Source organism: Rhodospirillales bacterium, from assembly GCA_014323865.1.
Classification (GTDB): Bacteria; Pseudomonadota; Alphaproteobacteria; order SP197; family SP197; genus SP197.
This window is the reverse complement of sequence record JACONG010000018.1, coordinates 1-57671: the sequence shown is the minus strand read 5'-3', so window position 1 is coordinate 57671 and position 57671 is coordinate 1. Positions and strand designations below refer to the sequence as shown.

The window sequence follows — 57671 nt, the reverse complement described above, 5'->3', positions numbered from 1 at the left end:
ACGTCCGTCTTCAGCACCGAGACCAAGAAGCTTTGGGTCTTCGGACGCGAACTCGCCTTCGATCTTGCTCTGCTCGACCCCACGGTCACGGCGGGCATGCCGGCATCCCTGACGGCGGCGACCGGCATCGATGCCTCGGTTCACGCTATCGAAGCGGCGACCAACAGGAAGCGTAATCCGATCTCCACGGCCATGGCGCTAAGCGCTGTACGCAGTCTGCGCACCTGGCTCGCGACCGCCATCGAAGAGCCCGAGAACATCACGGCGCGCGGCCACGTACAGATCGCAGCCTGCATCGCGGGCATCGCCTTTGACGTCACCGGCGTCGGCGTGGCCCACGCCATCGGCCATGCCATCGGCGAGAACTCGGGCGTGCATCACGGCCGTGCCGTGGGTCTCGCGCTCAACGCCACCATGCAGGACGCTGCCAACGTCGTGCCAGAGGCTTATGCCGGGATCGCCGCCGCGCTCGGCGCCGACGTCGCAGGACTCACAGACGAGGACGCCGCCGCGAAGGCCTCCGCAGCCTACGATGCCTGGTTGCGCGAGGTCGGCCTCAAGCTGTCGCTCGACGACCACGGCCTCTCGGTGTCCGATGCCGGCCGCATCACGGACCTGTGCTTCGCACCGCAGAACAAGATCATTCTGGCGGCCGACAGCGTCGACTACACACCGGAAAGTCTTGAGATCGCGGTCGGCCGCATGCTCGCAGCGTCCTGAGCTTCGGCTTAGCTGCCGCTGGAGTACTTCACCACCGCGCAGGGCAGATCGCGCTGGTAGAGCGCCCGGCAGCCCTCGCGCGCCTGAACCTCGGTCAGGTTGACGATGCGGGCGCGGTAGAGTGTGGAACCGCCGCTCTCGGCCGCGGTGACAACCGTCGAAGCACTTCCGCCGATGATGGCGCCGAGATAGGTCTCCGCATTGTCGAGCGCACGATAGGCATTCTCGAACTGCGAGAACGCGCCGACCTGCAGCGCCCAGAGAAGATCGTCAGCACTGCCCTGCTCGACCTGCAGGCCATCGTTGTTGCGGTCGGGCGACATAGCGACCAAGTCCTCAAAGGTGTTGCTGCCTTCGACCGAAGCGACCGCGACCGGCTCCAGTTCATCGCCTTCGAGCGCGGCGAACTTGGTCACACCCTCGCCGCGGGTCGGATGGTCGCCCGGGATCGGCACGATGCGGTCGAGATTCTCAGCGATCACGAAACCATCGGTGAACAACTCGGTCATGCGACGGTCGCGCCAGATGCGGGTCTCGCCGCCCATCACAACGGCTACAATGCGCCGGCCGTCCACGAGGGCTGAGGCCGCCAAGTTCCAGCCCGCGGGGCTGGTATAGCCCGTCTTGAGGCCGTCGACCCCGTCAACTACGCCAATCAGCTTGTTGTGGTTACCGTAGGTCTTGCCGTTGCTCTGGTAGGTCCACTCGGTGGTGGCGAAGAGATGGTAGTACTGCGGGAAGTCGCTCTGCAGACGCAGCGACAGAATTGCCATGTCGCGCGCTGTCGAGACCATGTTGTCGTCGTGCCAGCCCGAGGCGTTCGTGAATGTGGTGTTGCGCATGCCGAGCTCGCGCGCCTTCTCGGTCATCATGACGCCGAAACGCCACTCGCTGCCATCGCCCAGGCCCTCTGCGACGGTGGCGGCCACGTCGTTCGCCGACTTCGTCATTAGTGCCATGATCGAGTCATCGACGGAGATTTCCTGGCCCGCGACGAGACCCAGCTCCGACGGCTGCATCGACTGGGCGTGCACCGACACCGGGAGCATGGTGTCCATCGTGACGTTGCCGGCTTCGAGGGCCTGGAAGATCATGTAGAGCGTCATCATCTTCGTCAGCGACGCCGGATACATTGTCTTGTCCGAATTGTGCTGGTAGAGGATGTTGCCGTTGGTCGCATCAATCACGATCGCAGCGTAATCAGCCTCAGCGCGCGGGCCGGTCGCCATGAAGACGAGCGCCAACAGCGCCACGGTCGTCGACCGCATCCGCGTCATGAACGTGAAAACAAAGGAAAAAACCAACAAATCGTGTTTCATCCCGTAAGCCCCAAAGCACACCACTTGGCGAAAACACTGTAACAAATGTGGCGGATTCCTGTCTACAGGATCATTCAACAGACTGAGGAAGCCACGTGATTCAAAGCAAAGAATCGGTCATTACAACTCCTGACCCATGATCTTGACTTCCGACAGACCGGCCATCGGCCAGCGATCGAGGGTCGAAAATGCGTCCTGATAAGCCGCCCCGGCCTGCAACACCCTGGCATCAGCCTGGAACGGCCCGACAATCTGAAGCCCCGCGGGCAAGCCGTCTGCCGTGAAGCCGCACGGCACCGTCAAAGCCGGTTGGCGGGTCATGTTGAACGGATAGGTGAAGGGCGTCCACGTGTACCAGCGGTCATGCGGCCAATCCCTGGGCACCTCAAGCCCGGCCTCGAACGCCGGGATCGGCAGCGTCGGCGTGACGAGCAGGTCATAGGTATCGAAGAGCGCCGCCATCTGACCGGCATAACGACCGCGCGCACGTTCCGCGTCGGCAAGCTCGACGGCCGTATAGGTCTCGCCCTCGGCAGCAATGGTCGAAAGGCCAAAGTCGACAAAGCGACGCCGTGCCTTGCTTTCGCCACGCAGAACGGTAGCGGCAGAGCTGTACCAGATGATGCGGAACGCTTCTTCGGGCTTGGGGATGTCGAGATCAATACGCTCAACCTCCGCGCCCAGCGATGCCAACCCCTCGACGGCCTTATCGGCCAGCTTCGCGATCTCGGGATCGACACGGACGTAACCGAGGTCGGGGCTGTAGGCGATCTTGAGTCCCTTCAGCCCTCCCTCGCAGGACGCCAGATAGTCGATGTCATCATCAGCCAGCGACCAGGAATCCCGGCTGTCGGGCTTGCCGATCACGTTCAGCATCAGGGCGGTGTCGCGCACAGTGCGCGACATCGGGCCGACGTGGCTCAGCGTGCCGTAGAGCCCCGGCGGCCATGCTGCAATCCGGCCGAAGGACGGCTTGAGCGCGACGATACCGCAGAACCCGGCGGGGATGCGAACCGATCCGCCACCATCGGTACCGAAGGCCAGCGGCCCGACACCACAGGCAACCGCCGCCGCGGCGCCACCCGACGAACCGCCCGGCGTCAGGCGAATGCTCCAAGGATTGCGCGTCGTGCCGTAGAGCAGGCAATCGGTAACACCCTTCCAGCCCATTTCCGGCGTGGTCGTCACGCCGAGAAACACCGCACCCGCCTCGCGCATGCGCTGAACCGAGGGTGCGTCGTCGTTCCAGTCCTGCTTGGCTTCGACCGTCTTCGAGCCGAGCCGCGTCGGCCAGCCCTTCACACGCAGCACGTCCTTGATGCTGACCGGTACGCCATCGACAGGTCCAAGCGGCTCGCCGCGCGTCCAGCGCGCCTCGGATTCGGCAGCCATGGCGCGGGCCGTTTCATCGTCGCGGTAGCAGAAGCTATTGAGGTTGCCGTCGATGGTATCGAGAAGCCCGAGGGCCGCATCGGTCACCTCGACAGGCGAGAACCTCTTGGCTCGGAACCCATCGACCAGCTCGAGCGCACTGAGGCGCGTCAGGGTGCGGTCGCCGTTCATGCCAGTTCGAGCTCCGCCGACATGGTCATGGCACCGTCCTGGCTTTCGATCCAGAGCAGTGCCTTGTCGTCGCCGTCCGGACAACCGCAGACGAAGAACGGGTCAGGAACGAAGAGCGGCGCGAGGGCCCGATAGCGGAACCGGCGGAAGGTACGGCCACCAAGCTCGCACTCGGCGAGATCGAGCAGCAGGAGCGCCAGCATCGGACCGTGCACAACAAGGCCGGGATACCCCTCCTCATCACGACAGTAGTCGATGTCGTAGTGAATGCGGTGTGCATTGAAGGTCAGCGCCGAGAACCTGAAGAGTAGCACGGCGTCGGGCCTGGTTTCCCTATGCCACAATGCGGTCGCAGGCGGATCGACACGCCGCGCGGTCTCTCCGGGCTTGGGCGCGGCGCGAAACACAAGGTCGCGGGTTTCGACCAGCGCCGTTGCACCGCCTTGCGAGATCCTATGCTCGGTCGTTATGAACGCGAGCTTGCCAGAGCGTCCTTCTTTGCGGGCAACGTCGGCGATCGTGACCTCGCATGAGACATTCGAGCCAAGCGTGATAGGACGTTCGAACGTGAAGGAGCCACCGGCCCACATCCGTCGCGGCAAGCCGGTCTCCGGCAGAAAGCCGCCGGGAACGGTTCGCCCGTCCGCACCGATCATGGCGCTGGGCGGCGCATCCAGGAAATAGAGCCAGTGCCAGCCAGGCGGCAGGGGATTGCCATCCTGCATGACCTGCTCGTCACGATCGAAGGTCGCCGCGAGATGGCGCGCCGAGATCGCATTGATCCGGTCCGAACTCGACTTGCTCCGCCCGATCGCGTCTTCCGGCGCTGGCATCTCGGTCTCCGTCACGGTCATGGGATCTCTCCCTTTGCAAGGCACCGTTCAGTGTCACATGTTGGAGCAGCGCGCCACCGGAGTTCTTGGATTCGTGCTTGAATCGCTCGACCTGAATTATGTCATCGCGCTCGCATCGATCATCATGATCGACATCGTGATGTCGGGCGACAATGCCATCGTGATCGGCATGGCGGTGGCCGGTCTGCCCGCCGATTTGCGCAAGAAAGCGGTCGTGTTCGGCATTCTCGCCGCGACACTCCTGCGCATCTGCTTTGCCCTTGTAGTGGTCGAGCTTCTGGCCATCATCGGCCTGCTGCTGGCCGGCGGACTGCTCCTGATGTGGGTGGTCTGGAGCATGTGGCGCGAGATCCGGCAAACCGACGCACAGGCCCTGAAAGACCAGATGGCCGAACGCTTCCATGAGCAGCAGGAAGAGAGGCCGGTGACGAGCCTGCGCCAAGCTCTCACGCTGATCGTGGTTGCCGATGTCTCGATGTCGCTCGACAACGTCATTGCCGTCGGCGGCGCGGCACAGGGCGACCGGGGATTGCTGGTGTTCGGCCTGATCCTGTCGATCGCGCTGATAGCCTTCGCGGCCAACTTCATCGCGAACCTGCTGCAGAATCACCACTGGATCGCCTATCTCGGCCTCGGCGTCGTACTCTACATCGCGCTCGACATGATCTGGCGCGGCAGCGTGTCCCTGATGGGCGAGGTCGGCTTGGCGGGCCTGTCACTCACAGCCTTGGCGGTGTGATCACGCTCGGCGTCACCACGTCCAGCAGGTCCTTCTTCACCGCCTCGAGACTGGCGGCGTCGGGCGCTTCGCACCGTGCAACGAGAACAGGCTGGGTGTTCGAGGCCCGCAGCAGCCACCAGCCACCGGCGACCGATACCCGGACCCCGTCGACATCGACCACGTCATCACCACGATCGACAAGGCGCGCGCGCACCTCCTCGATCACGACGAACTTCCTGACGTCATCACAGTCGAAACGAAGCTCGGGCGTGTTGACGACCTGCGGCAGGCCGCGCCGGTAGGATGCGAGGCTCTGGTCGCGCCCGGCCAGAACGTTCAGCAGGCGTACGGCGGCATAGAGCGCATCGTCGAAGCCATAGTAGCGGTCGGCGAAGAAGACGTGCCCACTCATCTCGCCGGCGAGCGGGCAGCCGACCTCCTTCATCTTCTGTTTGATGAGTGAATGACCGGTGCGCCACATGAGCGGCTGGCCGCCGAGCCGGGCGATCTCATCGAACAGAACCTGGCTCGCCTTGACGTCGGCGATGATCGTGGCGCCGGGCTGCTCGCCCAGCAGATCCGCCGCCCAGAACGCCAGAAGCTGATCACCCCACAGCACATTGCCCTCGCCGTCGATCACGCCGATCCGATCGCCATCGCCGTCGAGCGCAATGCCGAGATCGGCCCCCTGCTCGGCCACGGCCGCGATCAGGTCCTCGAGATTCTCGGGCACCGTGGGATCGGGATGGTGGTTGGGAAACGTGCCGTCGACCTCGCCGAACAGCACTGTGTGCTGCCCTGGAAGTCCTGCGACGAGATCGCCCAGAACGCTGCCCGCAGCGCCGTTGCCGGCATCCCAGACGACCTTGAGCTCGCGTCCGGCCACCGCATCGCGCTGCACTCGTGCGACGTAGTCTACCGACAGATCGACCATGCGCGAGCTGCCGTGTTCCTCCGCTCCATCGGACGTATCGGAGGTCCGACGAGCGACCTCCTGAATCTGCTCGCCGTGGAACGGGCCGGTCCCCATCATCATCTTGAGACCGTTGTAGTCGGGCGGGTTGTGCGATCCCGTCACCATGACGCCCGCATCGGCATCCAGATGGTGAACGGCAAAGTAGAGCATCGGCGTCGGCCCCAATCCGACCCGCACGGCGTCAGCACCAGCCGCGTTGAAGCCCGTGACGAGAGCCGCCTCAATGTCCGGCGAACTCAGGCGGCCGTCGTAGCCGACGGCGATCTCGGGACGCGCCTTGCCGGAGGCCTCGCGCACCATCGCGGCAAAGGCGCGGCCTATCGCGGTCACCGCCTCCAGCGTCAGCGTCTCGCCGACGATGCCCCTGATGTCGTAGGCGCGGAAGATCGTGGGATCGATCATGTCAGGCGCCCTTTGGGCCAGAGAGATGTCCGAGCCCGACCCCGTGATATTCGAACCCGGCCTTCATGATCTCGGCAGCGCTGTAGATGTTGCGAAGATCGATCACGAGCGGCCGCCGCAGCGCCTTCTTGGCGCGGGCGAGATCGAGCGAGCGGAACTCGTTCCATTCCGTCACGATCACCAGGGCATCAGCACCCTCCAGGGCATCGTAGGTATCCTCGCACAAAACCATGCCGTCCATCAGCTTCGCGGCTTCCTCCATGCCTTCGGGGTCATAGGACCTGACCGTCGCACCACGGCGCATCAGCTCCGGCACGATGACGAGGCTCGGCGATTCACGCACGTCGTCGGTGTTGGGTTTGAAGGTCAGGCCCAGCACCGCGACGGTCTTGCCCTTGAGATCACCCATCTTGTCGGCAATCCGCTGAGCCATGGCTTCCTTGCGCCGGTCGTTGGCCTCGACGACCGCTTCGACAATCGACACCGGCGCATCGTACTCCTGCGCGGTACGCACCAGCGCCAGCGTGTCCTTCGGAAAGCAGCTTCCACCATAACCCGGGCCCGGGTGCAGAAACTTCGGACCGATCCGGCCATCGAGCCCGATGCCGCGTGCGACATCCTCCACATTCGCACCGGTCTGTTCGCAAAGATCGGCGATCTGGTTGATGAAGGCGATCTTGGTCGCAAGGAAGCTGTTGGTCGCGTACTTGATCAGCTCGGAGGTCTCCAGCGTGGTTTGCATGACCGGCGTGTCGCTGAGCGACAACGGGCGATAGAGCTCGTCCATCACGGCGCGGGCGCGATCACCAGTGCTGCCGACAACAACCCGGTCCGGCCGCATGAAGTCCTCGATCGCAGAGCCCTCGCGCAGAAACTCGGGGTTCGAGGCGACATCGAACTCGACGTCCGGACGGGTCTCGCGGATGATGCGCGCAACCTCGCGGCCAGTGCCGACCGGAACCGTCGATTTGGTCACCACCACGGTGTAGCCGTTCATCGCACGGGCGATCTCCTCAGCTGCGGCGAAGACGTAGCTCAGGTCTGCATGCCCATCGCCGCGCCGGCTTGGCGTCCCGACCGCGACAAAAACCGCATCGGTACCGGTGACGGCGGATGCAAGGTCGGTCGTGAAGTGGAGACGTCCGGCATCGGCATTGCGCGCGACCAGCAGATCGAGACCTGGCTCGTAGATCGGGATCTCGCCACGGTTGAGGCGTTCGATCTTGTCTTCCGCCTTGTCGACGCAGGTCACGTCGACACCGAACTCCGAAAAACAGGCACCCGACACGAGGCCCACATAGCCGGTGCCGATCATCGCGATACGCATGGCGGATCAATCCTTGTCAGAAAGCTCGTTCCTGACGAAGTCGGCCAGTTCGGTGCCAACATCGGGGTCGCGCAGGCCCAGTGCCAGATTGGCCTGGAGGAACCCGAGTTTAGTACCGCAATCGAAACGTGTTCCCGTGAAACGAAGACCATGGAACGGCGCCTGACCGATCATCTTGGCCATCGCATCGGTCAACTGGATTTCGTTGCCGGTCGTCGGCTTCTGTTTCTCGATGACCGCGAACAACTCGGGCAATAGGACATAGCGACCGATCATGGTCAGGGTCGACGGTGCATCCCCAGGCTCAGGCTTTTCCACAAGGCCCAGCACTTCGGCCACGCGACCATCGTCCTCGCCCACATCAAGCACGCCATATCGGTTTGTCTGCTCGCGCGGCACCTTCTGGATCGATACGACGTTGCCGCCGGTCTTCTCGTACTGGCTGATCAGCTGTCCGATGCAGGGCTCGTCGTCGACGAGAAGCTCGTCAGGCAGGAACACGGCGAAGGGTTCGTTGCCCACGGCATGGCGCGCGCACCAAACCGCATGGCCGAGTCCCAGCGGTTGCTGCTGGCGAACCGAGATGACATTGCCCGGCGCCGGCACCATCTCGCGCGAGCGGTCAAGCTCCAGCGTTTTGCCGCGCTGCTTCAACGTCCGCTCAAGCTCGAAGGCAAGGTCGAAGTGATCGTCGATGGCGTGCTTGCCGCGCCCGTTGACAAAGATGAACTGCTCGATTCCGGCTTTTGCGGCCTCATCAACCGCGTGCTGGATCAAGGGGCGGTCGAGAATGGTCAGCATTTCCTTGGCCATCGCCTTCGTCGCCGGAAGAAACCGGGTACCGAGACCGGCCACAGGAAACACTGCCTTGCGCACACGCGGATGGGTCATCGCGAAAACGGAGCCTCTGAGGCGGGAAGTGAAACCGATGTGCGTATACATCAACTGCCCTGCCGACGCTAGCAGACGCTCCACAGGAGCAGTGGCAGCCGTCACAGATCACCTCGACAGATCGCATCGCCATACAATACGTCGTGCCCGGTTCGCACAACGATCGGGCAGAGAATGGCACCACTAGGCGTAACGCAGTCGTTCATGGCAAGAGACGGGGCCAGAGCGTCGCGATCCGGCAGCGAATGGCGCTGGGGACAGGGCTGTTGAAGCGCTGATGCAGCTATGAACGAACGGTCTTTGGAGGGATCAGACATGACAAATGGTACGTTCAGTCGCCCCCTCGACAGTGTTTGCCTGTCCGACCTGCCCCCTGCGCCGAGGCCGAGAGGCTTGCGCTGATCGGCGGCAATGCCGATGGCGACTACGGTGACGGCGACGAGACCGGCGGGCCGTCAGATGACACCGAACCCGATCAGAACGATGGCGCAACCATCGCTATGACCTGGAACTGGAACGCCGAGGAGGTCATTACGGGCTACGATACCGCCAGCGATACGTTCGATTTCGACCACGTGCCGTCGCATATGATCGGCGTTTCGGAGGTCGGGGACGATCGCGTGTTCAAAATCCTGAACAACGGCGGCCACCGCGCTCGACGGCGACGGCGGGGCCGTCGACCAGCTCGTCGCACTGGGTGCCGATGACTGGATGATGTCGCTGCGGACACGGTCGGCTCGAAGCTACCGGCTCGGCCCTTCCCGCTTGCGGTCATGCCGGACGGCGGGCACCTATCGCCGGCCCGCCAGCAGCGTGTCGCGCGCCTCGTTGATCTGGCGCGCAAACCAGGGAGAGCCGCCCTTGTCGGGATGGTTCTGCTCCATAAGCACGCGATGGGCCTCTTTGACCTCCTCGACACTGGCATTCTCGGCGACACCGAGAACTTCAGCGGCCTCCCTGATGGTCATGGGACGTCCGATGCGCACCGGCTGCCCGTCTTCTTCCATGTCTTCTCCGTCATCCCGTCCCGAACGACGGCCTGGCAGGAGAATGGGGAACAGGAGCACGCCGGGGATCGCGGCGGGCAGAGGCTTGCCCATTGACAACAGGACGATGACCGCAACGGTCAGCAACGTCGCGATGATCCACTTGGTCCAGCGGATCACACGAGAGGCCGACGCATTCACCGCGATCCAAGCGAACGCCCAGATCAGGATGAGAAGTCCAGTTCCAGCAAGGAGATAGGGCATGAGCGAGAGGTGGTGCGCGCGGAGCCCCGGGACAAGCGGCTCAGCCCCGGTTGCGCATCAAGCGCTCCTTCTGGCGCTTCCAGTCACGGTCGCGCACGGCGGCGCGTTTGTCGTAGGAGTGCTTGCCCTTGCCCAGACCGAGCTCGACCTTTGCGGTTCCCCGCTTGTTGAAGTAGAGACTCAGCGGCACCAGCGTGTAGCCGGACCGGTTCGTGGCACCGATCAAACGTGAGATCTCGCGGCGATGCAGCAACAGCTTGCGCGACCGCGTGGGATCGTGGTTGTCGCGTCCCGCCGGGTCGTATTGCGGAATGTGGCAACCCTCAAGCCAGATCTCGCCGCCGCGCTCGCGGGCAAACGCATCATTGATGTTCGCCCGTCCATCGCGCAACGACTTCACCTCGGTGCCGGCCAGAACGATTCCGGCCTCAAAGCGATCCTCAATGAAGTAATCGCGTAACGCCTTACGGTTCCGGGCGACATTGCCGCCCGTTAGCGCTTCTTTTCTGGCCATCGCGTCCTCAGTTGAGGATGCCGACAGTACGCATGGCGGCCTCGACGTTGGCGCAGGTCTCCTGTGTCGGCCGAACCAGCGGCAGGCGCACGTCACCGTCACCCCACCCGAGAAGGCTGGCACCGTGCTTCACGGGTCCGGGGCTGGTCTCACTGAACAGCACCTCGTGCAACGGCATCAGCTTGTCCTGGATTTCGCGGGCACGCTCGTGATCGCCGGACTGCCACGCCGTATGCATTTCCGAGCAGAGCGCCGGCGCAAGATTAGCCGTCACGGAGATACAGCCGTGGCCGCCCATGCCCAGCAGGCCGAGTACCGCCGCGTCCTCGCCCGAGAGCTGGACGAAGTCCTTGCCGCAGTGGTGCCGCTGCTTCGAGACGCGGTCGGCAGCCGCTGTCGATTCCTTGCAGCCCACAATGTTGGGCAGTTCGGCGATGCGCTGCATGGTCTTCGGCGAGATATCAACGCCCGTACGGCCCGGGATGTTGTAGACGATCACCGGGATGTCGACGGCATCGTTGACCGCCTTGAAGTGCTGGTAGAGCCCTTCCTGGGTCGGCTTGTTGTAGTAGCCGGTCACGATGAGCGCGGCGTCGGCCCCGGCATCCTTGGCGTTCCTGGTCAGCATGATGCACTCGTCGGTCGAGTTCGAACCCGTTCCTGCGACGACAGGAACACGCCCCGCTGCGGCCTCAATGCACAGCTGAACGACGCGCATGTCCTCGTCGTGACTCATGGTCGGGGACTCACCGGTCGTTCCCATCGGAACAAGTCCATGGGTGCCCAGTTCGACCTGCCAGTTCACGAAGTCCTGGTAGCCTTTCTCGTCGATCTTTCCATCACGAAGCAGTGTGATGAGCGCAACGAACGATCCCCTCAACCTTTCGGTTGTCATGGCTCCAAATCCCTGTGTGGCGAACAGCCGCGGACCATAGTCTCACACTCGTTTGCGGGCAAGCGAACCTCGCAAGTTCAGGCGAGTCGCGATAGGTTCTGCGCTCCGATTGATCAGGAACCTCCATGACCGCCCCGTATCCCACGATTGCTGACATCGGGGCCGCGGCCCGCCGGATCGCCAGTCGCGCGCTCCGGACGCCGCTGCTCGAGTCGCCACTGTTGAACGAGACCCTTGGCGGACGCTTGCTCGTGAAGCCCGAATGCCTGCAGGTGACAGGTTCGTTCAAGTTCCGCGGCGCCTTCAACAAGATCAGCCAGATGGACGAGGAGCGCCGCACGAGAGGCGTGATCGCCTTCTCTTCCGGGAACCACGCCCAGGGTGTCGCCGCCGCTGCGCACATGTCGGGGGCACCGGCGGTGATCGTAATGCCCGAGGATGCACCGGCCATCAAGATCGAGAACACGCGGGCATGGGGTGCCGAGATCGTCACCTATCCCCGTCACGACGCGGATCGGGAGGTGATCGCCGCGGAGATCGCCGAGGAGCGCGGTCTCTACCTCGTGAAACCCTACGACGACAATGACATCATCGCCGGCCAGGGCACGACCGGCCTCGAGATCGCCCAGCAGTGCGACGAAATGGGCATCGTGCCAGACGCCGTCACCGTCTGTTGCGGTGGCGGCGGACTGAGCGCGGGATGCGCCATTGTGCTGAAGGCAGAGTTCCCGATCTGCGATGTCCACACGGTCGAACCGGAGGGCTGGGACGACACGGCGCGCTCGCTTGAGGGCGGAGAGCGCGTGCGCATCGTCGATTCGCCACCCTCGCTGTGCGATGCCCTTCTCGCGCCGACCCCCGGTGAGCAGACCTTCGCGATCAACAAGACCCATGTGACATCGGGCCTCGTGGTGTCCGAGAACGACGTGATCGATGCCATGGCCGCGGCCAACCGGTTTTTCAAGCTGGTTGCCGAGCCCGGCGGTGCCGTAGCGCTTGCAAGCGTGCTGAGCGGCAAGCTCGAGGTACGTCAGCGCACGGTCGTCGCCGTGATCTCCGGCGGCAATGTCGATGTCGCGCTCTACGCCGAGCTGCTCGCGAGAGCCTCGTGACCGATGATCATACCGTCCGGCTGGCGCTCCGCACGTTCAGCTATGAGCAGTACTTTCTGCACAAGCCGGGCTTTGACGCGCACGCCTTCCTGGCGCTCGCCACCGATTTCGGCATGGCAGGGGTGCACATCAGTCTGAACGGGTTCAACTACCGCTGCCCCGGCGGAACCGAACCCGCGCATCGCCGAGTAAGGTCTGATGCTGCTGTTCGAAAACCATGAGAACTTCATCGGTGCAGAGGTTGCCGGGATTCTCGATGCGGTCGGTCATGCCTCCGTGGGCGCGCTCTACGACTTCGGCAACTCGATGAATCTTGCCGAGGAGCCGATGGAAGTGGCCCGCGCCATAGCGCCCATGTCCGATCGGCCCATCTCAAGGACCATGCCATGGTGCGCGATAACGAAGATGGCCCGATGATCGCGGGCGTGCCCAACGGCACCGGCCGGATCGACATTCCGGCGATCCTCGATTTCCTGATCGACAAGACCGAGCTGGAGCGGATCTGCGTCGAGTGCAGCCACGGCCACTGCTCAAACGTTTTGTGTCACCCCGAGCGGATCGAAGCCACCACGGGACCGACCTTTGAGATCGTCGAACCACCCTATGACCCCGCGGCCTTGTTTGCGCTGGAACATGCTGCGGTGGCGCGTTCAGTCGCGCGCACACGCCTCGTGCTTCACCAGCTCGGCTTCTCGCTGGTGCTCAACGGCCGTGGCGGCGTCTACCAGCGCAGCGCAACCGAACTTGCCTTCGCCGACCGTCATCTCTAGATGGCCACAATCTCAACGGACTGATTCAATTCATGACAGTTCTTGTCACCGGTGTGGCCGGGTTCATCGGCTCCCACGTCTCCCATGCGCTGCTCGACCGCGGCGAGGACGTGCTGGGTTTCGACAACGTCAATGACTACTACGACGTGAAACTGAAAGAGGAGCGGCTGCGCCGACTCGAACTGCGCGACGGCTTCCGTTTCCTGCGCGCCAACCTTGAGGACAAGGACGCGGTGGTCGGACTGACCCAGTCCGAGTCCGGCATTGACCGAATCATCCATCTCGCGGCACAGGCCGGTGTACGGCATTCGTTGGCCGATCCGCACACCTACACGGCGTCCAACATCGAAGGTCAGCTCAACATCCTGGAGCTCGCCCGTGCCCTGCCCGGCTTCAAACACCTGGTCTATGCGAGCTCATCGTCGGTTTACGGCGGCAACGACACGATTCCCTTCTCCGTCGACGACCGGGTCGACCGGCCCGTCTCGCTTTATGCCGCGACCAAGCGCGCAGGCGAACTGATGGGCTACTGCTACAGCCACCTCTACGCCATCCCGTCGACCGGGCTGCGCTTCTTCACGGTCTACGGTCCCTGGGGACGACCCGACATGTCGGCCTACATCTTCACCAAGGCCATCTTCGAGGGGAAACCGATCCGCATCTTCAACAACGGCGACATGCGGCGCGATTTCACCTTCATCGACGACATTGTCGCGGGCGTGATCGCCGCGCTCGATCGCACGGCCCGGGGCACACCGCCACACGTGGTCTACAACCTCGGCAATCACAAGAGCGAACCCCTGGTGCGGTTCATTTCACTCCTGGAGGCTGCGACCGGCCGCGAGGCGATCAAGGAGCTCGCGCCGATGCAGCCCGGCGACGTCAAGGAGACCTGCGCCGACATTGAGGCATCGCAGCGCGATCTCGGCTTCGAACCCAAAACCTCGATCGATGAAGGCCTGCCGCGGTTCGTCGAGTGGTTCCGCAACCACCACGGCTACAACTGAGTCAGTCCCCGGAGCCCGGCCAGAGACTGTCGGAACGATCCATCAGCCGATAAGCGGATGAGCCCGAAATACTCGTGCAGAGTATTAGAGTATAGGGGTCAGGCCACGCAGGTTGCCGTCGAGGCCCGGGCGAGCCGAAACCACCGTCGGTCGAGCGGTCGTCGACGTGATGAGGCACAACATCCCAGCCCGTCTTGCGAAAGGTTCCGACGCTGCGCGGCATATGCCAGGCCGATGTGATCAGCAGCCAGACCTCGCCCGGTTGGGGCGCAAGCTGGGTGTTGGTCAGAACCGCATTGTCGAATGTATTGCCCGCCTGATCCTCGAAGATCACGGCGGACGGATCGAAGCCCACGGATTCGAACACCAGGCGGACGACATTGGCCTCGGTGAAGCCGTCGAGTCCGTTGCCGCCGAGCCACGAACCCCATTGCCGAGTTTCCCGGTACAACGCCATGACCCAGCCACCGACCAGAACAAGCAGCAGCACGTGATCGGGCTGAGTTAAGCGTCCAGACAAGGCTCGAAAGACTTCCTGTCAGGCCTTTTGCTATGGCGGAGGAACCTTTGTAAAGTCCGCGCCCCGAGAATGGCGCGAACCGGCATCGCCATGACCCAGCACAGTCCCATCATCCCGGTGATCCTGTCCGGCGGTGCCGGCACACGGCTCTGGCCCCTGTCGCGCCGGGCCTATCCGAAGCAGCTGCTGCCGCTGATCGGCGAACGCTCGCTGTTGCAGGAGACCGCTCTGCGTTTCGCGGGCGATGACCGCTTCGCACCTCCCATTATCGTCTGCAACGAAGACCATCGCTTCGCGATAGCCGAGCAGCTTCGCGAGGTCGGCATCACCGCATCCGCCATCATGCTGGAGCCGGAGGCGCGCAACACGGCACCCGCCATTGCTGCCGCGGCCGCACTCGCCGGCGACAAAAATCTTGTCATCGCCGTCCCGTCGGATGGCCATATCGGCGATGCCAAGGCATATCGTGCGTCGATCGCCGCGGCCGCCGATGTCGCTCGCGACGACTGGATCGTCACCTTCGGCGTCGAGCCATCGCGCCCCGAGACCGGCTACGGCTACATCGAAGAGAGCACCGACGAACTCGGTCCCGGCATCAAGCGCATCGCGCGGTTCCACGAGAAGCCCGATGCCGAGCGCGCCAGGGCCTATGTCGATCACGGGAGTTTTCTCTGGAATCCCAGCCTCTTTCTCTTTCGGGCCGGCTTCCTGCTGGACGAACTCGACCGGACGACACAGGGGATCGCCGGCCCCGTTCGCGAGGCGGTCGCCAGAGGCCGCCGCGACCTCGATTTCCTGCGCCTTGATCGCGATGCCTTCGGCGCCGCGCCATCGATTTCGATCGACTATGGCCTGATGGAAAAGACGACGCGTGCCGCAACATCACGCCTCGGAACAACGTGGAGCGATGTCGGGTCGTGGCAAGAGCTCTGGAACCAGGCCGAACACGATGCCGACGACAACGCCATCAAAGGCGACGTTGTGGTCCATGACAGCCGTGGCAGCTACATCCGGAGCGACGGGCCGCTGGTCGCTACCCTGGGGCTCGAGGAACAGATCGTCGTTGCGACCAAGGACACCGTGTTGGTCGCACCGCGTTCACGCTCCCAGGAGATCAAGACCCTGGTCGAGGGGATTGCCGCGGCCGGCCGGGCCGAACACGACACCCACGCCCGGGTCTATCGTCCGTGGGGCTACCATGAAGGAATCGACGCCTCGCCGGGTTTCCAGGTCAAGCGCATCATGGTGAAGCCGGGCGAGCGTCTCTCGCTGCAGAAGCACGCACACCGGTCGGAGCACTGGATCATCGTCAGCGGCCGCGCCCACATCACGATCGACGACAACACGTTCGACCTCGCCGCCAACCAGTCGACCTACATACCGATCGGCTCGGTTCACCGCCTTGAGAACCGAGAAGACGAGCCGTTGATGATGATCGAGGTGCAGTGCGGCGACTATCTGAGCGAAGGTGACATTATCCGTCTGGACGACGACTACAACCGATCCTAGGACCCGATTCCGAGCGACCACCAGATCGCAAGTTCGCGCGCGAAGACCTCGGGCGGCGACTGATCGCCCTCTCCGTCCCGCACCAGGGCGACCCAGGTGACCGAGAGACCGTCGGGTGTCAGTCGCGCCGCCGCGAGAGACCCGGCTTCGATGTGCGGCTCCACCGCCCAGCAGGCCAGCGTACTGACGCCGAGCCGCGCCTTGACCATCTCGACAATCGCATCGACCAGTTCAACGCGCCGGAACCGGCGCGGTTCGACGTCGGCCGGCCGCCAGAAGCGATCCATCTCGTGATCGGGCAGCGTGTGGAAGCTGTAGGTCAGGATCTCGTCGTCGATCAGATCCCCCGGTTCGACCCAGACACGATCCGCCAGGGGATGGTCGGGCGCCATGACGGCCAGGAGTTCATCCTCGAACAGCGGGACGGACTTGAGGCCCGACGGAAACGGGATCTTCGACATCATGGCGACGTCGATCGTGCGCTCCTGCAGGGCGACGATCGGCTCGCGTGCCGCGTTGGCGACGATATCGACCTGATAGTCGGGGTGACGCTTGCCGAACCAGGCCAGGAATTCCGGCAGCCAGTGGAAGCTGGTGTAGGTGCCGATCGCGAAGCGGACGACGAAGCGCACGCCCTCGGCCAGCGACACGGCGTGATGCTCGATCTCCTCCATCTCCTGGAGCAGCCGTTCACCCGCCTCGGCCAGAAGTTCACCGGCCGGTGTCAGGCGAAGAGAGCGACCCATCCGGGTGAAGAGTGTGATGTCGAGGCGCCGTTCGGCCTCGCGAATCCGGTGGCTCAGGGCCGAAGCGGTCACGCCGAGATCAAGTGCGGCATCGGCCGCACTGCCTGTGCGCCGAATGGCAGCAATCATCTGGAGATGGTGGATGTCAAGGCGCGGTCGCATCATCAGACCTGAACAGAATTCAAGCCATCATGGCGAGGCGTGCAGAGAACTCAAGCATCGGATCGGACTGGATGTTTTGCTGCCCGTCCCGATATCATCGTCACAGCCTTTCAGGAGAGACCATGGCCGACATCGCTATCCGCGGCCTTCACCACGCCGCCTACCGCTGCTGCGACTCCGAAGAGACACGCGCGTTCTACGAAGACTTCCTCGGCCTCAAGCTGGCCAACGCCTTCGAGATCAAGACGACGATCACCGGGCGTGAGAACGCCGGTGTCCTGCATAGCTTCTACGAGATGGGTGACGGCTCGTTCCTCGCCTTCTTCGAAGCACCGAAGGATGCCTTCGACTTCAAGGACCAGAACGACTTCGATCTCCACATCGCGCTCGAGGTCGACATGGCGACGCTGCATTCCATGTTCGAGAAGGGCAAGGCCGCCGGGATCGAAACCCGCGGCATCTCCGACCACGGCTTCATCCACTCGATCTACTTCCGCGATCCCAACGGCTATGTCGTGGAGCTGACCTCGAAGGTTGGCGATGGGGGCGAGATCGACTATGGCAAGGCGCGCTCGGCGCTCGACGACTGGCAACAGAGCAAGCCGGCTTCAGCTGCCTGACGGGTCGTCAACGGCCGATCCATGACGGATGACCTTGCCGCCGGCGGCGAAGCTTTCATAGCGTGCCAGGTCGTCAACAACCTCGAACCAGGGAATGCGCTCCGGATAGAACGTGTGGCCAGCCGGAGTGTCTCGGGATCGTCGAAGGTGCTGACATGGGCGGCGCAGATCTGTCCTTTGTTGCCGAAGTCGAGCCCCATGTAAGCGACGATCCGCATTCGGGGCAGAAGCCGCACCCGACGCCGAGTGACGATTCTAAAGATCTTGCGTTCGATACCTTCGAACAGCACCTGCTTGGCCTTGAGGACAGCAAACGTCACCATGAGGGCCGTGTGGGCACGGCAACTGTGGTAGTGGCAATTGAGCACGAGGTCGGGACCGATAGTCGTCTCAAAACGCATTGCGCCGCACATGCACCGCCCGTTTCGCACCTGTGACGGTGCAGCTATGACAAGCTCCGCAGTCTGGATTGATCGTGCGGATACCGCGCGGGACGTTCGTCACCGCTACTGCGGCGTCCAGCCCGCGAAGGTGGGCGGTGCAGAACACGCCGGAACCCGGTGCCACCTTCCCGTGCGGCGAAATCGTCGCCGATCGCACACCGCAGAGGTCATGGCCGAACAAGGTTTCGATGCGGTGCGCAACACGAATGGCGAGCTGATGTCATTGCTCAAAGCCAAAATCAGCCAAGAACTCGGTTTGGATGAGGTCATCAAGGCCTCTTCCGGCCACACATCTACCTCGACGACGACATGATCAATACTGCCGGTGCCGACCGCCGCGCAATCGATCAGCACATCGCTCACTCGCTCATGATACGTCCGAGCATCTCAATGGCGATGCCGACGGTACCCCTGCCCAAGCAGGAGAGCAACTTCCTTGAGGCGCCGATCCGCAACAGCTACCACCCTGCCCGTTCGGGCGACATCCACGTCGTCCAATCGCCCTATTCCTTCCTGATGGACGAAGGCCCGATCACGGTGATGCATGGCTCACCATGGCGCTACGACACGCACGTGCCGATCATCTCCGCAGGCCCGGGCATTGAGCCGACGAGCGTCAGCCGCAAGGTCGGCACGATCGACATCGCTCCGACTTGTTGCCCGACGGGTCCATCATGGCCAAGAGTGCCGCGATCCTGCTGCATCTGGCCGACGCGCATTCGGACGCGGGCCTGGCTCTTCGGAGCGTGCACAGGTGAACCACTGGCTTCTGTTCGCCGCGACCAATCTCTACGAGGGCGAGCTGAGGCGTGGTTGCTTTGATCGCTACTCGTCCGATCTGTCCCGCGCGAGCGGCATGCTTGCCGCTGCGACGAACTACTGCCGACGGCACTCGCAACGCAATCAACCCAGCGCGTACCGAAGCTTGCAATCTCTTCGGAAGAGCCGTCTGGCGACACTCTCAGGAAGCGGCCGTCATCGCCCCCAATGAGCACGGCGTTTGAGTCGGACTCGGCGGCCAGACACAATACCGTGCCGCGATGCGCCTTCACAATCGCTGGCGGCTCATCCGGGCGAAAGAAGCGAACGAGACCGTCCGTCTTCACGAGGTCGGTCTTGTTCAGCAAGACGATGTCGGCGAAGGCAATCTGCTCTTCGGCTTCGTGGTGTTCGCCCAGTATGGAGGTGACCGTTGCAGTTCGATCAGATCTGAGCGTGGACTATAGAACTGCGCGCAGGACGTAGCCACGCTCAGTTGCGGTGTCAGCACTACTCTGTCGCCATGGTGCCCGGGCACCATGGCGACAGAGATGCAGCGACAACGACCGAAGGTCCCGGACCAATTGTTTCGAAAAGCCCACGAGTGAGTTGTGGCGGAGAGGAAGGGATTCGAACCCTCGATGGGCTTTTGACCCATACTCCCTTAGCAGGGGAGCGCCTTCGACCACTCGGCCACCTCTCCGCCGCCGGTTCTAGGTGCATAGCTCCGGCGCGTCAACGCAGGAGAATGAATCCGTGCAGAGTTCAGTACGGACCTTTGAGCACGTCGGTAAACATCGCGAACGCAGCGCCAACATCCTCGTCCGCGACGTTGAGCGGGAAGCCCGGTTTGACGGAATCACCTCTGGTGCCGACATTGACGATCAGGCCGCGTTCCAAGCCCCGGTTCAGGCCTACACCACGACATGCCGTGATGTGCACCCCGACGAACGCTGCCGCAGGCGCTCAAGACAGTCCAGGCAACACACCCGAGCCCTGCCGAACGTTAGACGAGATTGTCGCGCTCGATGATCTCAAGCGTGAGGAGATCCGAGCGGGCCAGCGGCGGGTTCTTCTCGTGGATGAAGTAGACGAAGTAAGACGAAGTCGAGCCCGGGCGCACTGTCGAGCGATCCTGCTGCAATCACCGCAGCCGCCGAAAGTGCAATGCCACCAAGCATCTTGCCGACGACCGTGATGTCGAGCCTCCCCCCAACGAGGTCGCTTGCAAACAAGACCCCTTCAGTCTGATGAGTATATGGTCTGATTTAGATCTTCACTGACTTCAAATTCACCAACCGATATGTAAACCTTACGGAACACACAGTCAATAGACTAAGCGCCTATATCAAAGAGGTAAAATCCAGCTGTTCTCCAGACGACGACCACAGTTTTAACTTTCAAACACAATCGCACGATAAGCACAGAACCAATTGATGCCATTAACTCAATTTGGCATCGGGCAGGTGCCGAAGCGTTTCGTAGAATGCCGAAAAATCACGGTCACCTGCTATTTCTGAGAACTCGGTGAACGCGTGAGCGGCCTCGGCGCCAAATGGGGTGGCTTGACCACAAGCAGCGGCGGCTGATTGTGCAAGGCGCAAGTCTTTGGCCATGAGGCTCACAGCAAAACCGGGAGCAAAGTCGTTTGACGCTGGGGCGTCAGCCACAATTCCGGGGATCGGGCAGCGATTTTCCAACGTCCAGCTTTGCGCAGCGGCACCGACACACAAGGTATAGAATTTACCCAAGTCCAGCCCGAGGGCGTCAGCAAGGGCAAAGCCCTCCATGACGGCCATAGCGGTGATGCCACAAATCATATTGTGAGACGTCTTGGCGGCCTGCCCTGCACCCACCACCGTGCCGAAATGCGTAATCTGGGAACCCATCACCTGCAGGAGCGGGCGCGCCTGTTCGAGCGCCTCTAGGGACCCTCCGACCATAAAGCTGAGACTACCGGTTTCGGCACCGGCAGGACCTCCGGAAACCGGGGCATCCAGCATTGCCAAGCCAAGCGTGTCAGCGAATTCAGCAAGACCCCGTGCGGTCACAACATCTATGGTCGAGCAGTCAATGATCAGCGTACCCGGTCGGACGCCTGGTCGAATCACATCTTCATGGACATCGGACACGTGATGTCCCTCGGGCAACATGGTCACAACAACTTCCGCGCCTGCCACGGCATCGACGGACGGAGCGACCGCACCTTCGATAGCCGCCCGCGTTTCAGGATCGATATCCATTCCTATGACGTCGTGCCCGGCGCGGCGCAAAGTCTCTGCCATCGGCCGTCCCATTGTTCCAAGTCCGATAAAGGCGATTACCGTCATTGCTTCATCATTCCCTGTTCACCGCATCAACACAGTGGGCAGCCAGGTTGCCAGCTCCGGCGCGGCCGCCAACAACGCGATCATCGCCGACATTGCGCCGACAAAGGGCAATGCTCCGATCATCACGTCGGTCATCGGCCCGCGCCCACGGACACCCTGCACCACATATAGGTTCAGCCCGATCGGAGCCGTGATCAACGCAGTTTCGATCAGGATCATCATGACGATACCGTACCAAACGGGGTCGAATCCCAAGCTGAACATCAAGGGCGCGATAATCGGGATGGTCGTGATCATCATCGAGAGCGTTTCCATGAAACAGCCCAGGATCAGATAGAAAACCACTACGACCAACAACATCTGCATCGACGTCAGACCAAGGCCAGTGACGTATTCATTCAACCGCGCCGTCAGGCCGATGCCCGACAGGATCATGTTCAGAATGTAGGCGGCAATGATTATCAGGATGATCATCGCGGTCGTAACAACTGTGCCTTCCAGCGCCTCGTTCAGCATCTTCCAGTTCAGCCTGCGCCGCCCGACCGCAATGATCAACGCGGCAACTACGCCCAATGCGGCGGCTTCGGTCGGGGTTGCAAATCCCGCGTAGATCGAACCGATCACAACGATGAAAACCAGTATCGGAGGAATAACGCCCAATGTGCCGTGGAAACGCTCGGCCAGCGTGTATTGCGCGCGGTGGCCTGCCGTGTCCGGACTTAAAACGGCGATAAAAATGATCACCAGCATGAACAGCGCAGCAAGGATCAGGCCGGGGGCAATGCCCGCCAAATACAACTGAGGCACCGATGTGTTGGTCAGAATACCGTAGATGATCAGGTTCACGGATGGCGGGATCAGAATTCCCAACGTTCCGCCCGCTGCAAGCGTACCCAGAAATAGCCGTGGGCCATACCCATGCCGGTCGATCTGCGGCACGGCGACAGTCCCAATTGTTGCGGCAGTTGCAACAGACGATCCAGAGGTTGCCGAAAACAGGGCGCAGGCCCCGATGTTGGCGTGCATCACACCACCGGGCAGCCAGCCCAGCCATTTGGCCAGCGCATCATACATCGCATCTGCCACACCTGATCGCAGCATGATCTCTCCCAACAACACAAAGAGCGGGATCGCCATCAGCAAAAATCCAGAAGAGGCCGTCCATGCAACTTCTCCCGCCGCCTTGTAGAGGGGAAGAAAGCCAAACGTGCGGTCAAGAATGATACCCATCACGCCCAGAGCGGCTGCGATGTGCAGGCTTGCGGCGATCAGAACGACCAGCAGGATCAAAGCCGTCAGAAGCAAGTTACAGTCTTTCTTTTGCTTCGCGTGTTTCGGTCTGCGCCTCTTCCTTGGCCCCCCGCACACCAGCGACCAGTCTTGCGCGATCCCAATCGCGGTTACTCAGTGCCAGCAGGTATTCGAGGATAAGGAGCACCGTCACCACCCCGAATACCCAGAACCCGGCCGCCCACAGCCCATGCGGAATCCAGCGTGGGATTTGCATCTGACTATTGGAAACGGCGCCCGTGCGCCACGAATTTTCGAACAAACCGGTCGCGAACCAGGCCAGGAAGAAGGCAAATGCCGCCATCGCCAGCAGCGCAAGAAGATCCAGGGCAGCCTGTCCCATTCGCGGCAGTTGCGCATGCAGAATATCAATCCTCACATGTGCGCGACGGATGATAGCCAGTGAGCATCCCCAAGTTACGATAATGGCCAGAACGTAACCGGAAAGTTCATCCGCGCCAACGAGGCTAACGCCCAGCAGACGGCGGCAAAGAACCTCGGCCGAAATCATCACGACCGAAATCAATAGTGTAAAGCCACAGGCCCGTGCCATCCATGTGGCCAGTCGTTCAGCAAACACATACATCTTGGAACTCTAGCGCCTCAAAAGGATCGGAAAGCAAATTGCTCGCGCAGCATGGTTCCCGAAGCCGAAGGTCATTCGATGGCCGTACCTGTCGCCAAACCGACCGTTTCATTCCATGTTTTGACACAATCCGCGCCGCATTGTTTGCCCCAGTTGGCCAAAACCACATCGCGCAGGATCTTGTCGCGCAATGCGATATCGGCTTCGGAGACAGGGACACGCTTCATTGAGCCTGGATTTTCACGGGTGCAGGAGAGCTCACCAGCGTTACAGGCAAAACCTTCGGCCGTTTCCAGACCGGCGCCTTCCCAAACGGAATCCTGGAATGTCACGAATTGCTCGGAAAGGAAATCGCGGACCTTTACGTCCAACCCGTCCCACAGCTCGCCATTTACAACCAGCACGACCGGCGACCACGCAATAGGCAACTCATAGATATGTGTGGCTACCTCGTTCCAGCGCGCATTGAAGCCCGACATTGAACCGGTAATGGCGCAATCGATTACACCGGTCTGCAACCCCTGAACGACCTCACCAAAACTCATCGAGACCGGAGTTCCACCGAGTGCTTCGACAAAGTCACCGATGGCCGATCCCGAGGCGCGGATCTTGCGCTCGGACAGGTCCGAGAGCCCGTTCATCTCATCGCGGCAATAGACGACCTGCGCGGAATAGGGATACACAGCCAGCAGTTCGATATTGTACCTGTCGCGATACTCCTTGGCCATGACCGGCTGCCACGCATCGGAGATAAGGCGGGCCGTTTCGATATCAGGTGCAAGTCCCGGCAGATCGTTACCGCCGTTCAGAGCATTGTCGCCGATCAGATAGCCCATCGGCGTTTCGGCAAATTGCAGCGTACCTTGCTCGACCAGACGGATGATCTCGGACCCATCCATACCCAGCTCGTTGAATGGTCGGATTTCAGCGGTGATTGCGCCGCCCGACACTTCTGGCAGGGTGGACGTAAAAAATGGCTGGGTAAAGTCGGTGTACATCGACACCATGCCCCATGACCCTACGACGTTCAGTTTGGTTTCCTGCAGGTCCTCTGCGATTGCGGGCAATGCAGCAATAGCCAGCAAGCAGGTGGACAGAATCGGCAGCTTCATCAGAGTCTCCCCATTTTTCGACAACCAATGTGAGACTACGATACCTGATCGATCACAGCCAATTGTCGTTTTGTGTTTATTGCTATCGACTTTTTCGATCGGACTCTTCCCACTGTCGGGCTGTATCCACCGCTATCTGCGCCGCTTCCCGTGCCAGTTCGTTTCCCGGTTCTGCAAGATACGACGCCGTGAACGAGATCGGGTTCAGTTGGATCGGAACCGCCAGTTCGACCAGGGATCCATCTGTAATGAACGGTTCGGCATAAACGCCCGGCAGTGTGCAAATTGCGAACCCTTTGCAAGTGATCTCAACGCTCGCGCCCATCACGTTGGATGAAAACAGCCGCGGCGTATGGACGCCCGCCTTTCGCAATGCGTTGGTCAATTCGATACAGGGTCGTGAACTGGTGGGATAACTCAGAATCGGGTTTTCGGTCAGGTCGTCCAAGGTGATCTCTGGCACGGATGCCAGAGGATGATCCGTAGCCGCCACCCAGATCATCGTAAAGTCCATCAGCGGAATATTTGCGACCCGTGCATTGGAAACGGGCCCCATTAACAATGCAAGGTCCAACCCGCGGTCGATTAACTGATCTCTCTGGTAGGTCGTGTTGTTGACGATAATCTCCAGACTGGAGGCCGGGAACTTTTTGGAAAACGATGCAAAGAACGACGGCAGGATTGTTGAGGCGAGTATTTCCGACACGCCCAGACGCAGGGTTCTTTCCTGTTTGGGGTCCTTGCCGGCCGCCATCGACATTCTGTCCATGCCAGCCACGATTTCCACCGCGTGTTCCAATAACGTACGACCTTTGGGCGTCAGGGAAACCGAATTCGGCGCACGCGTGAACAAAGCGGCACCCAACTCCTGTTCCAAGGACGCAATTCGCGCAGAGACCGTAGATTGCGTGGTATTCAACTGCCGGGCTACCTTGCCGAAATGACGCAGATGCGCCAAGGCTATGAAAGTCTCCAGCGTGATTCGCTTCATCATGTCGCCGGGTTCAGCACTTGGTCCCAAGTCGCAGGAATGTCGCAGATCAACATCCTCCCGGGATCATGAGTGATGGCAAACGGGGGTCTGGCCCGACGGAGGGCAGTTTGTGGCGTCACCCCGCATGCCCAGAACATCGGTACACCGTCACCCACGGGAGGATCACCATAGTCGGGGTGTTCAATCGACGCGACCCCAATGTCAGAAGGTTCCCCAACATGAACAGGCTTGCCATGGCATTGCGGAAACTGGCCGGAAATCCTGATGGCGTCCTCGACCCGGTCTGTGGGAATCTGGCGCATGGAAACAACCATTGTGCCCCCAAACGGCCCGGTCGATTGCAGAGGTATTTTCGTGTCATACATCGGAACATTTCTGCCGGCAGTCACATGGTGCAACTTGATACCCGCCTCCATCATGGCTGTTTCGAACCCGAAGGAACACCCCAAAACAAAGGCAACTAGGTTCTCTCGCCAAATCGATGTCACATCGCTTGGCTCATCGACAATGGCGCCGTCCCGCCAAACTCTGTATCTTGGCAGGTCCGAGCGCAGATCGATCGTTGCGCCAAGAGCGGGAACAGTGCTTTGCCCCAGTTCCGTAATCGCAAGCAGAGGGCATGGTTGCGGATTGGACAGGCAGAAGTCGTGGAACGCATCGGCAAAATCCTCGGGCAGCACAACCAGATTAGCCTGCATTCGACCCGCGGCCATTCCCGCAGTCGGGCCCGTAATCTGACCCGCCCGGATTTGAGCGCGAAGCTCTTCGGTTTCGCGGAGCAGAGAAAGGTCGGAAACACCCATCGCAACAACCTGCAAATTGCAATCTTCCTCAGACTAGCACTCACATGCAATCGGCAAAAGTATCAGTGAATGAATATTTCTCATTGGAAAACGCAAAACTTTGACGCTTGGTCGCGCGAATAGCTTAAATTTAGATGCACTACTCTCTGTCCAAAGGTAATGAATAGATAAAAAGGAAGAGAAATTCTGTTACGTTCTGGAAGTGCTTGCAAATTCATCAGGAAACTGACGCTAGCACTTCTTTAATCCACAAAACAAGAGTCCTTAGTGCCAAAAAAGGTATTTCAAGAACGCAGGCTAATGGAGGAGGTGCGCCCCGCGCTGCGATCTGCCGACATCACGGTTATGCCCGAGATCCATCACCGCTCCGGACGCGATCGCCATTTTCGTGATCGCATCGTGACAATCCAAACCGTCGACAGCGGCGCAAGAGTCAACTGTAGATGGAACATCACAGCAGGGATCGACAACCTCATGTCTCACTCCAAGGAGTGCAGCGTCTTCATTAAGGACCGGTGATCATGCCAGATTTACAACTCGCAACCAACGTGTTCGACCTGTATGCAGCAAAAGCCTGTCGCTGCTGAATGGCTGCACTGGGGATGACTAGGCCAGTGCGAAAAGGCGACCGGCACGACCGAGAAAACAGAACGGAACACCCATGACCAAAGCGGCCCACCATACCCCGCCCACGTATCAGGATGTGCTCGACTCTACCCCTGCACATGACCGCGCAGATACTGGCGGGCACCTTGAAAACCAACCCGAATATAATTCTATCATAGTGTTATGTTTTTTTTCTAAAGTCATGGATCACGACGCTGGTCTGGTCGAACAGCGGTACGTCGGGACGCTTGAACAGCGGGATCAGCGCCGCACCCGCGACGAAACCACCTACATGCGCCCACCATGCGATGTCGCTGCCTCCTTCACCCGCGAACCAGACACCTGCGCCGACTTGGAAGATGATCCACCCCACGAGAACGATCCCGACATGAAGATAGATGGGTATCGCACGCACAATCAGCACAAGCATCCGGCGGCGCGGATGGAGCATCAGATAGGCGCCAAGCACGCCGGCAATGGCACCACTGGCACCGACGATAGGCACCGTCGATTCGGGTCCCGACAGGATCTCGCACAAGCCGGCGATCACGCCACAGGTCAGAAAGAAGACGAGGAACTTGGCATGCCCCGTGGCGTCCTCGATGTTGTCGCCGAAGACCCAGAGGAACAGCATGTTGCCACCGAGGTGAAAGTACCCGCTGTGCAGGAACATCGAGGTCACAAGAGAAAGCCAGGCCGGAATGCGCACCAGTTCCGGCGGGATGATCGCTTCGTCGGTCAGGACTGCGGGAATGAGGCCGTAGCCGACCCAGGCCTCCCATAACGCCTGCTGGCTCAGGCTCTGTTGCCAGAGGAAGACCAGCGCACACAGCACGATCAACGTCACCGTGACCGCCTGGAAGCGGATCAGGCGAAGGGGATTGTCGTCCTTGATCGGAAGAAAGGGCATAGGCCATCAGGCCCCGAAATCAGGCCGCCTGCAATGCCTGGTCGAGGTCGGCAATCAGATCGTCCGCGTCCTCGACGCCCACGGAGAGCCGTAGCAGGTCGGTGGGGACGGGACTCTGCGGCCCCTCCACTGTGGCGCGGTGTTCGACAAGGCTCTCGACACCGCCCAGCGAGGTCGCGATCTTGAAGATGCGGAAGTGGCTCCACACCCGGCGCGCAGCTTCCTCCCCGCCGCGTATGCGGATCGAGAGCATCCCGCCGAAGCCGTCGGTCATCTGCGCACCGGCAATGTTGTGACCGGCAAACCCCGGAAGGCCCGGATAGAGCACCTGATCGACGGCGGGGTGACCGTCGAGATGACGTGCGATTGCGGCAGCGTTGTGACATGCGCGCGCCACGCGCAGTTCCAGGGTGCGCAGGCCACGCATCAGAAGCCAAGCTTCGAACGGACCGAGTATGGCACCCGTCATGTGCCGGATATGACCGACGCGCTCCCAGAACGGTGACGTCTGGCGCGCCGCAAGGACACCCGCGACGGCGTCACTGTGGCCGTTGAGATACTTGGTTGCCGAATGCATGACGATGTCGGCACCGAGCTCCAGCGGGCGCGTCAGGAGCGGCGTGGCAAAGGTGTTGTCGACCACACTCACGGCCGCGGCCTCTTGGGCGATCGCTGTGGCGGACGCGATGTCGGTCACCGTCATGGTCGGATTGGCGGGTGTCTCCAGCCAGACGATCTTCGTGACCCCGGGTCGAACGGCCTCTTGCAAAGCGTCGAGATCGCCGGTCGGGAACCAGTTTACGTCGATGCCCCAGCCCTCGACGACCCCCTTCATCAGGCCGCGGAGCGCCCAGTAGAGGGTTTCCTGCATCACAACGTGATCGCCCACCCGGAGCGCCTGGAACACGGCTGATGCCGCCGCCATGCCGGAGGCGAAGAGCCGAGCCTCAGCCGCGCCCTCGAGATCGGCGATCAGCGCCTCGGGCTGCTCGAAGGTCGGGTTCTGGTCGCGCGCATAGGCGTAGGGCTTGCCGTAGGCGGCGGGATCGGTCGCGTAAGTCGTGGCCAGATGGACCGGCAGCACGACGGCCTTGTGATCAATACTGATCCAGCCCAGGCCTTGGGCAATCTTCGTCGAGCGGCCCTTGGAGCGGTTCGATGCGCGACGGGACAGCGCGGCATCGAGATCCGCGATCAGGTCCTCGGCATCTTCCAGACCAAGCGAGAGACGAAGCTGATTCGCAGGGGCCGGCGACTCATAACCATCGGTGCTCTTGCGATGCTCGATCAGCGTCTCGGGCCCGCCCAGCGACGTGGCGTTCTTGATGATGCTGGTGCTGCTCCAGATGCGCAGCGCCTCGGTTTCGTCGCCATGAATGTCGAACGACACCATGCCGCCGAAACCTGCCATCTGGCGACGGGCGACGTCGTGGGTCGGATGATCCGCAAGGCCCGGATAGTAGACCCGCGCCACATGCGGCTGGTCCTGCAGCCATGTCGCAACGGCCATCGCGTTGTCCTGCGACCGGTCCATGCGCAAATGGAGCGTGCGCAAACCGCGCAGAAAAAGCCAGGTCTCGAACGGCCCGAGAACCGCGCCAGAGCGGCGCCGCATGCGTTCCAGCCGTTCCCAGTAATCATCCTTGTGGCGGCAGACGATGGTGCCGCAGACGACGTCGCTGTGACCGTTCAGAAACTTGGTCGCCGAATGGAGAACGATGTCAGCACCGTGGTCGAGAGGACGCTGGATCGGCGGCGGGCAGAACGTCCCGTCGACAACCAGCCGCGCACCGGCTTCATGAGCGATCTCGGCTGCCGCCGCGACGTCGACCACCACCATCTCGGCGTTCATGGGCGTTTCCACCCAGACCACCTTCGTCTTGCCGGGGCGCACCTTGGCCGCCAATTCCTCGAAATCGCCGACCGTGTAGCTGTCGACGATGATGCCCCAGCGGTTCACCATGTCGTGCACGAGGTAGTGCAGCCCGCCATAGCCGTAGTTGGGCACCAGGGCGTGATCGCCCGCATCAAGAGCCTCGAAAATCATCGCCATCGAAGCCGAACCTGACCCTGTCACCATTGCCGCTTCGGCATTCTCCAAGCGCACCATCAGCGCCTCGACCTGCCAGTAGCAGGGGTTGTCGGGACGACTGTACCAGATGCCTTCTGACGGCTTCATGGCCGGATCGCGAACGTAGGTCGTCGCCAGCTGGATCGCCGGCACCACGCCACCCGAAGTCTCCTCAAGCCAGCCCAGCGCCTGGGCCAGCAGCGTGTCGGAATGCACGTTCTCGGGCAGCTCAGCCATGCGACAGCACCATCCCCGGGACGTCATCCCGGACAAGCGAGTGAAACGAGCGCGATCCGGGATCCCAGCCACGCTTTGCCACACGAGTCATGCTGGCAGAGATCCCGGCTTTCGCTTCGCTCGACCAGGATGACACGGAGAAGTACAGGGCCACGTTAGGCGTCGAGCTTCTTGCGCAGGATCTCGTTGACGGCCTTGGGGTTGGCCTTACCGCCCGAAGCTTTCATGACCTGACCGACGAAAAAGCCGAAGAGCTTGTCCTTGCCACCCCGGTACTCCGCGACCTTCTCGGACTCGCGCGCCATGACCTCGTCGATGACAGCCTTTATCGCGCCAGTGTCGGTGACCTGCTTGAGCCCCTTCTCGTCGACGATGGCGGCGGCACCCTTGCCGGTCTCGAACATCTCGGCGAAGACGTCCTTGGCGATGCGGCCCGAAATCGTGTCGTCGCTGATGAGATCGATCAGTTCACCCAGCGCCGCGGCGCTGACCGGACTTTCCTTGACCGTCTTGCCCACCTTGTTGAGCTGGCCGAAGAGCTCGGAGATCACCCAGTTGGCGGCAAGCTTCTTGTCGCGGCCCTTGGCAACGGCCTCGTAGAAATCCGCGTTCTCCTTCTCGGCAACCAGTACCCCGGCGTCATAGGCCGAGAGCCCGTAGTTACTCATGAAACGGGCCTGCTTGACGTCCGGCAGTTCCGGCATGGTCGCGGCGATGCCGTCGATCCAGGCCTGCTCCAGGCGCAACGGCAAGAGGTCGGGATCAGGGAAGTAGCGGTAGTCGTGCGCCTCTTCCTTGGAACGCATCGAGCGCGTCACGTTCTGGCCGACGTCGAACAGGCGCGTTTCCTGATCGATCGTGCCACCGCCTTCCAGAATGTCGATCTGACGCAAGGCCTCGAACTCGACAGCGCGCTGCAGGAAGCGCACGGAGTTCAGGTTCTTGATCTCGCAGCGCGTGCCGAATTCGTCGCCCGGCTTGCGCACGGAGACGTTGGCATCCACACGCATTGAGCCTTCCTGCATGTTGCCGTCGCAAGTCCCGGCGTAGCGCAGGATCGTGCGAAGCTTGCGGACATAGGCCGCAGCCTCTTCGGGCGAGCGCAGTTCCGGGTGGGAGACGATCTCCATCAGCCCGACACCAGACCGGTTGAGATCGACATAGGAGCTCGAGGGATCCTGATCATGCAGGCTCTTGCCGGCGTCCTGCTCGACATGGAGGCGCTCGATACCGATGCGCTTGGTCTCGCCGTCCTCAAGCTCGATCTCGAGATGGCCGTCGGAAACCACGGGCTGCTTGTACTGCGAGATCTGATAACCCTGCGGCAGATCGGGATAAAAGTAGTTCTTCCGGTCGAACACCGAATGCGTGTTGATCGTACCGTTGATTGCCAGCCCCGTTTTCACCGCCTGCTCGATGCAGGTCATGTTGATGACGGGAAGCATGCCCGGCATGCCCGCGTCGACCGGCGAGACATGCTCATTGGGCTCGGCGCCGAACGCTGCCGAAGCGCCCGAGAAGAGCTTCGAGTTCGAGATGATCTGGGCGTGCACCTCCAGCCCGATCACATACTCCCAGGTGCCCGTGGCCCCTTCGATCGTCGTTGCCATGGTCAGTATCCCTCCGGCCGCCCTTCGAACGCGGCAGCCTCTTCCAGCGCCCGTCCGACACGCAGCACGGTCGCTTCGTCGAACGCCTTGCCTACCACCTGCAGGCCGAGCGGCAGGCCGTCGGCGGTCAGCCCGGCCGGGACTGAGATGCCGGGCAGTCCGGCCATGCTCACCGGCACGGTGAAGACGTCGTTGAGGTACATCGCCACCGGATCGGTCGGCGGATCATCGGCGCTGAACGCAGCCGATGGCGTCGCAGGCGTCAGGATCGCATCGACCGTCTGCCACGCATTGCGGAAATCGTCGGCGATGCGGGTGCGGACCTTCTGGGCCTTGAGGTAGTAGGCATCGTAGTAGCCCGCCGACAGCACGTAGGTGCCGATCAGGACGCGGCGCTTCACCTCGGCGCCAAAGCCCTCGGCACGGGTCTTCTCGTACATGTCGATCAGGTTTTCGCCGTCGACGCGCAGGCCGTACTTCACGCCGTCATAGCGGGCCAGGTTCGACGAGGCTTCGGCCGGAGCCACGACGTAGTAGGCCGGCAGCGCGTACTTCGTGTGCGGCAGGCTGATCTCGACGGTCGTCGCCCCCTGCTCCTCGAGCCAGCGGATGCCCTGCTGCCACAGCGCCTCGATCTCGTCGGGCATGCCCTCGACCCGATACTCCTTCGGAATGCCGATCGTCATGCCCTTGATGCCGGCATCGAGACCGTCCTCGAAGTCCGGGACCGCGACATCGGCCGAGGTCGAGTCCTTGGGATCGTGGCCGGACATGGCACCCAGCATGATCGCCGAATCGCGCACCGTGCGCGCCATCGGACCGGCCTGGTCGAGCGACGAGGCGAAGGCCACGATGCCCCAGCGCGAGCAGCGCCCGTAGGTCGGCTTCACGCCGACGATGCCGGTGAAGGCGGCAGGCTGGCGGATCGAGCCGCCGGTGTCCGTGCCGGTCGCGCCCAGCGCCAGCCGGCCGGCAACGGCTGAAGCCGAACCGCCCGAGGAACCGCCAGGCACAAGCCGCCGATTGTCGCCTTTCGCACGCCACGGGTTGATCGCGCCACCGTAGTGGCTCGTGAGGTTCGCCGAACCCATCGCGAACTCGTCGAGATTGGTCTTGCCGAGCATGACCGCGCCTTCAGCGAACATGTTGGTGGTCACCGTCGACTCGTAGAACGGATGGAAGCCGTCGAGGATGTGGGACCCTGCGGTGGTCAGGACATCCTTGGTGCAGAAGAGATCCTTGATGGCGACCGGAATGCCTTCGAGCCTGCCTGTCTCTCCCTTCGCGCGCCGGGCGTCGGACGCTTCCGCCATCTCGAGCGCGATCTCGGGCGTTTCGGTGATAAAGGCGTTGAGCTCGCGATGGGTCTCCATCGCGCCGATCTGCGCTTCGGTCAGTTCCCTGGACGAGACATCACCCTTGGCCAGCAGATTTCGGGCGCCCGCGATGGTGAGATCGGTGAGCGCGCTCATTCCACCACCTTCGGCACGACGAAGAAGCCGTGATCGGATTTCGGTGCGTTCCTGACGATGTCCTCGGCGATGCCGCCATCGGAGATCTGGTCCTCACGAGCCTTCAGCAGCATCTCGACGACGCTGGTCATCGGTTCGACGTTGTCGGTGTCGACTTCATCCAGCTGTTCGACCCAGTCGAGGATGCCGGAGAGCTCGCCGGCAAGCCGATCCTGCTCTTCGTCTGTGGTGGCAAGGTGCGCCAGGCGTGAGATGCGCACAACGGTGGCTTTGTCGAGCGACATATGACAATATCCCCTGCCGCAACTGCTTGAAACAGCTTGGAAATTCGTGACCGAGACTGACCCGGAGCGGGCGAACCTAACACCGCCCCCAAACCCCGACAAGCCTGTCCGGGACGCGGCGGCCTTCCTCGCGTCTTGCCCCTCCGGCGTGCTCCTCGGACTAGACCCGGGGAGCCGCAAAATCGGTCTCGCGGCGGCCGATCGGACACGTCTTGTCGCCTCGCCGGTCACCACGATCCGGCGCACCAAATGGCAGCAGGACCTTCTTGAGATCCGGGCCATCGTCGAGGAGCGGGAGGCCACTGGTTTCGTCCTCGGCTACCCGCTCAACATGAACGACAGCGAAGGCCCACGGGCACAATCGGTGCGTCAGATGGGCAACAACCTGATCCGGGGGCTCGGCCTGCCGGTGCTGCTCTGGGACGAGCGTCTCAGCTCCGAGGAAGCCGGGACCATCATGGCCGAACGATCGCTCACCCGGGCCGAAGAGGCCGTCGGAATCGACGCCTTCGCCGCGATGGTCATCCTGCAGGACGCGCTTGACGCCTTCCGGCGGCAACCAGCGCCATGATCGTCACCTTCTCGGCACTGGCCCCGATCTTCCTCGTCATCGCGCTGGGCGTGTTCCTGCGCCGCTGGCTGGCGCAGGACGTGAGCTTCTGGCGCATGGTGGAGCGCATCACCTATTTCGTGCTGTTCCCGTCGCTGCTGATCCACCGGCTGATGACGGCGGACCTGCCCGGCGACGAGGTCGCGCCCGCGGTTCTGGCCCTGCTTCTCCCCGCGATCGCGATCTCCGTCTTCCTTGTCGTCATCCGCAAACGGTTTTCGATGGCGGACAAGGATTTCCCGTCATTCCTGATGGGCTCGATCCGTTTCAACAGCTACGCCGGCCTTGCCGCAGCCTATGCGCTCTATGGCGACGAGGGCCTGGCGCTCTTCGCTCTGCTGCTCGCCTGCTACGTGCCCACGGTCAACGTCATCAGCACCAGTGTCCTGGCACGCTACGGCGTCAACGATGCCAACTCACTCGTGAAGGTGTTGAAGGCAATCGCCACCAATCCGTTGATCCTCGCCTGCGTCATCGGCTTCGGCCTCAATCTCGCGGGCATCCGGCTGCCACTGGTGCTGGACCGGACGCTGGACATCCTGGGCGCCGCCGCGCTGGGATTCGGCCTGATCTCGGTCGGTGCCGCGCTCCACCTGCAGAGCCTGAGGATCGGCGGGGCGCAGATCATGAGCGCCTCGCTCATCAAGCTGCTCGCCATGCCGACCATCGCGGCCGGCCTCTGCGTGCTCTTGGGCGTCGACGGCTTCGCACGCGGTACCGTCGTCATGTTCGCCGCCCTGCCCTGTTCGCCCGCAGCATATGTGCTGGCGCGACAGATGGGTGGCAACGCCGAACTCATGGCGGGGATCATCACGGGGACAACTGCCGCCGCGATCCTCACGATGCCGCTTGTGATCGCTCTTTTCGGATGACGGAAGAGAGCCGCTCCTTTAAGGGACCGATCTCAGCATGATCGCCGACTCAGCCTCCTTCCATTTCCCGCACCGGCACCTGCTGGGCATCGGCGAGCTATCCCCCGAAAACATCGATCATCTGCTCAACGTGGCCGACGGCTACGTCGCGCTGAACCGCCGTGCCGAGAAGAAGCAGGAGCAGCTTCGGGGCCGCACCCAGATCAACATGTTCTTCGAAAGCTCGACGCGGACCCGCACGTCCTTCGAGCTCGCGGGCATGCGCCTGGGGGCCGACGTGATCAACATGTCGCCCACCACCAGCGCAATCAAGAAGGGCGAGACCCTGATCGATACTGCGGCGACGCTGAACGCCATGCATCCGGACGTGCTGGTCGTGCGCCATCCCGACAGCGGTGCGGTCAAACTGCTCGCCAACGCCGTCAATGCTGCGGTCATCAACGCGGGTGACGGCAGCCACGAACACCCGACCCAGGCGCTGCTCGACGCGCTGACGATCCGTCGTAGGCTCGGCAGGCTCTCCGGCCTCACGGTCGCGATCTGCGGCGACATCGCCCACAGCCGCGTGGCGCGTTCGAACATCCTGCTCTTCAACACGATGGGCGTACGCGTGCGCCTGGTCGCCCCGCCGACGCTGCTGCCCACGGCGGCCGACCGCTACGGCGTCGAGGTCCACCACGACATGCGCGAGGGCATCAAGGACGTCGACATCGTGATGATGCTGCGGCTGCAGACCGAGCGCATGCAGGGCAGCTTCGTGCCGAGCGAGCGCGAGTACTTCCAGTTCTACGGCCTGGACTACGACAAGTTGGCGGTCGCCAAACCGGATGCCCTGATCATGCATCCCGGCCCGATGAATCGCGGCATCGAGATCGACAGCGAGGTGGCCGACGACATCAACCGCAGCGTCATTCTCGATCAGGTCGAGATGGGCGTTGCCGTGCGTCAGGCCTGCCTTGAGGTGCTCGCGCGCAACCTCGACGATCCAGAGCACAACCAGTGAGCGCCTGGATCGCCGACCTCACGGTCAAGAAGACCAAGACCGGACGGATTGCCTATGTCGGCGGTCGCATCGTCGATCCTGCCAGCGGGCGCGATGAGCCCGGCGGGGTGATTACCGACGGTGACACGATCGCCGATCTCGGAACCCATATCGCGCAGGACAGCCTGGCCGACGATATCGAGGTCATCAATGCCTCGGGCCTTGTCGTCGCACCGGGACTGGTCGACATGCGTGCCCACCTGCGCGAGCCCGGCTTCGAACACCAGGAGACCATCCACACCGGCAGCCGTTCGGCGGCCGTCGGCGGTATCACGACCGTCGCCTGCATGTCGAGCACGAACCCGCCGATCGACGACGTGTCCCTGGTTCATTTCATCGAACGCCGGGCGCGGGAGACCTCGCTGGTCAAGGTTCACTCCATTGCGGCGGTCACCAAGGAACGCCGGGGCGAGCAACTCACCGAAATCGGCCTTCTCAGCGAGGCCGGCGCCGTCGCCTTCTCCGACGGCCTTCACACGATCATGAATGCCAACGTGCTGCGCCGCGCGCTGAGCTACGGCACGACCTTCGATGCCCTGATCATGCACCACGCCGAGGACATGAACCTCTCGGGCTCCGGTGCGATGAACTCGGGCGAGGTCTCCACCCGGCTCGGTCTTCCCGGCATGCCGGCAGAGAGCGAGGTCATCATGGTCGCGCGCGACGTCCGCCTGGCCGAGATGACCGGCGGCCGCCTGCACCTCGCCCATCTCACGACCGCCGAGAGCGTCGAGCTGGTGCGCCGCGCCAAGGCGCGCGGCATCAACGTCACGGCTGACACCGCACCACACTACGTCGCGCTTAACGAAAATGCCGTGGGCGATTACCGCACCTTCGCCAAGGTCCGGCCGCCCCTGCGCTCGGAGGATGATCGCCAGGCCGTCGTCGAAGGCCTGCGCGACGGCACGATCGACAACATCGTCTCTGACCATGCGCCCCACGATCAGGACAGCAAGCGCCAGCCGTTTCATCAGGCCGCCTTCGGCATCGTTGGGCTGGAGACCGTGCTGCCGCTGATCCTGGAGCTGGTCCACAACGACCACCTCTCGCTCTGCGGGGCGCTTGCCACGGTGACCTGCAAGCCGGCCGATCTCCTCGGGGTCAGGGCCGGGCGCCTGGAGGCGGGCTGGCCGGCCGATCTGGTCCTGATCGACACCGAAACGCCCTGGCAGATCGACAACAAGGCGTTCCAGTCGAAATCGAAGAACTCACCCTTCGAGGACCGCCCCGTCCAGGGCCGCGCCGTGCGCACGGTGGTGAGCGGCCGGACTGTCTATACCGCCTGAACCGATCTCGCCAAGGCCGTGCGGCCGTGAGACCATGACCATACCTGCAACCGGGAGTTCATGACCCTTGTTCGACGACCGGATCCTGTCCGTCGAGGCCTTGCCCTTCCTCTGGCCCTACGCGGTCTGCGCGCTCGTGGCTTATCTCCTTGGATCGATTCCCTTCGGATTGCTGATCACCCGGTGGGCGGGACTGGGCGACATCCGCAAGATCGGCTCCGGCAACATCGGCGCAACCAACGTTCTGCGCACCGGAAACAAGAAACTCGCCGCGCTGACTGTCTTGCTCGATGCCGTCAAAGGCGCCGCAGCCGTGCTGATCGCCTTCGACATCGGCGGCCCCGACTTCCTGGTCATTGCCTCGATCGCCGTCATGGTCGGGCACATGTTTCCCGTCTGGCTGAAGTTCCGGGGCGGCAAGGCCATTGCCACCGGTATGGGCGTGATCCTCAGCATCTCCTGGCCCGCGGGACTGGTCACCTTCGCCGGCTGGCTCCTGGTGGTCGCCACCACACGATACGTCTCTCTAGGAAGCATAATTTCATCAATTTTATCAGTGATTTATATTTTTTACTTCACAAGTGACATGCAGTATGTGCAGACCGTTGCCGTGCTCGCCGTGCTGACGATCATCCGCCACCGGTCCAATATCGGGCGCCTCTTCCGCGGCGAAGAACCCAAGATCGGTCAGAAGGCATGACCCCGGGCCTCGTTGCCAAGGTGCGACTGGCGCGTTCGGACAATATCGGCCCACGCACCTACCGCGCCCTGATCCGCCGCTTCGGTTCGCCGGAGGCCGCGCTTGACGCACTGCCGGAGCTGGCGCGCCGCGGCGGCCGTCTCAAGGGGGTCGCCGTTCCGGAGCCCGGCCCCATCGAAGACGAGATCACAGCACTGGTACGCTTGGGGGGCACGATGATCGCCTGTGACGATCCGGCGTACCCCACGTTGCTGGATCACATCCACGATCCGCCACCTGTGCTTTCCGTTCTTGGCCGTGACGACCTCCTCGCCCGGCCCATGGTCGGAATCGTCGGTGCACGCAATGCGTCGGCCGGTGGGCGTCGTTTCGCCGAGCGGCTCGCAGCCGATCTCGCTGAGGCCGGTCAGGTCGTGGTGTCCGGCATGGCACGCGGGATCGATACCGCCGCTCACACCGGCGCCCTCGACGGCGGCACGGTGGCGGTGCTGGCCGGTGGCATCGACAACATCTACCCGCCCGAGAACGAGGCCCTCTATCAGGCCATCGCCGAACAGGGCCTTGTCGTCAGTGATCAGCCGCTCGGTCTCGTGCCGCGATCGGGCCACTTTCCGCGCCGCAACCGGATCGTTGCCGGGATGGCGCTGGGCGTTGTCGTGGTCGAGGCCACGGAGCGGTCCGGTGCCCTGATCACCGCACGCCTCGCCGCTGAAAACGGGCGTGATGTCTTTGCCGTGCCCGGCTCGCCGCAGGATCCTCGCGCCAAGGGGGCCAATCGTCTGATCCGGGATGGCGCGGCCCTGATCGAGGGCACCGAGGACATCCTTTCGGGGCTCCAGCAGCCGGTCCGGGCGGTGCCAGATCTTGAGGCCTTGACCGTGCTTCCCGAGGAAGACGATCAGCCGATCGACATACCGGAATCGGGCTCCGATGACGGTCGCGAACGGCTGGTTTCCGCGCTTGGTGCGCAACCTGTCGAGGTTGACGAACTGGTGCGCCGGTGCCAAGTAACCCCCGCCGAGGCTCAGATTCTGCTGCTGGAACTGGAGCTCGCGGGCCGCATCGAGCGGCTTCCCGGAAACCGGGTCGCTCTCGTCATGGCCTGAAAAATCGTCGCTGAATCAACAGGTTCGCTCACCCAGAGGCGCCCATGAATGTCGTTATCGTCGAGTCGCCCGCCAAGGCCAAGACGATCGAGAAGTATCTCGGCAGCGATTACACTGTGCTGGCGAGCTACGGCCATGTGAGTGACCTGCCGCCCAAGGACGGCTCGGTCATCCCGGAGAAGGACTTCGAGATGATCTACGAGACCGGCGACAGGGCACGGAAGCCGCTGAAGGCCATCGCCGATGCCCTGCGCGGCGCCGACAGCCTGGTGCTGGCGACCGACCCGGACCGCGAGGGCGAAGCCATCTCGTGGCATGTCCTGAACTGGCTCAAGGACAAGGGCGCTATCAAGGATCGCCCGGTTCAGCGCGTCGTCTTCCATGAGATCACGCGCGATGCTGTGCGCGACGCGATCGCCAATCCGCGCGAGATCGACATGGATCTCGTCAACGCCCAGCAGGCTCGCCGGGCGCTCGACTATCTCGTCGGTTTCAATCTCTCGCCCGTTCTGTGGCGCAAGCTGCCGGGCAGCCGCTCGGCCGGGCGTGTGCAATCGGTCGCGCTGCGCCTGATCTGTGCGCGCGAAGCCGAGATCGAAACCTTCGTGCCGCGCGAGTACTGGACTGTCGAGGCCGATTTCCTGAAGGACACCGGTGCCAAGGTCCTCGCCCGCCTGACCCAACTCGACGGCACCAAGCTCGACAAATACGCCCTGCCCGACCGCAGCCGCGGCGAAGCTGCGGCGCGACGGGTGCGCGAAGGATCGTTCCGGGTCGCCCTGGTCGAACGCAAGCAGGTCAAACGCAACCCGAATCCGCCCTTCATCACCTCGACACTGCAGCAGGAGGCCTCGCGCAAGCTTGGCTTCGGCGCGCGCCGGACGATGCAGATTGCGCAGAAGCTGTACGAGGGTATCGACCTCGGCGGCGAGACCGTGGGTCTCATCACCTACATGCGGACCGACAGCGTGGCGCTCTCGCAAACAGCGCTTGACGGTGCACGTGACCTGATCCGCAATGATTTCGGCGAGCGCTATCTGCCCGAGAAGCCGCGTACCTTCCATTCGTCGGCGCGCAATGCCCAGGAGGCGCACGAGGCCGTACGCCCGACTGCCTTCGAACGCAGGCCTCAGGAGATGGTGCCTCACCTCGGTAGCGACGAGGCGCGGCTCTACGATCTGATCTGGAAACGCACATTGGCGAGCCAGATGGCACACGCCCTGCTCGACCAGGTCGGTGTCGACATCGCGACGGAGAAGAGGGATGCCGTGTTGCGCGCGACCGGCTCGGTTGTCGCGTTCGACGGTTTCATGAAGCTCTACCGCGAAGACCGGGACGATCCGAGCGACGAGGACGACGACAAGGAGCGCCGCCTGCCCGACGTGAAAGAGGGCGAGCCGCTCGCTGTTGGCGAGGTCCGTCCCGAACAGCACTTTACCCAACCGCCGCCGCGCTACACCGAAGCGAGCCTCGTGAAACGCATGGAGGAACTCGGCATCGGCCGGCCCTCGACCTATGCCTCGATCATAGGCGTGCTGCAGGACCGCGAATACGTGATTCTGGATAAGAAGCGTTTCGTACCGCAGGATCGCGGACGTCTGGTCACGGCCTTCCTTGAGGCCTTCTTCCCGACTTATGTCGAATACGGCTTCACCGCGAACCTCGAGACCGAGCTCGATCGCGTCTCGAACGGCGACATCGACTGGAAGGTTGTGTTGCGCGAGTTCTGGAATGCCTTCCACATGGCGGTCGAGGAAGCCGGAGAGCTTGATCGCCCCCGGGTCATGGCCGCGATCGAGGAGATCATTGAGGACCACATCTTCCGCAAGTCGGGCGACGGCAAGGATCCCCGCGCATGTCCGTCCTGCCAAGATGGCCGCCTCGGCCTGAAGCTCAACAAGTTCGGCGCCTTTCTAGGCTGCTCGAACTACCCCGACTGCAAGTTTACCCGCCAGCTCATCGCCAGCGACGGCGAAGACCAGCAGGGTGACAACGGGCCCAAAGAGCTGGGCTTCGATCCGGAAACCGGTCTCAAGGTCACACTGCGCCGCGGCCCCTACGGGCCTTACATCCAGAGGGGCGAAGCGGAGGAGAAAATCAAACCGCCGCGGGTCGCCGTGCCCAAGGGCATGATGCTCGACGACATCACGCTCGAGATCGCCCTGCGTCTGCTCACCCTGCCCCGCGAGGTCGGCAAGCATCCAGAGGACGGCGAACCGATCCTCGCCGGCATTGGCCGCTTCGGCCCCTACCTGAAGCACGGCAAGGGTTACACCTCGATCCCGAAGGACGACGACGTCCTGACGATCGGCCTCAACCGTGCCGTCACACTGATCGCCGAGAAGCTCGCGCGCGGTGGCGGACACGGCAATGCGGGCCCGCCGTTGAAGGAACTGGGTCCCCATCCCGAGGACGAGGTGCCGATCGAGGTCAAGAAGGGCCGTTACGGCCCCTATGTTGCCCACAAGCGCACCTTTGCGTCGCTGCCCAAGGGCATCGAGCCCGAGGACGTCACGCTGGAGATGGCGCTGGAGCTTCTGGCCAAGAAGAAGAACAGCAAGAAAAAGGCTCCGGCAAAGAAGGCCACAGCAAAGAAGGCGGCGAAGAAGAAGACGGCCAAGAAAGCGAGCCCGGCCGAGGCCGTGAGCGATGGCCCCGCTGAGGCCTGACAACGAGGGCGTGCCCTCGCGCGACGAGCTTCTCGACTTCATTTCCGACAATCCTGGCCGCGTCGGCAAACGCGACATTGCCCGAGCCTTCGGCATTTCCGGCAGCCACCAGCGCGCCGAGCTCAACCGCCTGCTGCGGGACCTCAAGCACGAAGGCCAGATCGGGCGCAATGCGGGGCGTAAGCTCAATCTGGTGGGCGACCTGCCGTCCGAGCTGATCGTCAAGATCGTGGCGATCGACGATGACGGTATCGCGATCGCCGAACCTCTGCTGTGGCATGGCGACGGTCCGCCACCGAAGATCCCGCTGAAACCGCTGACCGGCCGCAAGCCACATCCTGCGCCGGGCCTGAGCCAGTGCGCCATGGTGCAGCTGCGTCACCTGGCCAACGGCGGCTACGAAGGCCGGGTCCGCCGCCTGATCGCGCCCGACGCCCAGCAGGTCGTCGGGGTCTTCAAACGCACGCCAACGGGCGACCGCATCCAGCCGACAGACCGGCGCCAGTCGCACGACTACCGTGCCGAATTGCCGACAGGCCTGAAAGTCGAGGACGGCGATCTCGTTCTCGCCGAGCCCATGTCGACCCAGCGCTTCGGTCCGGTGCCGGCCCGTGTCGTCAGGCGCCTCGGCACCTGGGCCGACGCCGATGCGGTCTGCATGATCGCCATCACGACCCACGGCATTCCGGTCCACATGCCGGAGGAGGCGCTGGCCGAAGCCGAACGGGCAGAACCCGTCACCGAGCCCGGCAAACGCAAGGATCTGCGGGATGTTCCGCTCGTCACCATCGACGGTGTCGATGCCCGTGACCATGACGATGCGGTCTTTGCCGAGCCGACGACCGAACACGAGGCGGCCTGGCACGCCATCGTCGCGGTCGCCGACGTGGCGCACTACGTTCGACCCGGCAGCGAGCTCGATCGCGCTGCCTACCGGCGCGGCAACTCGGTCTACTTCCCCGACCGTGTCGTACCGATGTTGCCCGAACGGCTGTCCAACGATCTCTGTTCGCTGCGGCCCAATGAGGACCGTGCCTGCCTTGCCGCCCACCTCTGGATCGACAATCACGGCACGCTGCGGCGCTGGCGTTTCGTACGCGGGCTGATGCGCTCGGCCGCACGCCTGACCTATGATGAGGTCGAGGCCCACCGCGGGGGCCAGCCTTCGGAAACCACGTCCGCCCTGCCCGACGGGCTGATCGACAATCTCTACGGCGTCTATGCCGCGCTGCGAGGCGATCGTGTGCAGCGCGGTGCGCTCGACATCGACAGGCCCGAACGGCAGGTCGAGATCGGAGAAGACGGGCGTATCAAGGCGATCACCCAGCGCATTCGACACGACAGCCACAAGCTGATCGAGGAACTGATGATCGCCGCCAACATAGCCGCCGCGCTCCAGTTCAAGAACCGACGCATGCCGGTGATGTACCGCATCCACGACCAGCCCTCGCCCGAGAAGATCGAGGGCCTGCGCGAGTTCCTGCAGAGCCTGGGGCTCTCCCTGCGCAAGAGTGCACAGCTTCGTCCAGCCGATTTCGCCAGCATTCTCGGCAAGGTGTCCGACACCGAGCACAAGGACGCGGTCAACGAAGCGGTGCTGCGCAGCCAGTCCCAGGCCGAGTACGCGCCCGAGAACATCGGCCACTTCGGGCTCGGCCTCGAAGCCTATTGCCACTTCACGTCGCCGATTCGCCGTTACGCCGATCTCCTGGTCCACCGGGCCCTGATCCGCGGCCTCAAGCTGGGGTCCGGCGGACTGCCGGAGAACGGCGATACCGCCTTCGACAAGACGGGCGTGCACCTGACCGCCACCGAACGCCGTGCCATGAAGGCCGAGCGCGACGCCATGGACCGTTATCTCGCCGACTACATGGCCGACCGCGTGGGCGCGGTGATGCCCGGCCGGATCGTCGGCGTCGGCCGCTTTGGTGTCTTCGTCAGGCTGGATGAGATCGGCGCCGATGGCCTGCTTCCCGCACGCAGGCTGCCCGGCGGGCCGTTCCGCGTGCTCGACGGCCGCCAGGAGCTCGAGGGAGACGGCATCGTCTTCCGCCTCGGCGATTCCGTGACCGTTGAACTCGTCGAGGCCGATCCGGTCGCCGCCACCATCGGCTTCGATCTCGTCGAGGGCGGTATCGAGCGCAAGACACGCCGGCCCGGAACGTCGTCGCCGCGGGGCCGCAAGCACAGATCTGGGCCACGAAGACGGAAACGCTGAGCCGAACGATTGGTCTGAAGTCCGATTGTTGATATGGTCGCGAGATGCGACCGACTGTCCGTCGCAGGAATTTGGGGGCAAGATCGCAGCGACGACGGCGGCTGAAGTGGAGCCGCGCAACGAGCAGGGACGGCCGACACCGGCGCAGAAACGTTGGCTGGCGCTTGGGCTCGATCAGGCCGCGCCTTGCTCGAAGGCGAGTAGACCCTCAACCCAAGACGTCTGACCATCCGGACCGAAGTTCACTCAGAACTCGGCCGTCGAATTCGAGCGCGGGAACGGCTCGTCGGGCATGCCGAGAAATGCGCAGAGCGGCTCCCACCCCTCGGCAACATCAAAGACCAGAAAGCGTTCCGGCGCGACAGCAGCACGCACGTCGTCCGTCCGCCTGTTGAACCCGGCGATGCAGCCTCGCGACCGTCGTAGCGGCCGCCGAATGTCTTGCCACCGATTTCACGATCCCAGATTTCTGCCATCGTCATGATGTGGGACAGCAGCTCGTAGCTCCGGTAGTCGCTGACGAAGGTACCGATCGTCTTCGAGAACTGTTCCACCACGCCTCAGCGGGCCGGACGTTCAACATGACCCTGGCCTCGGAAAATGCGTCGATCAGATGGCGTCAGACATGAGCACCGGGCCAGTCGACCTGGGAGACGTAACCCTTGAAGACCTGATTCCAGTCGACGTGCCGGCCAACCTCGAAGGCCCCGCCAGTTGGCGACATGGGCGTGATCGGAGAACATCTCGTCCGTGCCCTACGTGTGATCATCACATCGGAATGTTGCCATGGGCGAGGACACTCCACGGCCCGTGACGCTGCCAGCGTCGTCCTGATCGCGGCACCGGCGACAAGGCCAAGGTGCTGATGGGACAGCGACGCAAGCGGGCGAGCTTCCTTCCGAACATCTATGTCTTTCCCGGCGGCCGGGTCGATGCGATCGACCGGCTCGCTCCCTCAAGCGTCAAACCCCATCGGTCAACCGACAAGCTCTTGAAGCAACACACCGCCACGGCATCGACGCTGGCCCTGCCCCCTGGCAGACCTGCGTGAGACCCATGAAGAGACCGGCTATCTGATTGCACGCACCGCGAAGAAGCGTGAACTGGACGATGCGCCGGACACCCCGTTCTGGAACGCCATGAAGGCGGCCGGTTCCGTGCCCGATCTTGCGCGCATGGACTACATCGCTCGCGCGCTGCCCCCGACCATGTCGCACAAGCGGTTCAACACACGCTTTTTCCTGGTCGATGCCAATGATGCCGAGGGCGAGTTGATCACCGACGGCGAGCTGGAAGACCTCCATCGGCTACCTCTCGATGCCGCCCACCGCCTGCCGATCGTCGACGTCACCGAGTTCGTGCTCAACCAGACGCGGCAACATTGGGCCGACCGCACCGGAGGCAGACAGCAGAAAACCGTTCCGTTCCTGCACTATGTCCGGAACCGGCAGCGGATCGATCATGTCTGATACGATCCTGTCGCAGCGCGGCAGGGCCCACCTTCTGATGACCCTGATCGGGGCGCTCGCGATTGTCACCACCACGAGTTCCCTAGCCTGGCCGATCCTCGCGGAATCCCTGCGCAACCAGGGCTACAGCGAGTCGGCAATCACCCTGCTCGGCGAACGCTTCAAGGCGGTCGATCTCGTCGCGGCCAACGCGGTGTTCTGGCGGCTGTTCGGCATCGGCGGCATGGTGGAACCGATGGTCGTCAGCACGTCCATGACCGAGTTCGGCCCTCAAGGCTTCGCCTTTTCGATGATCTCGGTGGTTCTGATCTACTGTGTGTTCGCTGCCTGCCGGCGGGCCACCATAGGGGGTACGGATCGCCCGGGGAATCCGTGTCTGGCGCTTGACCTCCGGCGGCGACATCACTAGTTTGCGCCTTTCCTTAGCAAACAGACGAACCATGGCCAAGCCGACCACCATTCTCGTGAAACTCGAGAGCACCGCAGACACCGGTTACTACTACGTGACCAAGAAGAACCCGCGCACCCAGACCGAGAAGCTGTCGTTCCGCAAGTACGATCCGGTGGCGCGTAAGCACGTCATGTTCAAGGAAACCAAGCTCAAGTAAGGGTTTCCGCGCCCGGCGCACGTTCTCAACACTTCGTCAGGATCACCCCGCTCGCCTTGCCGCGAGCGCTTCTCCGCGTCATGGCTTCGGCATGATGGTGAGGTGCCTGCTCGTCCTCGTTCCGATCGGATGGCCTGGCCCCGCCATGGCCTCGGCCGACAGTCTGCCGGAGGTCTTCGAGACTCACGCGATCGACGCCTTGTCTGCACCGGGTTTGGCAGCGGCCGGTGGTCAACGACAAGGATGCGCCCGGTCATGTTCTCGTCACGCAGCCGTGCCGGGGAACCTGTTGAAGGCATCCGGGAAATGATGAACCGAAATCGGCTTGTCGATGCAGGCGTCGCAAACGACGCCGAGGAACCTTTCTTTGTCGCCATTCATCGCCAGAGCACCGTGACCGCGACGACCGGGATATCGGACGTTCTGGCCTCGGCCTTCAGTCACTGGGTGACCTTGAGACCGAACGCATCCGGAAGCTGAACATCCATGATGATGAAGTCGGGATGATTGTCCTTGGCGAGGGCAAAGGCCTCTTCGCCATTCATGGCCTGCAGCACGTCGAAACCATTGGCATCCAGCAGATCGTTGAAGAGCTTCATGTTGAGCGCATTGTCTTCAACGAAGAGGACGGTTTTGCCATCAGGGGCTCCCTGACACGTCCGCCCTGAAATCCCCGGCCACCAAGCATGAACGCCACACCCGCCGAAGTCCAGCCTTTGGACCTCGCCTCCATCCCAAGTCAAGCGCGAGGCTTGTTTCGCAGACCTCATAGCATAAGTTGAGCCCCTTGCCTTAGCCACCGCGCACGCGGCATTTCTCAATGATCGAACAAAACAATGAAGATCGGCTTAACTGGTCACTTGCGGACCAGTTGGACCGCATTGAGATCGAATCCGAGCGTCCGTTGCTCATTTCCGACGCTGATGAGGTGATTTTTGCCTTCATGGCGGGGTTCGAACGGCATCTGAGCGCCAACGGAGCCTATTTCAACTGGGCATCGTTCCGCCTGAACGGAAATATTATCGCCCGGGAAACGGACGAACCACTCGACATGCCCGACGTTCGTGCGCTGCTCGCCAGCTATTTCGAGCAGCACACGCGCACGATGGCGGTTGTCGAACATGCCTCGGAGTCGCTGCAGCACCTGAGCGAACGCCTCCAGATCGTCGTTCTCAGCAATGTACCTCATGCCCAGAGACCGGCACGCGCGGCCGCACTTGAAGGCAACGGCATGCCCTATCCGCTGATCTCGAACGAGGGCTCCAAGGCCGAGGCGGTCAGGGCCCTGGCGTCACGCACCAACGGGCATGTCTTCTTCATCGACGATTCGCCGCTGCACCACGCCGAAGTGGCTGAGGTCGCCGATCATGTGGTCCGTATCCACTACATCAGCCATCCCGACCTCGGCGACCTGCTGGGACCAGCCGAAGAGAGTCACTTTCGCGCCCGCGACTGGCCCGACATCCATCGCTACATCGAACGCCACCTCGCCGTCCATCCATGAGGATCGGGATCGATCTCGGCGGCACCAAGATCGAGGGGCTGCTGCTGGCTCCTGACGGATCGGAAGCCGCCCGACTGCGAGTCGCCACGCCCCAGGACGACTACGATGCAACGGTCCGCGCCATCGCCGGTGTGGTCAGCGCGCTCTCCGATCGCGCGCCCGAACCGATCGCACGGTTCGGCATGGGTATGCCGGGGTCCCTGTCGCCAAAGACGGGCATGGTCCGGAACTCGAACTCTGTCTGCCTGAACGGTCGTGACCTGCCGGGTGATCTCGGAATTGCAACGGGTCTCGCGCTGCGCGTGGCCAACGATGCCAACTGCTTTGCCTTGTCCGAGGCCTCTGACGGCGCCGGTGCCGGATGTATCTCTGTCTTCGGCATCATCCTAGGTACCGGATGCGGTGGCGGCGTGGTGATCAACGGCACCATCGTGGAGGGCCGGAATCGCGTTGGCGGGGAATGGGGCCACAATCCCCTGCCCGCTCCCGATGATGACGAACAGACCGGCGAGCGATGCTTCTGCGGCCGCCGCGGCTGTCTGGAGACTTTTCTGTCTGGTCCGGCACTGGCGCGCGATCATGTCGACCATGGCGGAGAGCCGCTGGTGCCGTCCGAGATCGCGGCGGCAGCCGCCGGCGGCGACGCGCAGGCAGAAGCAACGATGCGGCGCTACGAAACACGCCTCGCCAAGGCGCTCTGCGTCGTTATGAACATTATCGATCCCGATGTGATCGTGCTGGGCGGCGGCCTCTCGAATCTCGACCGGCTCTATCGCAACGTTCCCGGCCTCTGGTCGCCCTTCGTCTTCTCTGACAGCATCTCCACGGACCTGGTTCCCGCAGTGCATGGCGACTCGAGCGGCGTCAGGGGCGCAGCATGGCTCTGGCCCGAGCCGGACGGGCGCTGATCAGCAACCGCCGTCGAGTTCCGTCAGTTCCACCAAGGTCAGATCAATCACGAAGGTGCCGTAGTCGTAGGAGAGCGATTCGGCGACACCGTCCTCGCGCAGGACGGCTGCAATCTCGACTTCGGGCTGTTCGGCGACCGTGCCATGTTCGTAGAACGCCAGCCGCATCGGCCACGAGACCATCCCGTCGTTCTCCACCGCCGATCCGACAATCGTGGTGACGTCGTAGACCTTCGCACCATCGGTGCCGTCGTAGACGACATGGCTCATGAAACGCTCACCGGCCGCAGCGCGATCAATGAGATCCGACAGATGCACCATCGGAAAGACAGCCTTGTCGGGCAGGTTGTGGCGCGACTCCTCGGGCTGCTCGATCGAAATCCTTCCCGAACGGGTCTCGTCGGCAATGCTGGCCTCGCCCGAGAACCGTTCGATCCCGCCGGGACTGTGCGCCGTTTCATCGTCGAAGCGATACCAGGAGCCATCCTTGGACTGGAAAAAGTCGATGCTCGATGTGGTCGAGTGCGTCCCGTCGTCACCCGTGATCTGCATCGCCAAGCGGCGGCGCACCGCCCAGGTTTCGCAGTGGTCTTCGATCTCGAGCAGCATCCCGCCATGGATCGAGATCAGGCCAGTGCGACTCTCGTGTTCGCCAAGCGTCATCTCGTAGACGGCACTGTGGGCCACGAGGTCGGCCGCATCGACGGAAAGGGTGAAGACCGAGCCGGCAAGCACGACGGCACTGGCGGGAAGGAAGGCTTTGCGCAGGGACATGGCATCCATTAAGTACGCGCGGCTTTCCGGAATCAATCGGTACATCTCTGTCGGGGATCACAATATGACGAGCAAGCCTGTCGTTTTTGTCACGCGTACCCTGCCCGAGGGCGTCGAAACGCGCTTGGGTCGCGACTACGAGCCCCGGCTCAATTCCGACGACCACTTGCCCAGCGCCGATGAGGTCATCGCCGGTTGTCGCGGCGCCGATGCCCTGCTGCCCTGCCCGACCGACAAGATCACGGCCGACGTGATCGCCGGGCTGGACGACAGCGTGAAGGTGATCGCCACCTTCTCCGTCGGCTTCGAGCACATCGACGTAGCGGCCGCCAGGGAACGCGGCATCGTCGTCACCAACACGCCCGACGTTCTGACCGATGCGACCGCCGACATCGCAATGCTCCTGATACTGGGTGCCGCGCGCCGTGCCTACGAGGGCGAACGCATGGTGCGCGAGGCGACCTGGGGTGCCTGGTCACCGACCGGCATGCGGGGCATCCATGTCAGTGGCAACCGCCTGGGCATCCTCGGCATGGGCCGGATCGGACAGGCCGTTGCGCGGCGCGCGGCCGGTTTCGGCATGGAAGTGCACTACCACAACCGCTCGAAGCTTCCGGCAGAACTGGAATTCGGCGCCACATTCCATGGTGAGCTCGACGACCTGCTGGCAGTCAGCAACATCCTGTCGATCCACTGTCCGTCGACGTCCGACACCGTGAAGCTGATCAACGAAGAGCGAATCTCCAGGCTCCCGGACGGTGCGATTGTGGTGAACACGGCCCGTGGCAATGTGATCGACGACGGCGCCCTGATCGCAGCGCTGAACGCCGGCAAGCTCTTCGCGGCCGGAATCGACGTTTTCGACGGCGAACCGAACATCCACCCGGGCTACCGGAATCTGACCAACGCGTTCCTGTTGCCCCATCTGGGCAGCGCCACCATGGCGACCCGCGATGCCATGGGCTTCCGGGCGCTTGACAACCTGGACGCCTTCTTCCGCGGTGAGGAGCCGCCCGACAGGGTCGCCTAGGGAGCCACTCCAAATGCCTTCATGGCGTGGGCTGTACGATCGAGGAAGGTCTGCTGATCAATGGCCGTCACGACCTGCACCGGGCCTGCCCCGGGCGTGATCACCGTTCGGGCGCACTGGTTACCGTCCTCGATGACAACATCGACGGCGCCTTCTTCGAGCGTGAAGATATCCGGCCAGGCCAGCAGGCCCGTCACCGCGACGTCGTAGAGCGCCACCGGCGCCGCGCGCCACATGCCTAGAAGGGCCGCACCCGGCCGGCCGAAATCCCCCATGGCGTCAAACCATGTCATCGGCGGACGCAGGTTACTCGTGGTGTCCAGCGTGACAAGCGAGATCGGAGAGGCAACCGACAGGGCAACATGAGCCGCATGGGGATCGACGTGGATGTTAAACTCCGCGCGTGCGGTCATGTTGCCGCGCCCGGATGCCCCGCCCATGACGGCAAGATGACCGATACTCGAAGCGATGTCGGGATGGGCGATCAGCATCGTGGCGATGTTGGTCAGCGGCCCGATCGCGACGATCGTTACGGGCCGGTCGCTCGCCTCGAGAAGACGGATCAGCGCCGTGACGGCATGGGTTTCCAAGGGCCCCTCGGCGGGTTCCGGTAACCCGGAACCGCCGAGCCCGTCGATGCCGTGGGTCTCTGTGGCTGTCTTGAGACGCCGCAGCATGGGCCGCTCGCAACCGGCGTAGACCGGAATGTCCGGCCGTCCGGCCGCTTCGACGATGCGCCGGGCGTTGACCGATGTGCGCTCGACCGCGACGTTGCCGGCCACGGTGGTGACGGCAAGAACGTCAAAAACGTCGGGCAGCGCCAGCGCGAGAAACAGCGCGAAGGCATCATCCTTGCCGGGATCGCAGTCGAAGATGACGGGAAGCGCGGTCACGCAGAAGCCATATTTGTCTGGGGTTTGCCGCAGCATCTTGCATCCGCCGTTTCGGCGGGGCAAACGAGAGCTCCATCCGACAAGGAGAGCCCATCATGACGATTTCAGCCGCCAACTGGAATTACCCCACCGCCATTCGTTTCGGCGACGGCCGCATCACGGAGCTTGCCGCGGTGTGCAGCGAGCTGGGCATCACGAAAGCGCTGCTCGTGACCGACCCCGGCATCGCCGATCTGCCGATGATCGCCGATGCGGTCGCTGCGAACCGTGCCGCGGGCCTTCCGACCGATGTCTTCTCGGACATCAACCCGAACCCGCTCGGTTCCGACGTCGATTGCGGTCTCGAGGTGATTCGTTCGGGCGGCCACGATGGCGTGATCGTCTTCGGCGGCGGCAGCGCCATGGATGCCGGCAAAACCATCGCCTTCATGGCCGGCCAGACCCGTTCGATGTTCGATTTCGAGGACCGCGGCGACAACTGGACCCATGCCAACGCCGACGCGATCCTGCCGATCGTCGCCGTCCCGACGACCTCTGGCACCGGCTCCGAAGTAGGCCGTGCAGCAGTGATCATCGACGAAGCCGATCAGACCAAAAAGATCCTCTATCACCCTCGGATGTTGCCCGGCATCGTCATCGAAGACCCCGCGCTGACGGTTGGGCTGCCCGCCAGCATCACGGCCTGGACCGGCATGGATGCCCTCGCCCACTGCCTGGAGGCCTACAGCGCTCCAGGCTACCACCCCATGGCCGACGGCATCGCGCTTGAAGGCATGCGTCTGGTCAAGGAATGGCTGCCCGTCGCCGTGGCCGATGGCAGAGACATCGATGCTCGCGGGCACATGCAGATTGCCGCGACCATGGGTGCCACCGCTTTCCAGAAGGGCCTGGGTGCCATCCATTCGCTGTCGCATCCCATCGGCGCACTCTTCAACACTCACCACGGACGCACCAACGCCGTTGTGATGCCCTACGTGATGGCCTTCAACCGCGATACGGTCGCCGATCGCTACGCCGCCCTGGCGCGCTACCTGGATATCGGTGACGGGTTCGATGCCGTCATGGAATGGGTCCTGGAACTGCGGACCAAAATCGGTATCGAGCACACGCTGGCCGATATCGGCGTCGACAACAGCCGGGTCGACACGGTGATCGCCCAGGCCGTGAACGATCCCACCGCCGGCACCAACCCGGTCCCGCTCGACAACGACAATCTGGCGCACATGTTCACCAATGCTCTGGAGGGGAGGCTCAACTGATGATCAGCCGGGCCAGGAGCAGTCTCTTTGGTGCGCTGACAGCACTGTTGCTGCCGGCAGGCCTTGCCGTTGCCGAAGAGCCCGGCCAGATCGTAGGCATCCAGACCGAGAACGACTTCTTCGTCTCGAACGACGACGGCGAATACACCCACGGCATGCAGCTCTCTTACCTGAGCGGCGCCAAAGACATTCCCGACCTCGTGGTCAACGGCGCCAACTTGCTGCCGATGTTCGATGTTGGCGGCGGCAAGCGATGGGGCATCACCATCGCGCAGAGCATGTTCACGCCGAACGACATCCGCAGCCCCAACCTTCTGGTTGACGATCGGCCCTATGCCGGCTGGCTGCGGGGCGACATCGGACTCGCCGCTGACAACGGCGACAGGCTCGACCGCGCCAGCCTCTCGCTGGGCGTCATCGGTCCGGCGTCCTATGCCGATGAGATGCAAATCTGGTTTCACGAGATCATCAAGGCACCTCGGCCGAAGGGCTGGGACCACCAGCTCAGCAACGAACCTGCAATCAACCTCTTCTATGAGCGCCAGCACCGCACGGTGAAGGATGCCGATCTCAGCGGTCTCGGCCTCGAATGGGACCTGACGACGCGCGGATCGTTCGCGCTGGGCAACGTGCACACCTATGCCGGGCTCGGTGCCGAGATGCGCATCGGTCAGGACCTCAGACAGGACTATGGCGCACCCCGAATCGGCGCGGGTATCGCCGGTTCCGAATACTTCCTTCCCGGCAGTTGGGACAGTCTCGGCTGGTACGTCTTCGCCGGCGCCGAGGCGCGCTTCGTGGCACGCAACATCTTCCTCGACGGCAACACGTTCACCCATAGCCACAGCGTCGACAAGAACCCGTTCGTCGGCGAGTTCCAGACCGGTATCGCGCTGACCTGGGGCCACATGCGCCTGACCTTCACGCATCGCATGCGGACGAAAGAGTTCGACGGACAGGAAGACGTCGACCAGTTCGGCGCGATCAGCCTGTCGGCGACCCTCTAGTCGTCCAGGGTCATGAGTCCTGCGTTGCCGCCGGCCGCCGTCGTGTCCGTTGAAACGACCCGTTCGGTCGCAAAACGATGGAGATAGCGGGGCCCGCCGGCCTTCGGCCCGGTCCCCGAGAGCCGCTCGCCACCGAACGGCTGGCTGCCCACGATCGCACCGATCATGTTGCGGTTGACGTAGATATTGCCGACCTCGGCACGATCCGCGATGTGCTCTGCTACCGAATCGATACGCGTGTGGATCCCGAGCGTGAGGCCGTAGCCGGTGCCGTTGATGGCGTCGATCAGATCGTCGAGCCGGCCCTGTGAAAACCGCATGACATGGAGCACGGGTCCGAACACCTCCCGCTCCAGACGTGAGAGCGCATCGATCTCGATCACTGTCGGCGCAACGAAGGTCCCGTACTCCGTCTCGGGACCCAGCAGCGAGCGGTAGATCACGGTCGCCTCCTGACCCATGCGCGCGACATGGGCCTCCAGCACACCCTTCGCCTCATCGTCGATGACCGGTCCGACATCGGTCGCGAGCAAGGCGGGATCGCCGACCTTCAGTTCCGCCATCGCGCCGGTCAGCATGGCGATGGTCTTGTCCGCCACCTCCTCCTGCAGACACAGGACACGCAGCGCCGAACAGCGCTGTCCTGCGCTGTTGACGGCCGAATGGATCACATCGGCCGTGACCTGCTCCGGCAGCGCCGTGGAATCCACGATCATGGCGTTTTGACCGCCGGTCTCTGCGATCAACGGCACGATCGGTCCGGATCGCTCGGCCAGTTTGCGGTTGATAAGCTGCGCGGTCTCGGTCGATCCCGTGAAGGCGACGCCCGCGACGCGCGGGTCGGCCACCAGCGCAGCACCCACTGTTGCACCGTCGCCGGGCAGCAAATGAAGAACGTCCCCGGGAACACCGGCCTCGTGCAGAAGACGAGCTGCAAACAACGCCATCAGCGGAGTCTGCTCGGCCGGTTTCGCGATCACCGCGTTGCCGGCCGCGAGGGCAGCGGTGACCTGACCGCAGAAGATCGCCAGCGGGAAGTTCCAGGGTGAGATGCAGACAAAAACACCGCGTCCGTGCAGCGCAATCGTGTTCGTCTCTCCGGTCGGTCCCGGAAGTGTGACAGGAGCGGCGAAGTCGTCGCGGGCGCGAGCCGCGTAGTAGCGGCAGAAGTCGACCGCCTCGCGCACCTCGGCAACCCCGTCGGCCAGTGTCTTGCCCGCCTCACGACAAGCGATCGCCATGGCCTGGGCCATATTCTGCTCGAGCCTGTCGGCGAAGCGTTCCAGGCACGATGCCCGTTCATCGGCCGGCGTGTCCGACCATGCGCGTGCCGCGGCATGCGCGCGCGACAGAGCCTGATCAACCAGGTCGACATTGGCCTCAGCGACCTCGCCGACATCATCCCGACGGTCCGCGGGGTTGGTGATCGTGCGGACCGTACCACCCACGATTTCGCCACCGATCAGCGGCGCCGCCCGCCAGGATGTTTCGCTGGCGCGTCCCATGTCCCTGGCCAGCGCACCAAGAACCTCGACATCGCTGAGGTCAAGGCCCTTGGAGTTGCGCCGACCCGGGCCGAACAGATCGCGCGGCAGGACGATCCGGGGGTGCGGCTTCGAATCGATGGCCGAGACCGCCGCGACCGGGCTTTCGACCAGTCGTTCGATCGGCATCGCATCGTCGACAATCCGATTTACGAAGGACGTGTTGGCACCGTTCTCGAGTAGTCGCCGGACGAGATAGGCCAGCAGGTCCTCGTGGCTGCCCACCGGCGCGTAGATGCGGCAGCTGATGTCGCGTCCCGACTCCTCGACCAAACGCTCGTAGAGCGCCTGTCCCATGCCGTGAAGCCGTTGAAATTCGAAGTCCCGCCGCTCCGACCCGGCCAGCATCAGGATCGTCGCCAGAGTCTGGGCGTTGTGGGTGGCAAATTGCGGATAGAAGGCCGCCGCATTGCCCAGCAGGCGTCGGGCACAAGCGATATAGGAGACATCTGTCGAGGCTTTGCGGGTGAAGACCGGATAGCCGTCGAGCCCTTGTTCCTGCGACAGTTTGATTTCGGTATCCCAGTACGCGCCCTTGACCAGGCGAACGGGAATGCGGCGACCGTGGCGCGCCGCCATGTCGGCGAGGAAGTCCAGCACGTGGACCGCGCGCTTCTGATAGGCCTGCACCGCAAGACCGAGACCGTCCCATCCGGCGAGCGAGGCCGACCCTGATGCGAGCCCGAAGAGCTCCAGAGAGATCTCAAGCCGGTCCGCCTCCTCCGCGTCGACCGTGAGTGCAATACCGCAGTCGCGCGCACGCTCGGCAAGGACGATCAGGCGCGGCGCAAGCTCCGCCATGACCCGCTCGCGCTGGGACAGCTCGTAGCGCGGATGCAGCGCCGAAAGCTTCACCGAGATGCTGGGTCTGGCGAAGAGGTCGGGATCGTCAGCTGCGGGGCCGAGACGGTCGATCGCGGCCTCATAGGACGCCATGTATCGGTCGGCATCCGGCATGGTGCGCGCGGCCTCGCCGAGCATGTCGAAGGAATGGCGGTAACCCTTCGCACGCTCATCGCGTGATCGGTCGAGCGCCTCATCAATGGTCTGTCCCATGACGAACTGGCGTCCAATGATCCGCATGGCATGCACCATCGCCTCGCGGATGATGGGTTCGCCGATCCGGTTGACCAGACGCCCCAGCAGGCCAAGCGCATTCCCGGTCCATTCCGAATCCAGTCTGACGATCCGGCCCGTCAGCATGAGACCCCAGGTCGAGGCATTGACGAACAGCGACTCGCTGTCACCGACATGATCGGCCCAGTCCGCATCGCCGATCTTGTCGCGGATCAGCCGGTCAGACGTCTCCGGATCAGGCACGCGCAGCAGAGCCTCAGCCAGACACATGAGCGCAACACCCTCGTCGCTCGACAGATCGTACTCGTGCATGAAGGCATCAAGGCCGCCGGCATCCCGGCGACGCGCACGGACCTGCGCGACCATGTCGCGGGCCAGGCGTTCAACCTTGCGGGCAGCGTCATCTCCAAGGCGCGCTTCGGCCAGCATGGTTTCCACGACCTCATTCTCGTCGGCACGATAGGTCCGCCGCAAGGCATTGAGGTCATCGCGATCCGGCAGGGAGTCGAAGACGAAGGTCATTCTCGGGGTCTCCAATTGCGGCCAATCAGGCGGCGAAATGTCGGGCTCGTGGGCGTTCTTGACCACCATAGACAATCAAACGCGACATCTGTTTACGAATCCCGCCAAGATTTCGATGAGTTCCCCAAGATTTCGATACTAGGGGCGATAAGAAAGGGCTCAACATGCCTACTCGGGGGAATACCGTTGGCGGACACGACGACAACGCGCAGTCTCGCAGGCATCACGCTGTTCGAGGGTTTGCCGGCCACAGAGGTCGAAGCCATCAAGAAGCTGGTGCGCTGGTGCCCGGTGAAGGCCGGAGAGCAGATCCTTGATCGCTCCTCCATACAACCGCGGCCTCTTTCTTGTGGCCACTGTGACGACCATCACCGGTCTTGATAGGCGGCAACAGACACACTCATACCAAAAATCGTTGGTCAGAGCCCATGTGCCCAGTTTCTCGCTCCGATCGAGGTGGTGCGATCCGGGTCCTTGATCAACCTGTTCCAGGCCTCGCACTGGCAGGCATGGCGCAGCCACACGGCATGGGGGGAGACGGGCGGGATAAAGACAAAAGGACCTCAGGCGGCAGCTAAATCAATCATGCCGCCCGAGGTCCCGATGTCGGGAAGAAACAGAAGATTTCAGGCGGCGTGGCCGCCTGAAATCCTGATTCCGTACTCAGTTCTCGACAGCGTAAAACGCCCCACCTTCGATATTGCTATCACTTTCTCCGGATCTGGAAAGGGTTCCTGTCAGGTCTCCGTGTACCAGCAAATCCCCATCGTTAAGGTACACGTTACCTGCAATGGCCCCGTCGACTGTGGTGGTGACGCTCGTACCGACCAGTGTAAGGTCCCCAGCCAGGGCGCTTTCAATCGCGGTTGCAGTGATCGTTCCTCTACCACGCAGCTTTCCATTCACATTTGTGCCATGCAAAGTCGACGCCCCCGTACCACTGGTGGCAAGGCCGGAAAAAGCTCTTGCCTTTGTTTTGACCGTGCCATTATCGAAATTGGCCGTGATTTGGAGATTGCCCAGCGTGGGAAGACCCGAGAAAAGATTGTCAGCCCTGACATATCCCGTCAAGGTGCCGTTCCCCGCCGGCAGAGCATCCGGGGCCTGGAGACGGTCGGCTTCGACAGCTGCAGCGATAAAATTCAGATTGTCGATTTGCCGGAGATGTCTCAGCGGCCTGATTATAGT

The 57671-nt window shown here is 62.8% G+C and carries 56 protein-coding genes, 1 tRNA gene and 2 pseudogenes (1 of these 59 running past the window's edge); 29 read left to right on the top strand and 30 right to left on the bottom strand.

The annotated features are described in order from the left end of the window. On the top strand, positions 1-720 hold the 3' portion of the coding sequence (locus GDA49_13940; protein ID MBC6441473.1) for an iron-containing alcohol dehydrogenase. The gene continues 456 nt to the left of window position 1, outside the view; the window shows 720 of its 1176 coding nt (coding positions 457-1176); its start codon lies beyond the left edge, outside the window; its stop codon occupies positions 718-720. A gap of 8 nt (positions 721-728) precedes the next feature. On the opposite strand, the gene GDA49_13935 is transcribed toward GDA49_13940, so the two are convergent. From GDA49_13935 to GDA49_13925, 3 genes are all read right to left on the bottom strand, one after another. Next, on the bottom strand, positions 729-1997 hold the full coding sequence (locus GDA49_13935) for a D-alanyl-D-alanine carboxypeptidase (GenBank protein ID MBC6441472.1): 1269 nt from the start codon (positions 1995-1997) through the stop codon (positions 729-731). Between the two features lie 162 nt (positions 1998-2159). After that, a complete protein-coding gene (locus GDA49_13930; protein MBC6441471.1) occupies positions 2160-3602 on the bottom strand; it encodes an amidase in 1443 nt (480 codons plus the stop codon). Then, positions 3599-4435 (bottom strand): MaoC family dehydratase N-terminal domain-containing protein, encoded by an 837-nt coding sequence (locus tag GDA49_13925; GenBank protein MBC6441470.1) that lies wholly within the window; start codon positions 4433-4435, stop codon positions 3599-3601. The genes GDA49_13930 and GDA49_13925 overlap by 4 nt, the downstream gene beginning before the upstream one ends. A gap of 58 nt (positions 4436-4493) precedes the next feature. Here GDA49_13925 and GDA49_13920 point away from each other — a divergent pair, with 58 nt between their 5' ends. Next, entirely contained in the window at positions 4494-5195 is a 702-nt protein-coding gene (locus tag GDA49_13920) for a YjbE family putative metal transport protein (protein MBC6441469.1), read from the top strand. Here GDA49_13920 and GDA49_13915 read toward each other — a convergent pair. Genes GDA49_13915 through galU form a run of 3 tightly spaced genes read right to left on the bottom strand, consistent with a single transcriptional unit; the run spans position 5176 to position 8773 of the window. Continuing rightward, the gene (locus GDA49_13915) at positions 5176-6555 is read right to left on the bottom strand and encodes a phosphomannomutase/phosphoglucomutase (protein ID MBC6441468.1); all 1380 of its coding nucleotides are present in this window, start codon (positions 6553-6555) and stop codon (positions 5176-5178) included. The two genes, GDA49_13920 and GDA49_13915, sit on opposite strands and share 20 nt — an antisense overlap. A 1-nt stretch (position 6556) precedes the next feature. Then, positions 6557-7882 (bottom strand): UDP-glucose/GDP-mannose dehydrogenase family protein, encoded by a 1326-nt coding sequence (locus tag GDA49_13910; GenBank protein MBC6441467.1) that lies wholly within the window; start codon positions 7880-7882, stop codon positions 6557-6559. 6 nt (positions 7883-7888) lie between these two features. Beyond that, positions 7889-8773, bottom strand: coding sequence for a UTP--glucose-1-phosphate uridylyltransferase GalU (gene galU / locus GDA49_13905; protein ID MBC6441466.1), 885 nt, complete (start codon positions 8771-8773; stop codon positions 7889-7891). 353 nt (positions 8774-9126) lie between these two features. On the opposite strand from galU, the gene GDA49_13900 reads away from it, so the two are divergent. After that, on the top strand, positions 9127-9480 hold the full coding sequence (locus tag GDA49_13900) for a hypothetical protein (protein ID MBC6441465.1): 354 nt from the start codon (positions 9127-9129) through the stop codon (positions 9478-9480). A gap of 84 nt (positions 9481-9564) precedes the next feature. On the opposite strand, the gene GDA49_13895 is transcribed toward GDA49_13900, so the two are convergent. From GDA49_13895 to GDA49_13885, 3 genes are read right to left on the bottom strand one after another with little or no spacing between them, the layout of a single operon-like run. Next, positions 9565-10023 (bottom strand): DnaJ domain-containing protein, encoded by a 459-nt coding sequence (locus GDA49_13895; GenBank protein ID MBC6441464.1) that lies wholly within the window; start codon positions 10021-10023, stop codon positions 9565-9567. Between the two features lie 40 nt (positions 10024-10063). Then, positions 10064-10537, bottom strand: coding sequence for an SsrA-binding protein SmpB (gene smpB, locus GDA49_13890; protein MBC6441463.1), 474 nt, complete (start codon positions 10535-10537; stop codon positions 10064-10066). 7 nt (positions 10538-10544) lie between these two features. Continuing rightward, complete coding sequence (locus GDA49_13885; protein MBC6441462.1) at positions 10545-11432, bottom strand: 4-hydroxy-tetrahydrodipicolinate synthase; 888 nt, start codon at positions 11430-11432, stop codon at positions 10545-10547. Between the two features lie 125 nt (positions 11433-11557). Here GDA49_13885 and GDA49_13880 point away from each other — a divergent pair, with 125 nt between their 5' ends. The 5 genes from GDA49_13880 to GDA49_13860 are packed head-to-tail and all read left to right on the top strand — an operon-like array spanning position 11558 to position 14321. Continuing rightward, entirely contained in the window at positions 11558-12544 is a 987-nt protein-coding gene (locus tag GDA49_13880) for a threonine/serine dehydratase (GenBank protein MBC6441461.1), read from the top strand. Then, complete coding sequence (locus GDA49_13875) at positions 12541-12765, top strand: hypothetical protein (GenBank protein MBC6441460.1); 225 nt, start codon at positions 12541-12543, stop codon at positions 12763-12765. The genes GDA49_13880 and GDA49_13875 overlap by 4 nt, the downstream gene beginning before the upstream one ends. After that, positions 12743-12961 carry a hypothetical protein gene (locus GDA49_13870; GenBank protein ID MBC6441459.1) on the top strand — a complete coding sequence of 73 codons (219 nt, stop codon included), beginning with the start codon at positions 12743-12745 and terminating at the stop codon, positions 12959-12961. Before GDA49_13875 ends, GDA49_13870 begins: the two co-directional genes overlap by 23 nt. After that, positions 12931-13314, top strand: a complete 384-nt coding sequence (locus GDA49_13865; GenBank protein MBC6441458.1) for a hypothetical protein — start codon at positions 12931-12933, stop codon at positions 13312-13314. Before GDA49_13870 ends, GDA49_13865 begins: the two co-directional genes overlap by 31 nt. A 32-nt stretch (positions 13315-13346) precedes the next feature. Beyond that, positions 13347-14321 (top strand): NAD-dependent epimerase/dehydratase family protein, encoded by a 975-nt coding sequence (locus GDA49_13860; protein MBC6441457.1) that lies wholly within the window; start codon positions 13347-13349, stop codon positions 14319-14321. A gap of 1 nt (position 14322) precedes the next feature. Here GDA49_13860 and GDA49_13855 read toward each other — a convergent pair whose 3' ends face one another. Continuing rightward, entirely contained in the window at positions 14323-14841 is a 519-nt protein-coding gene (locus GDA49_13855; GenBank protein ID MBC6441456.1) for a YdcF family protein, read from the bottom strand. A gap of 90 nt (positions 14842-14931) precedes the next feature. On the opposite strand from GDA49_13855, the gene GDA49_13850 reads away from it, so the two are divergent. Further along, positions 14932-16350 carry a mannose-1-phosphate guanylyltransferase/mannose-6-phosphate isomerase gene (locus GDA49_13850; protein MBC6441455.1) on the top strand — a complete coding sequence of 473 codons (1419 nt, stop codon included), beginning with the start codon at positions 14932-14934 and terminating at the stop codon, positions 16348-16350. On the opposite strand, the gene GDA49_13845 is transcribed toward GDA49_13850, so the two are convergent. Beyond that, a complete protein-coding gene (locus GDA49_13845) occupies positions 16347-17261 on the bottom strand; it encodes a LysR family transcriptional regulator (GenBank protein ID MBC6441454.1) in 915 nt (304 codons plus the stop codon). The genes GDA49_13850 and GDA49_13845 overlap by 4 nt on opposite strands. A 119-nt stretch (positions 17262-17380) precedes the next feature. Between GDA49_13845 and GDA49_13840 the strand changes: the two genes are divergently transcribed. The 4 genes from GDA49_13840 (at position 17381) to GDA49_13825 (ending at position 19143) form a co-directional block, all read left to right on the top strand. Then, complete coding sequence (locus GDA49_13840; GenBank protein MBC6441453.1) at positions 17381-17878, top strand: VOC family protein; 498 nt, start codon at positions 17381-17383, stop codon at positions 17876-17878. A 155-nt stretch (positions 17879-18033) separates the two neighbouring features. Beyond that, positions 18034-18315, top strand: coding sequence for a hypothetical protein (locus GDA49_13835; protein ID MBC6441452.1), 282 nt, complete (start codon positions 18034-18036; stop codon positions 18313-18315). A gap of 175 nt (positions 18316-18490) precedes the next feature. Further along, on the top strand, positions 18491-18634 hold the full coding sequence (locus GDA49_13830; protein MBC6441451.1) for a hypothetical protein: 144 nt from the start codon (positions 18491-18493) through the stop codon (positions 18632-18634). Further along, positions 18631-19143, top strand: coding sequence for a hypothetical protein (locus tag GDA49_13825; protein MBC6441450.1), 513 nt, complete (start codon positions 18631-18633; stop codon positions 19141-19143). The genes GDA49_13830 and GDA49_13825 overlap by 4 nt, the downstream gene beginning before the upstream one ends. A 266-nt stretch (positions 19144-19409) precedes the next feature. Here GDA49_13825 and GDA49_13820 read toward each other — a convergent pair. The 13 genes and pseudogenes from GDA49_13820 to gatC all read right to left on the bottom strand — a co-directional run bounded on the left by GDA49_13820 (position 19410) and on the right by gatC (position 33385). Continuing rightward, a pseudogene (locus GDA49_13820) lies at positions 19410-19499 on the bottom strand (hypothetical protein). A 193-nt stretch (positions 19500-19692) separates the two neighbouring features. Then, positions 19693-19783 (bottom strand) — tRNA-Ser (locus GDA49_13815). 739 nt (positions 19784-20522) lie between these two features. Continuing rightward, positions 20523-21410, bottom strand: a complete 888-nt coding sequence (locus tag GDA49_13810) for an NAD-binding protein (protein MBC6441449.1) — start codon at positions 21408-21410, stop codon at positions 20523-20525. Between the two features lie 18 nt (positions 21411-21428). Continuing rightward, complete coding sequence (locus tag GDA49_13805) at positions 21429-22715, bottom strand: TRAP transporter large permease (GenBank protein ID MBC6441448.1); 1287 nt, start codon at positions 22713-22715, stop codon at positions 21429-21431. A 1-nt stretch (position 22716) separates the two neighbouring features. After that, positions 22717-23286 carry a TRAP transporter small permease gene (locus GDA49_13800; GenBank protein ID MBC6441447.1) on the bottom strand — a complete coding sequence of 190 codons (570 nt, stop codon included), beginning with the start codon at positions 23284-23286 and terminating at the stop codon, positions 22717-22719. Between the two features lie 71 nt (positions 23287-23357). Then, on the bottom strand, positions 23358-24398 hold the full coding sequence (locus GDA49_13795; GenBank protein MBC6441446.1) for a TRAP transporter substrate-binding protein: 1041 nt from the start codon (positions 24396-24398) through the stop codon (positions 23358-23360). A gap of 82 nt (positions 24399-24480) precedes the next feature. Further along, positions 24481-25392, bottom strand: coding sequence for a LysR family transcriptional regulator (locus GDA49_13790; protein ID MBC6441445.1), 912 nt, complete (start codon positions 25390-25392; stop codon positions 24481-24483). Continuing rightward, complete coding sequence (locus GDA49_13785) at positions 25389-26195, bottom strand: putative hydro-lyase (GenBank protein MBC6441444.1); 807 nt, start codon at positions 26193-26195, stop codon at positions 25389-25391. The genes GDA49_13790 and GDA49_13785 overlap by 4 nt, the downstream gene beginning before the upstream one ends. A gap of 787 nt (positions 26196-26982) precedes the next feature. Further along, the gene (locus GDA49_13780; GenBank protein MBC6441443.1) at positions 26983-27711 is read right to left on the bottom strand and encodes a rhomboid family intramembrane serine protease; all 729 of its coding nucleotides are present in this window, start codon (positions 27709-27711) and stop codon (positions 26983-26985) included. A 19-nt stretch (positions 27712-27730) separates the two neighbouring features. Continuing rightward, positions 27731-30019 carry an aminotransferase class V-fold PLP-dependent enzyme gene (locus GDA49_13775; GenBank protein ID MBC6441442.1) on the bottom strand — a complete coding sequence of 763 codons (2289 nt, stop codon included), beginning with the start codon at positions 30017-30019 and terminating at the stop codon, positions 27731-27733. Positions 30020-30174: 155 nt separating this feature from the next. Further along, the gene (gatB, locus tag GDA49_13770) at positions 30175-31629 is read right to left on the bottom strand and encodes an Asp-tRNA(Asn)/Glu-tRNA(Gln) amidotransferase subunit GatB (protein ID MBC6441441.1); all 1455 of its coding nucleotides are present in this window, start codon (positions 31627-31629) and stop codon (positions 30175-30177) included. Positions 31630-31631: 2 nt separating this feature from the next. Then, positions 31632-33101, bottom strand: a complete 1470-nt coding sequence (gene gatA / locus GDA49_13765; GenBank protein ID MBC6441440.1) for an Asp-tRNA(Asn)/Glu-tRNA(Gln) amidotransferase subunit GatA — start codon at positions 33099-33101, stop codon at positions 31632-31634. Then, entirely contained in the window at positions 33098-33385 is a 288-nt protein-coding gene (gene gatC, locus GDA49_13760) for an Asp-tRNA(Asn)/Glu-tRNA(Gln) amidotransferase subunit GatC (GenBank protein ID MBC6441439.1), read from the bottom strand. The genes gatA and gatC overlap by 4 nt, the downstream gene beginning before the upstream one ends. A gap of 46 nt (positions 33386-33431) precedes the next feature. On the opposite strand from gatC, the gene ruvX reads away from it, so the two are divergent. The 8 genes from ruvX (at position 33432) to rnr (ending at position 43888) form a co-directional block, all read left to right on the top strand. Continuing rightward, positions 33432-33956 (top strand): Holliday junction resolvase RuvX, encoded by a 525-nt coding sequence (ruvX, locus tag GDA49_13755; GenBank protein MBC6441438.1) that lies wholly within the window; start codon positions 33432-33434, stop codon positions 33954-33956. Then, positions 33953-34867: an AEC family transporter gene (locus GDA49_13750; GenBank protein ID MBC6441437.1), complete on the top strand. Its 915-nt coding sequence runs from the start codon at positions 33953-33955 to the stop codon at positions 34865-34867. Before ruvX ends, GDA49_13750 begins: the two co-directional genes overlap by 4 nt. Positions 34868-34904: 37 nt before the next feature. Then, on the top strand, positions 34905-35870 hold the full coding sequence (locus tag GDA49_13745) for an aspartate carbamoyltransferase catalytic subunit (protein MBC6441436.1): 966 nt from the start codon (positions 34905-34907) through the stop codon (positions 35868-35870). A gap of 8 nt (positions 35871-35878) precedes the next feature. Continuing rightward, on the top strand, positions 35879-37195 hold the full coding sequence (locus GDA49_13740) for a dihydroorotase (protein MBC6441435.1): 1317 nt from the start codon (positions 35879-35881) through the stop codon (positions 37193-37195). Positions 37196-37280: 85 nt separating this feature from the next. Further along, positions 37281-37895 carry a glycerol-3-phosphate 1-O-acyltransferase PlsY gene (gene plsY, locus GDA49_13735; protein MBC6441434.1) on the top strand — a complete coding sequence of 205 codons (615 nt, stop codon included), beginning with the start codon at positions 37281-37283 and terminating at the stop codon, positions 37893-37895. Then, positions 37892-39001, top strand: coding sequence for a DNA-protecting protein DprA (dprA, locus tag GDA49_13730; protein ID MBC6441433.1), 1110 nt, complete (start codon positions 37892-37894; stop codon positions 38999-39001). The genes plsY and dprA overlap by 4 nt, the downstream gene beginning before the upstream one ends. A gap of 44 nt (positions 39002-39045) precedes the next feature. Next, positions 39046-41670, top strand: coding sequence for a type I DNA topoisomerase (topA, locus tag GDA49_13725; GenBank protein MBC6441432.1), 2625 nt, complete (start codon positions 39046-39048; stop codon positions 41668-41670). Further along, complete coding sequence (gene rnr, locus GDA49_13720) at positions 41651-43888, top strand: ribonuclease R (protein MBC6441431.1); 2238 nt, start codon at positions 41651-41653, stop codon at positions 43886-43888. The genes topA and rnr overlap by 20 nt, the downstream gene beginning before the upstream one ends. Positions 43889-44134: 246 nt before the next feature. Here rnr and GDA49_13715 read toward each other — a convergent pair whose 3' ends face one another. After that, positions 44135-44326: a hypothetical protein gene (locus GDA49_13715; GenBank protein ID MBC6441430.1), complete on the bottom strand. Its 192-nt coding sequence runs from the start codon at positions 44324-44326 to the stop codon at positions 44135-44137. Between the two features lie 701 nt (positions 44327-45027). Between GDA49_13715 and GDA49_13710 the strand changes: the two genes are divergently transcribed. Genes GDA49_13710 through rpmG form a run of 3 tightly spaced genes read left to right on the top strand, consistent with a single transcriptional unit; the run spans position 45028 to position 45965 of the window. Next, positions 45028-45357, top strand: a complete 330-nt coding sequence (locus GDA49_13710) for a hypothetical protein (GenBank protein MBC6441429.1) — start codon at positions 45028-45030, stop codon at positions 45355-45357. Continuing rightward, entirely contained in the window at positions 45350-45766 is a 417-nt protein-coding gene (locus GDA49_13705) for a hypothetical protein (protein ID MBC6441428.1), read from the top strand. Before GDA49_13710 ends, GDA49_13705 begins: the two co-directional genes overlap by 8 nt. Positions 45767-45797: 31 nt before the next feature. Then, the gene (rpmG, locus tag GDA49_13700; GenBank protein MBC6441427.1) at positions 45798-45965 is read left to right on the top strand and encodes a 50S ribosomal protein L33; all 168 of its coding nucleotides are present in this window, start codon (positions 45798-45800) and stop codon (positions 45963-45965) included. 264 nt (positions 45966-46229) lie between these two features. Here rpmG and GDA49_13695 read toward each other — a convergent pair. Continuing rightward, positions 46230-46564 (bottom strand): annotated as a pseudogene (locus GDA49_13695) (response regulator). 305 nt (positions 46565-46869) lie between these two features. Here GDA49_13695 and GDA49_13690 point away from each other — a divergent pair. Further along, positions 46870-47469, top strand: coding sequence for a hypothetical protein (locus GDA49_13690; GenBank protein ID MBC6441426.1), 600 nt, complete (start codon positions 46870-46872; stop codon positions 47467-47469). Next, complete coding sequence (locus tag GDA49_13685; GenBank protein ID MBC6441425.1) at positions 47466-48377, top strand: ROK family protein; 912 nt, start codon at positions 47466-47468, stop codon at positions 48375-48377. The genes GDA49_13690 and GDA49_13685 overlap by 4 nt, the downstream gene beginning before the upstream one ends. Here the strand turns inward: GDA49_13685 and GDA49_13680 are convergent, their stop codons facing one another. After that, positions 48378-49151 carry a DUF1849 family protein gene (locus tag GDA49_13680; GenBank protein ID MBC6441424.1) on the bottom strand — a complete coding sequence of 258 codons (774 nt, stop codon included), beginning with the start codon at positions 49149-49151 and terminating at the stop codon, positions 48378-48380. Positions 49152-49215: 64 nt separating this feature from the next. Between GDA49_13680 and GDA49_13675 the strand changes: the two genes are divergently transcribed. Beyond that, positions 49216-50181 (top strand): D-glycerate dehydrogenase, encoded by a 966-nt coding sequence (locus GDA49_13675; protein ID MBC6441423.1) that lies wholly within the window; start codon positions 49216-49218, stop codon positions 50179-50181. On the opposite strand, the gene GDA49_13670 is transcribed toward GDA49_13675, so the two are convergent. Continuing rightward, positions 50178-51110 carry a nucleoside hydrolase gene (locus tag GDA49_13670; GenBank protein MBC6441422.1) on the bottom strand — a complete coding sequence of 311 codons (933 nt, stop codon included), beginning with the start codon at positions 51108-51110 and terminating at the stop codon, positions 50178-50180. The genes GDA49_13675 and GDA49_13670 overlap by 4 nt on opposite strands. 59 nt (positions 51111-51169) lie before the next feature. Between GDA49_13670 and GDA49_13665 the strand changes: the two genes are divergently transcribed. Further along, complete coding sequence (locus GDA49_13665) at positions 51170-52333, top strand: iron-containing alcohol dehydrogenase (GenBank protein MBC6441421.1); 1164 nt, start codon at positions 51170-51172, stop codon at positions 52331-52333. Further along, the gene (locus tag GDA49_13660; GenBank protein MBC6441420.1) at positions 52333-53340 is read left to right on the top strand and encodes a lipid A deacylase LpxR family protein; all 1008 of its coding nucleotides are present in this window, start codon (positions 52333-52335) and stop codon (positions 53338-53340) included. The genes GDA49_13665 and GDA49_13660 overlap by 1 nt, the downstream gene beginning before the upstream one ends. On the opposite strand, the gene putA is transcribed toward GDA49_13660, so the two are convergent. Both putA and GDA49_13650 read right to left on the bottom strand, forming a co-directional pair. Beyond that, a complete protein-coding gene (putA, locus tag GDA49_13655; protein MBC6441419.1) occupies positions 53337-56483 on the bottom strand; it encodes a bifunctional proline dehydrogenase/L-glutamate gamma-semialdehyde dehydrogenase PutA in 3147 nt (1048 codons plus the stop codon). The two genes, GDA49_13660 and putA, sit on opposite strands and share 4 nt — an antisense overlap. A gap of 663 nt (positions 56484-57146) precedes the next feature. Further along, complete coding sequence (locus GDA49_13650) at positions 57147-57554, bottom strand: hypothetical protein (protein ID MBC6441418.1); 408 nt, start codon at positions 57552-57554, stop codon at positions 57147-57149. Between the last annotated feature and the right edge of the window lie 117 nt (positions 57555-57671).

Coding starts and splice junctions, on each gene's coding strand:
- GDA49_13935 (MBC6441472.1), bottom strand. CDS start 1,997: ATGACGCGGATGCGGTCGACGACCGTGGCGCTGTTGGCGCTCGTCTTC.
- GDA49_13930 (MBC6441471.1), bottom strand. CDS start 3,602: ATGAACGGCGACCGCACCCTGACGCGCCTCAGTGCGCTCGAGCTGGTC.
- GDA49_13925 (MBC6441470.1), bottom strand. CDS start 4,435: ATGCCAGCGCCGGAAGACGCGATCGGGCGGAGCAAGTCGAGTTCGGAC.
- GDA49_13920 (MBC6441469.1), top strand. CDS start 4,494: ATGTTGGAGCAGCGCGCCACCGGAGTTCTTGGATTCGTGCTTGAATCG.
- GDA49_13915 (MBC6441468.1), bottom strand. CDS start 6,555: ATGATCGATCCCACGATCTTCCGCGCCTACGACATCAGGGGCATCGTC.
- GDA49_13910 (MBC6441467.1), bottom strand. CDS start 7,882: ATGCGTATCGCGATGATCGGCACCGGCTATGTGGGCCTCGTGTCGGGT.
- galU (MBC6441466.1), bottom strand. CDS start 8,773: ATGACCCATCCGCGTGTGCGCAAGGCAGTGTTTCCTGTGGCCGGTCTC.
- GDA49_13895 (MBC6441464.1), bottom strand. CDS start 10,023: ATGCCCTATCTCCTTGCTGGAACTGGACTTCTCATCCTGATCTGGGCG.
- smpB (MBC6441463.1), bottom strand. CDS start 10,537: ATGGCCAGAAAAGAAGCGCTAACGGGCGGCAATGTCGCCCGGAACCGT.
- GDA49_13885 (MBC6441462.1), bottom strand. CDS start 11,432: ATGACAACCGAAAGGTTGAGGGGATCGTTCGTTGCGCTCATCACACTG.
- GDA49_13880 (MBC6441461.1), top strand. CDS start 11,558: ATGACCGCCCCGTATCCCACGATTGCTGACATCGGGGCCGCGGCCCGC.
- GDA49_13870 (MBC6441459.1), top strand. CDS start 12,743: ATGCTGCTGTTCGAAAACCATGAGAACTTCATCGGTGCAGAGGTTGCC.
- GDA49_13865 (MBC6441458.1), top strand. CDS start 12,931: ATGGTGCGCGATAACGAAGATGGCCCGATGATCGCGGGCGTGCCCAAC.
- GDA49_13860 (MBC6441457.1), top strand. CDS start 13,347: ATGACAGTTCTTGTCACCGGTGTGGCCGGGTTCATCGGCTCCCACGTC.
- GDA49_13850 (MBC6441455.1), top strand. CDS start 14,932: ATGACCCAGCACAGTCCCATCATCCCGGTGATCCTGTCCGGCGGTGCC.
- GDA49_13845 (MBC6441454.1), bottom strand. CDS start 17,261: ATGATGCGACCGCGCCTTGACATCCACCATCTCCAGATGATTGCTGCC.
- GDA49_13840 (MBC6441453.1), top strand. CDS start 17,381: ATGGCCGACATCGCTATCCGCGGCCTTCACCACGCCGCCTACCGCTGC.
- GDA49_13835 (MBC6441452.1), top strand. CDS start 18,034: ATGGGCGGCGCAGATCTGTCCTTTGTTGCCGAAGTCGAGCCCCATGTA.
- GDA49_13830 (MBC6441451.1), top strand. CDS start 18,491: ATGGCCGAACAAGGTTTCGATGCGGTGCGCAACACGAATGGCGAGCTG.
- GDA49_13825 (MBC6441450.1), top strand. CDS start 18,631: ATGATCAATACTGCCGGTGCCGACCGCCGCGCAATCGATCAGCACATC.
- GDA49_13810 (MBC6441449.1), bottom strand. CDS start 21,410: ATGACGGTAATCGCCTTTATCGGACTTGGAACAATGGGACGGCCGATG.
- GDA49_13800 (MBC6441447.1), bottom strand. CDS start 23,286: ATGTATGTGTTTGCTGAACGACTGGCCACATGGATGGCACGGGCCTGT.
- GDA49_13795 (MBC6441446.1), bottom strand. CDS start 24,398: ATGAAGCTGCCGATTCTGTCCACCTGCTTGCTGGCTATTGCTGCATTG.
- GDA49_13790 (MBC6441445.1), bottom strand. CDS start 25,392: ATGATGAAGCGAATCACGCTGGAGACTTTCATAGCCTTGGCGCATCTG.
- GDA49_13785 (MBC6441444.1), bottom strand. CDS start 26,195: ATGGGTGTTTCCGACCTTTCTCTGCTCCGCGAAACCGAAGAGCTTCGC.
- GDA49_13780 (MBC6441443.1), bottom strand. CDS start 27,711: ATGCCCTTTCTTCCGATCAAGGACGACAATCCCCTTCGCCTGATCCGC.
- GDA49_13775 (MBC6441442.1), bottom strand. CDS start 30,019: ATGGCTGAGCTGCCCGAGAACGTGCATTCCGACACGCTGCTGGCCCAG.
- gatB (MBC6441441.1), bottom strand. CDS start 31,629: ATGGCAACGACGATCGAAGGGGCCACGGGCACCTGGGAGTATGTGATC.
- gatA (MBC6441440.1), bottom strand. CDS start 33,101: ATGAGCGCGCTCACCGATCTCACCATCGCGGGCGCCCGAAATCTGCTG.
- gatC (MBC6441439.1), bottom strand. CDS start 33,385: ATGTCGCTCGACAAAGCCACCGTTGTGCGCATCTCACGCCTGGCGCAC.
- GDA49_13750 (MBC6441437.1), top strand. CDS start 33,953: ATGATCGTCACCTTCTCGGCACTGGCCCCGATCTTCCTCGTCATCGCG.
- GDA49_13745 (MBC6441436.1), top strand. CDS start 34,905: ATGATCGCCGACTCAGCCTCCTTCCATTTCCCGCACCGGCACCTGCTG.
- dprA (MBC6441433.1), top strand. CDS start 37,892: ATGACCCCGGGCCTCGTTGCCAAGGTGCGACTGGCGCGTTCGGACAAT.
- topA (MBC6441432.1), top strand. CDS start 39,046: ATGAATGTCGTTATCGTCGAGTCGCCCGCCAAGGCCAAGACGATCGAG.
- rnr (MBC6441431.1), top strand. CDS start 41,651: ATGGCCCCGCTGAGGCCTGACAACGAGGGCGTGCCCTCGCGCGACGAG.
- GDA49_13710 (MBC6441429.1), top strand. CDS start 45,028: ATGAAGGCGGCCGGTTCCGTGCCCGATCTTGCGCGCATGGACTACATC.
- GDA49_13705 (MBC6441428.1), top strand. CDS start 45,350: ATGTCTGATACGATCCTGTCGCAGCGCGGCAGGGCCCACCTTCTGATG.
- rpmG (MBC6441427.1), top strand. CDS start 45,798: ATGGCCAAGCCGACCACCATTCTCGTGAAACTCGAGAGCACCGCAGAC.
- GDA49_13685 (MBC6441425.1), top strand. CDS start 47,466: ATGAGGATCGGGATCGATCTCGGCGGCACCAAGATCGAGGGGCTGCTG.
- GDA49_13680 (MBC6441424.1), bottom strand. CDS start 49,151: ATGTCCCTGCGCAAAGCCTTCCTTCCCGCCAGTGCCGTCGTGCTTGCC.
- GDA49_13675 (MBC6441423.1), top strand. CDS start 49,216: ATGACGAGCAAGCCTGTCGTTTTTGTCACGCGTACCCTGCCCGAGGGC.
- GDA49_13670 (MBC6441422.1), bottom strand. CDS start 51,110: ATGCTGCGGCAAACCCCAGACAAATATGGCTTCTGCGTGACCGCGCTT.
- GDA49_13665 (MBC6441421.1), top strand. CDS start 51,170: ATGACGATTTCAGCCGCCAACTGGAATTACCCCACCGCCATTCGTTTC.
- GDA49_13660 (MBC6441420.1), top strand. CDS start 52,333: ATGATCAGCCGGGCCAGGAGCAGTCTCTTTGGTGCGCTGACAGCACTG.
- putA (MBC6441419.1), bottom strand. CDS start 56,483: ATGACCTTCGTCTTCGACTCCCTGCCGGATCGCGATGACCTCAATGCC.